The organism is Pseudomonas sp. Irchel s3f19, assembly GCF_900187555.1.
In the GTDB taxonomy this organism is placed as follows: domain Bacteria; phylum Pseudomonadota; class Gammaproteobacteria; order Pseudomonadales; family Pseudomonadaceae; genus Aquipseudomonas; species Aquipseudomonas capeferrum.
In genome coordinates this window covers 815,929-873,599 of sequence record NZ_FYDW01000001.1, presented here as the reverse complement: position 1 = coordinate 873,599, position 57,671 = coordinate 815,929, and the positions used below count along the sequence as shown (strand labels likewise).

General features: G+C 62.6%; 25 protein-coding genes and 1 pseudogene (2 of these 26 only partly in view). 15 read left to right on the top strand and 11 right to left on the bottom strand.

Annotated elements, in window-relative coordinates; genetic code table 11:
- A protein-coding gene (locus CKW22_RS03835; protein ID WP_033699725.1) for an aspartyl/asparaginyl beta-hydroxylase domain-containing protein crosses the window boundary here: on the top strand, window position 1 shows a 1-nt sliver of it. The gene continues 935 nt to the left of window position 1, outside the view; only 1 of the gene's 936 nt is visible here; its start codon lies beyond the left edge, outside the window; its stop codon straddles the left edge of the window (only 1 of its three bases is visible, at window position 1).
- 291 nt (window positions 2-292) lie between these two features.
- On the opposite strand, the gene CKW22_RS03830 is transcribed toward CKW22_RS03835, so the two are convergent.
- Both CKW22_RS03830 and azu read right to left on the bottom strand, forming a co-directional pair.
- On the bottom strand, window positions 293-1,945 hold the full coding sequence (locus CKW22_RS03830) for a cyclic peptide export ABC transporter (protein ID WP_095063770.1): 1,653 nt from the start codon (window positions 1,943-1,945) through the stop codon (window positions 293-295).
- A 46-nt stretch (window positions 1,946-1,991) separates the two neighbouring features.
- Window positions 1,992-2,444: an azurin gene (gene azu, locus CKW22_RS03825; RefSeq protein WP_095063769.1), complete on the bottom strand. Its 453-nt coding sequence runs from the start codon at window positions 2,442-2,444 to the stop codon at window positions 1,992-1,994.
- A 181-nt stretch (window positions 2,445-2,625) separates the two neighbouring features.
- Here azu and CKW22_RS03820 point away from each other — a divergent pair, with 181 nt between their 5' ends.
- The 5 genes and pseudogenes from CKW22_RS03820 to CKW22_RS03800 all read left to right on the top strand — a co-directional run bounded on the left by CKW22_RS03820 (window position 2,626) and on the right by CKW22_RS03800 (window position 39,623).
- A complete protein-coding gene (locus CKW22_RS03820) occupies window positions 2,626-3,609 on the top strand; it encodes a TauD/TfdA family dioxygenase (RefSeq protein ID WP_033699720.1) in 984 nt (327 codons plus the stop codon).
- 398 nt (window positions 3,610-4,007) lie between these two features.
- Window positions 4,008-10,484 carry a non-ribosomal peptide synthetase gene (locus tag CKW22_RS03815; RefSeq protein WP_095063768.1) on the top strand — a complete coding sequence of 2,159 codons (6,477 nt, stop codon included), beginning with the start codon at window positions 4,008-4,010 and terminating at the stop codon, window positions 10,482-10,484.
- A 1-nt stretch (window position 10,485) separates the two neighbouring features.
- Window positions 10,486-18,339, top strand: coding sequence for a non-ribosomal peptide synthetase (locus CKW22_RS03810; protein WP_095063767.1), 7,854 nt, complete (start codon window positions 10,486-10,488; stop codon window positions 18,337-18,339).
- Between the two features lie 313 nt (window positions 18,340-18,652).
- Window positions 18,653-21,952, top strand: a pseudogene (locus CKW22_RS03805) (amino acid adenylation domain-containing protein); the annotation flags it as partial.
- 22 nt (window positions 21,953-21,974) lie between these two features.
- Window positions 21,975-39,623 (top strand): non-ribosomal peptide synthase/polyketide synthase, encoded by a 17,649-nt coding sequence (locus CKW22_RS03800; protein WP_160015152.1) that lies wholly within the window; start codon window positions 21,975-21,977, stop codon window positions 39,621-39,623.
- Between the two features lie 411 nt (window positions 39,624-40,034).
- Here the strand turns inward: CKW22_RS03800 and CKW22_RS03795 are convergent, their stop codons facing one another.
- Window positions 40,035-42,494, bottom strand: a complete 2,460-nt coding sequence (locus CKW22_RS03795) for a TonB-dependent siderophore receptor (RefSeq protein ID WP_095063764.1) — start codon at window positions 42,492-42,494, stop codon at window positions 40,035-40,037.
- Window positions 42,495-42,623: 129 nt separating this feature from the next.
- Window positions 42,624-43,484, bottom strand: coding sequence for a formylglycine-generating enzyme family protein (locus CKW22_RS03790; RefSeq protein ID WP_077068505.1), 861 nt, complete (start codon window positions 43,482-43,484; stop codon window positions 42,624-42,626).
- Between the two features lie 441 nt (window positions 43,485-43,925).
- Between CKW22_RS03790 and CKW22_RS03785 the strand changes: the two genes are divergently transcribed.
- The gene (locus CKW22_RS03785) at window positions 43,926-44,807 is read left to right on the top strand and encodes a DMT family transporter (RefSeq protein ID WP_033699709.1); all 882 of its coding nucleotides are present in this window, start codon (window positions 43,926-43,928) and stop codon (window positions 44,805-44,807) included.
- Between the two features lie 4 nt (window positions 44,808-44,811).
- Here the strand turns inward: CKW22_RS03785 and CKW22_RS03780 are convergent, their stop codons facing one another.
- Window positions 44,812-45,270: a DUF4265 domain-containing protein gene (locus CKW22_RS03780; protein WP_033699708.1), complete on the bottom strand. Its 459-nt coding sequence runs from the start codon at window positions 45,268-45,270 to the stop codon at window positions 44,812-44,814.
- 13 nt (window positions 45,271-45,283) lie between these two features.
- Entirely contained in the window at window positions 45,284-46,159 is an 876-nt protein-coding gene (locus tag CKW22_RS03775; RefSeq protein ID WP_033699707.1) for a DMT family transporter, read from the bottom strand.
- A 149-nt stretch (window positions 46,160-46,308) separates the two neighbouring features.
- Here CKW22_RS03775 and aceK point away from each other — a divergent pair, with 149 nt between their 5' ends.
- On the top strand, window positions 46,309-48,024 hold the full coding sequence (aceK, locus tag CKW22_RS03770; protein WP_033699706.1) for a bifunctional isocitrate dehydrogenase kinase/phosphatase: 1,716 nt from the start codon (window positions 46,309-46,311) through the stop codon (window positions 48,022-48,024).
- 29 nt (window positions 48,025-48,053) lie between these two features.
- On the opposite strand, the gene CKW22_RS03765 is transcribed toward aceK, so the two are convergent.
- The gene (locus CKW22_RS03765; RefSeq protein WP_033699705.1) at window positions 48,054-48,914 is read right to left on the bottom strand and encodes a DUF6279 family lipoprotein; all 861 of its coding nucleotides are present in this window, start codon (window positions 48,912-48,914) and stop codon (window positions 48,054-48,056) included.
- A gap of 129 nt (window positions 48,915-49,043) precedes the next feature.
- Here CKW22_RS03765 and CKW22_RS03760 point away from each other — a divergent pair, with 129 nt between their 5' ends.
- A complete protein-coding gene (locus CKW22_RS03760; RefSeq protein ID WP_033699704.1) occupies window positions 49,044-49,880 on the top strand; it encodes a S1 RNA-binding domain-containing protein in 837 nt (278 codons plus the stop codon).
- Here CKW22_RS03760 and CKW22_RS03755 read toward each other — a convergent pair whose 3' ends face one another.
- Both CKW22_RS03755 and CKW22_RS03750 read right to left on the bottom strand, forming a co-directional pair.
- Complete coding sequence (locus tag CKW22_RS03755) at window positions 49,881-50,261, bottom strand: hypothetical protein (RefSeq protein ID WP_033699702.1); 381 nt, start codon at window positions 50,259-50,261, stop codon at window positions 49,881-49,883.
- Between the two features lie 118 nt (window positions 50,262-50,379).
- Window positions 50,380-51,852, bottom strand: a complete 1,473-nt coding sequence (locus tag CKW22_RS03750; RefSeq protein ID WP_033699701.1) for a nitrous oxide reductase family maturation protein NosD — start codon at window positions 51,850-51,852, stop codon at window positions 50,380-50,382.
- Window positions 51,853-52,096: 244 nt separating this feature from the next.
- Between CKW22_RS03750 and CKW22_RS03745 the strand changes: the two genes are divergently transcribed.
- The 3 genes from CKW22_RS03745 (at window position 52,097) to def (ending at window position 53,967) form a co-directional block, all read left to right on the top strand.
- Window positions 52,097-52,276 (top strand): CsbD family protein, encoded by a 180-nt coding sequence (locus tag CKW22_RS03745; RefSeq protein WP_033699700.1) that lies wholly within the window; start codon window positions 52,097-52,099, stop codon window positions 52,274-52,276.
- Window positions 52,277-52,474: 198 nt separating this feature from the next.
- A complete protein-coding gene (locus tag CKW22_RS03740; protein WP_033699699.1) occupies window positions 52,475-53,434 on the top strand; it encodes a YihY/virulence factor BrkB family protein in 960 nt (319 codons plus the stop codon).
- Entirely contained in the window at window positions 53,431-53,967 is a 537-nt protein-coding gene (def, locus tag CKW22_RS03735; protein ID WP_033699698.1) for a peptide deformylase, read from the top strand. The genes CKW22_RS03740 and def overlap by 4 nt, the downstream gene beginning before the upstream one ends.
- Here the strand turns inward: def and CKW22_RS03730 are convergent.
- A complete protein-coding gene (locus CKW22_RS03730; protein ID WP_033699697.1) occupies window positions 53,922-54,290 on the bottom strand; it encodes a GNAT family N-acetyltransferase in 369 nt (122 codons plus the stop codon). The two genes, def and CKW22_RS03730, sit on opposite strands and share 46 nt — an antisense overlap.
- 376 nt (window positions 54,291-54,666) lie before the next feature.
- Here CKW22_RS03730 and CKW22_RS03725 point away from each other — a divergent pair, with 376 nt between their 5' ends.
- Entirely contained in the window at window positions 54,667-54,924 is a 258-nt protein-coding gene (locus CKW22_RS03725; RefSeq protein ID WP_033699696.1) for a DUF2790 domain-containing protein, read from the top strand.
- 64 nt (window positions 54,925-54,988) lie between these two features.
- Here the strand turns inward: CKW22_RS03725 and CKW22_RS03720 are convergent, their stop codons facing one another.
- Window positions 54,989-56,335: a PLP-dependent aminotransferase family protein gene (locus CKW22_RS03720; RefSeq protein WP_047583809.1), complete on the bottom strand. Its 1,347-nt coding sequence runs from the start codon at window positions 56,333-56,335 to the stop codon at window positions 54,989-54,991.
- A gap of 91 nt (window positions 56,336-56,426) precedes the next feature.
- On the opposite strand from CKW22_RS03720, the gene CKW22_RS03715 reads away from it, so the two are divergent.
- Complete coding sequence (locus CKW22_RS03715) at window positions 56,427-57,386, top strand: threonine dehydratase (RefSeq protein ID WP_033700196.1); 960 nt, start codon at window positions 56,427-56,429, stop codon at window positions 57,384-57,386.
- Between the two features lie 116 nt (window positions 57,387-57,502).
- Window positions 57,503-57,671: the start of a LysE family translocator gene (locus CKW22_RS03710; RefSeq protein ID WP_033699695.1), read on the top strand. The gene runs 476 nt beyond the window's last position; only the first 169 of its 645 coding nucleotides appear in the window; the start codon lies at window positions 57,503-57,505; the stop codon falls past the right edge of the window.

The window sequence follows — 57,671 nt, the reverse complement described above, 5'->3', positions numbered from 1 at the left end:
ACTTCTACTCGGCGGATATAGAGGGTTGACCAGTTGGCGGACTGACGGGCTTTTCGCGAAATGTTGTGGGCGGATGGCTGCGATGTGTTCGTCGGGCGATAGGGTGAAGGCAACTATGTGCCTGTCTTTAGTTTTGCAGGGGTGCATATATCGAGCGCCGCGCGGGCGGCGCTCGATCTCCCAGGCGCTATAACTACCAAGACAAGCCCCTTGCTGCCCCCATGCATTCTCAGCGCGCACAAAAAAGGGCGGTCATTTCCCTGACCGCCCCTCAAGCCCTCACAACGCTATCTCACGCCGGCTCCAGCGCCTCAACCACCTTCCCGCGGCTAAGGTGCACTACCTTGTCCGCCGTATCGAAGTACCGGTCATCATGCGAAATCACGATGATGGTCTTGCCCAGCCGCTTCAGGTCCGGCAGCAGCTCGGTATAGAACACCCGGCGGAAGGTCGGGTCCTGGTCGGCCGCCCATTCGTCGAACACCAGCACCGGCCGGCCATCCAGCCATGCATTGACCAGCGCCAGGCGCTTGCGCTGCCCGGTCGACAGGTCGGTGGTGGTGAACGCGCCATCGCGCACGCTGACCTTGTGCGCAATCTCCAGCCGCTCCAGGTAGCGCGTGGCATCACTCGGCAGGCTGTGCTCGTGCTCGGGCAGGTCTTCGAACAGGTAGTAATCGGCGAACACGGTGGTGAACAGCTGGCGATAATCGTCCAGCCCTTCCGGCCCGACTGCCACGCCGTTCAGGCGCACTTCGCCGCGCTGCGGGGTATACAGGCCCAGCAGCAGCTTGATCAGCGAGGTCTTGCCGCAGCCGTTCTCACCGACGATGAACAGGATCTCGCCCGGCTCGATGCTCAGGTTCACCGGCCCCACGCGAAACGGCTCTTTGCCGTCCACCGGTGGGTAGGCGTATTCGACATTGTGCAGCTCCAGGTGGGCGCTGCCCGGGGCGCTGCGTTTGACCGGCTGGTCCAGCAGCAGGTGCGGTTCGGGCGAGGAGAAGCGCTCGGACAGGTCGGCGATGCGGCGGAACGCCACCTGGGCGCGGCCGAGAATCGGCAGGTTGCCGATCAGCGTCTCCAGCGGGCCTTTCATGTACAGCAGCACCAGCACGAAGCCGCTCATCACCGCTGGGTCGTTGCTCGGCCACAGCGATTGCAGGGCCAGGGTCAAGCCGATGACCACGAAGAACAGCATCGAGCCCAGGCTCTTGGCTGCCACGAAAATGTTGATGGAGCGGATGTGGGTGTTGGCGATGAAGTCCGCCGTGCCCTGAATATTGCGGGTCAGCATGGCGTGGCGGCGGCGGCGGTCGATGCGCAGCTCCTTGGCGCCTTCGGCGATCGCCGAGTAGTGCTTTTGCAGGTTGTCCTCGGCGTCGCGGGCGGCGTTGAAGCCGGCCACGCCTTTTTGCCGGGCGACATACTGAATCGCGCTGCCAATGCCGATCGCCACCAGGGTGATGAGGAAGATCGGCCACGACAGCCAGGCCAGGTAGGCCATGCAGCCGATCACGGTGGTGAGTGAGATCGCCAGCGGCGCGAAGGCGAAGGCGAAGTCGCTGATGGTGTCGACGTCGCGGGTCAGCACCGGGATCAGGCGGTGGGTGCGGTAGCGCTCGATCTGCTCGATGGGCGCAGACAGCACCTTGGCGCCCAGGTCTTTGCGCAACCGGGCAATGACCTTCTGGCCGACGTAGTTGGTGCCGCTGTCGGCGGCCACGCTGCTCACCAGTGCCAGTACGCACAGGCCGGCGAAGGCCAGGATCACGCCCTGGCTCATGCCGTCGGCGGCATGCAGGCCCTGGTTGACGGTGGCCAGCAGCGCGGTCACGGCCAAGCCGCCGACCATGCCCAGCAGCACCGAGACGATGACCGCCGGGCGGTAGGGTTTCAGCAGGCCCAGCAATTCGCGGATGGCCCCGGGGGAAGACGTTTTCATGAAGCGCGATCTCGGTGATGGAGTGGGGGTGGGCGGCGCAGCGGGGTCAGCTCCCGAGGGCCAGGGTGCCCTTCATCAAGGTGCTGTGGAACGGGAACGAGCAGTAGAAGCTGTAGGCGGTCCTTGCCTTCAACGACCGGGTGTCGAGGGTGACGCTGTCTGTTTCACCGCCGCCGATCAGGCGGGTGTGGGCAAGCACCCGGGTGTCGCCTGGCATCACGTAATCCTGTGCCTCACCGGCCTTCAGGCCATCGTCCAGCACGCCTTGCATGTCTGCCTGGGTGCTCAGTACCCAGTTGTGGCCCATGACGTTCTTGGGCATCTGGCCGGGGTGGGCGAGGGTGACGGTAAACGACGTGCAGGCCTTGGGTACGGTGATTTCGGCCTTGTCGAAGGTCATCTGGTCGGTGCCGTGGATCTCTACGGCGCAGTCCACGGCCGACCAGGCCACGGCAGGGGCCGCGGCAAGCAGGGCGAGGAGCAGAAGCTGGCGTGTCATGTAAGGTTCCTGGACGATAAAAGGGTGCACATCGTTCAGACGAACCGGCGCGCGCTCGCTTTACCTTGTGAGTGGGGGCGGGTGAATTTCTGCCGGGCACGCTCGTTCATCTAGTCAGGCGCCCTGATGGCGCAGCATCCGATTTCGCCGCCATGGCGGCCCTGGCTTGAGGTGACGGTACATGAGTGAATTGCTGAGCTTTGCGATCGAACCCCTGGACGCCGCCCGCGGCGACCTGCCGCTGCTGGTGCGCGCGCCAGAGCCCGGCATCGACCTGCTCGACGCATTCGAAGAACTGAAGCCGCTGGTGGAACGCCACCTGCTGCATGCGGGCGGCATCCTGTTCAGGGGCTTCCAGGTGGGTGGGGCCGAGGCTTTCCGCCAGTTCGCTGCCGCCTTCGGCCACCCGCTGCTCAACTACGAGTTCGGCTCCACGCCGCGCAGCAACGTGACCAAAGGGGTGTACACCTCGACCGAATACCCGGCGCACCAGAGCATCCCCTTGCACAACGAACAGGCCTATACCCTCGAGTGGCCGATGAAGATCTGGTTCTACAGCGTGATCCCTGCCGAGACCGGGGGTGAGACGCCGATTGCCGACAGCCGCGAGGTCTACCGGCGGATGCCGGCGCGTATTCGCGAGCGGTTGGTCGAGAAGGGGCTGATGTATGTGCGCAACTACGGTAATGGGCTGGATGTGGAGTGGTCGCAGGTGTTCAACACCGAAGACCCACGCCAGGTCGAGGCGTACTGCCGGGCGCATGCCATTGAATGCATCTGGAAGGAAGATGGCGAACTGCGCACCCGGCAGCGCTGCCAGGTGGTGGCGCGCCATCCGGTGACGGGGGAGGACGTTTGGTTCAACCAGGCGCACCTGTTCCATGTCTCGAACTTGCAGCCGGAGGTGCGGGAGTCGCTGATGGACATTGTCGAGGAGGAGGACCTGCCGCGGAATGTGTATTACGGCGATGGTTCGACCATCGAGGATTCGCTGCTCGATGAAGTGCGTGGGGTGCTGGATGAGTGCACGGTCAGTTTTCCTTGGCTGGAGAATGATGTGCTGATGCTCGACAACATGCTTGCGGCCCATGCGCGGTCGCCGTTTACCGGGAAGCGCAAGGTGGTGGTGGCGATGGCGGAGGGGTATTCGCAGGTTTTGCGTTGATTGGGTTTTTTTGGGGGGCAGGGGTGCATGCCATGAGGTTTGCAGCGCCCTGGAGATCGAGCGCCGCCCGCGCGGCGCTTCGCGGGGCAAGCCCGCTCCCACATTTGTTTCGGGCCAATTATTCCTGAAGCATTGGCGCGCGGCCCCTTGGCGCCCGCCTCGATATAGCGTCGTACAGACAAGGGGTCGCGCGCCTATATAACAGGACTCACTGGCCCGAAACGGATGTGGGAGCGGGCTTGCCCCGCGAAGCGCCGCGCGGGCGGCGCTCGATCTCCAGGGCGCTGCAAACCTCAAGGCATGCACCCACCGCCCCCCCCCAAATTCCTGCGCCCCTAAATCAGCCCCCCATGCCTTCGTCTGACAGTTACCGCTCGACTGCCAGGACATCGCTCGACATGAATGCTGAACAGACGCTCAAACTCGCTCGCCGCTTCATCGAACTCAGCCCCGACAAGCGCCGCCTGTTCCTCAAGGCGCTGCAGGGCGAGGGCATGGACTTCTCCGTGCTGCCGATCGCGCCAGGTGTCGAGGTCGACGAGCGTGACCAGCTGTCCTACGCGCAGCGGCGCATGTGGTTCCTCTGGCAGCTCGACCCCCAAGGCGCAGCCTACAATCTGCCCATGGCCGTGCGCCTGCATGGCCCGCTGAGCCGGGTGGCCCTGCAGCACGCCTTCGATGCCCTGGTGGCCCGCCACGAAACCCTGCGCACCCGCTTCGTCGCCGACGGCGATGATGTGCGTCAGCAAGTCGATGCAGCCGCCGCCCCGCTGCAGTTGCGCCAGGACGGCTTGAGCGAGCTGGCCGAAGAGGCCCGCCATCACGCCCTCGAATCCATCGCCGAAGAAGAAGCCCTGGCCCCCTTCGACCTGGCCGCCGGCCCGCTGCTGCGCGTGCGCCTGCTGCAACTGGCAGAACAGGACCATGTGCTGCTGCTGACCCTGCACCATATCGTCGCCGATGGCTGGTCGATGAACGTGCTGATCGACGAGTTCCTGCACTTCTACGATGCCGCCGTGGCCGGCACCGAAGCCACACTCGAACCCTTGCCGATCCAGTACCGCGACTACGCCCTGTGGCAGCGCAGTTGGCTTCAGGCTGGCGAGCAGGACCGCCAGTTGGCGTACTGGCAGGCGCGCCTGGGCGACGATCACTCGCCGCTGGAGCTGCCACTGGACCGCGCCCGCAGCGGCCGGCCGAACTACCGCGGCGCGCGTCACGAATTCCCGATTGCCGCCGATGTCGCTGAACGCCTGCGCGGCCTGGCGCGTCGGCACAACGTCACCCTGTTCATGGTCCTGCTGGCAGCCTTCAAGCTGCTGCTGCAGCGCTATGGCGGGCAGAGCGCCGTCCGCGTCGGGGTGCCCATTGCCAACCGCAACCGTGCCGAAAGCCAGGGCCTGATCGGCTGCTTCATCAATACCCAGGTGCTGCACACCGCAATCGACCCACTGCTGGATATCGCCGGCCTGCTGCAGCGCGTGCGCGAAACCGCCGTGGGCGCGCAAAGCCACCAGGACCTGCCGTTCGAACAACTGGTCGAGGCCCTGGAGCTGCCGCGCAGCACCGAGAGCCCGCTGTTCCGGGTGCTGTTCAACCACCAGGCCCAGGTGGCGGATGTCGAAGCCATCAAGACCCGCTCCGGGCTGAGCCTGGCACCGATCACCCTGCAAAAGCACAGCGCCCGTTTCGACCTGGCACTGGATACCCACGAGCGGGCCGGCCAGCTGCATGCTTCCTTCACCTATGCCCTCGATGTGTTCGATGCGGCCACTGTCGAGGCCCTTGGCGAACAATGGCTGGCGCTGGTGCAGGCGCTGGCCGACGAGGCCCCCGGTGCGGTGGGCGAGTTGCCGTTGCCAGGCCTGGCCGCCACCCTGAATGCGCATGGGCAGGCCGCCGAGCCGTTGTTGGTCCACCAGCGCTTTGCCGAGGCTGCCCAGCGCCACCCCGAGCGCACCGCCGTGATGGCTGCAGGCGAGGCGGCCAGCTTTGCCGAGCTCGATGCCCGTGCCGAAGCCATCGCCGACAGGCTGGTCGAAGCTGGCGTGCAGCCGGACACCCTGGTCGGCGTGCTGGCCGACCGCAGCGTCGGCATGCTCGCCAGCATCCTCGGCGTGCTCAAGGCGGGCGGCGCCTACCTGCCACTGGAGCCCGAGCAACCGGCCGAACGCCTGGCCTACATGCTCGCCGACAGCGGCACCCGCCTGGTGCTGGCGCCCGGCAATTGGCAGGCAGCGCTGCCAGGTGGCGTCCATCGGCTGGCCTGGGAACACACCCAGGCCGCTCGTGAAAGCGCCCCACGGCGTGCCGTTGCAGCGGCCAACCTCGCCTACGTGATCTACACCTCCGGCACCACCGGCCAGCCCAAGGGCGTAGCAATCAGCCATGGCGCGTTGGGCAACTATGTCGAGGGCATCGCCGCGCGCCTGCCGATGAGCCAGATCCACAGCATGGCGCAGGTCTCGACCCCGGCTGCGGACCTCGGCCACACCATGCTATTCGGCGCCCTGTGTGGCGGCCAGACCTTGCACCTGCTGCTGCGCGATCAGGTACTGGATGCCGAAGGCTTCGCGGCCTACCTGGCGCAGCACCAGGTGGATGCACTGAAAATCGTGCCCTCGCACCTGGAGGCCATGCTGGTCGCAGGCCGCTCGGCACTGCCGGGGCAGTGCCTGGTACTGGGCGGCGAAGCCATCAGCCCGGGCCTGCTCGGCAAGATCCGCGCGCTGGCCCCAGCACTCAAGGTGTTCAACCACTACGGCCCGACCGAGACCACGGTCGGCGTGCTGGTGGCCGAACTGGACAACCAGGCTTCGCTCGGCCAACCGCTGGCCAATGCACGCGTCAGCGTGCTCGACTGCTGCCTGCAGCCCTTGCCGGCCAAGGCCAAAGGCGAGCTGTACATCGGCGGGGCAGGCCTTGCCCGTGGCTACCTCGCCCGCCCGGCGTTGACTGCTGAGCGTTTTGTGCCCGACCCGAACGGTAATGGCGAGCGCTTGTACCGCAGCGGCGACTGGGTACGGCAGAGCGCTACCGGCGAGCTGCAGTTCGCCGGGCGCATGGACGGCCAGGTGAAAATCCGTGGCTACCGCGTGGAGCTGGCCGAAATCGAGAACCAGCTGCGTGGGCTGGAGGGCGTCGCCAATGCCCTGGTGCGGGTCCAGGGTCAGGCGCCGGAGCTGCAACTGGCGGCCTGGCTGGTGCCCAGCCAGATGCCGGCAGACAGCCAGGCCTGGCAGGAGGCGATTCGCGCCACGCTCAAAGGGCTGCTGCCCGAGCACATGGTACCCACCCACCTGATGGTACTGGAGCGCCTGCCGGTGACGGTCAACGGCAAGGTCGACATCAAGGCGCTGCCCGCGCCGGTCGCCACCCAGGTGGCCTACCAGGCACCGGTAACCCCGTTGCAGGTGCAGCTGGCGCAGATCTGGGCCGAGGTGCTGCAGGTGCCGCAGGTGGGCCTGGGCGACAACTTCTTTGCCCTGGGTGGGCATTCGCTGCTGGCCACCCAGGCCGTGTCGCGGGTGCGCAAGCACCTGGGCCTGGACATCCCGCTGCGCACCCTGTTCGACACGCTCGACCTGCAGGCCTTTGCCCAGGCCGTGGCCGAGGGCGAGCAGGGCGCGGGGCTGGAGATCGAGATCCTCGACCGCCAGCAGCCGCTGCCGGTGTCCCGCTCGCAAAACCGCCAGTGGCTGTTCTGGAAACTCAACCCGCAAAGCCTGGCCTACAACACACCGATGGCCGTGCGCATGCAAGGCGCCCTCGACCGCGCAGCCGTGCAGGCCGCGCTGGATGCACTGGTGGCACGCCACGAATCACTGCGCACGGTGTTCGTCGAAGCCAACGGCTTGCCGTGGCAGCGCATTCTGCCCGCCGCTTCGGTACCGATCGGCTTCGAAGACCTCAGCGGCCAAGACGAGGCCGCGCAGATGCGCAAGCTCGAAGCCGAAGCCTTTACCACGTTCGACCTGGAGCACGGCCCGCTGCTGCGTGCGCGCCTGTTCAAGGTGCATGCGCACGAGCACCTGCTGTCGCTGACCTTGCACCACATCGTCTCTGACGGTTGGTCGATGAGCCTGCTGGTACGCGAGTTCGCTGCTGCCTACAACGCGGCTGCCAGCGGCCAGGCAAGGGCCATCGAGCCGCTGCCGGTGCAGTACGCCGACTTCGCCGCCTGGCAGCGCAAATGGCTGGCCGAGGGGCAGATGCAGGCACAGATCGACTATTGGAAGGCGCGCCTGGAGGACGATTTCGAAGTGCTCGAACTGCCCGCCGACCGTATTCGCCCGCCGGCCAAAAGTTACCAGGGCAGCCGCTTCGACCTGCGCCTGCCGTTGGCCCTCACCGAGCGCCTGAGGGCCCTGGCGGTGGCGTCCAATGCCACGCTGTTCCATGTGTTTCTGGCGGCCTACGCCATCGTGCTGTCGCGCTACAGCCGCAAGGACACGATCAATATCGGTGTCCCAGTGACCAACCGCAACCGCCTGGAGCTCGAAGGGCTGATCGGCTTCTTCATCAACGTGGTGGTGGCGCGGGTCGGCGTCGATGGCAGCCTGCCGTTCCCGCAGTTGCTGGCGGCGATCAAGGAAACCACCCTGCAGGCGCAGGCCAACAAGGACGTGCCGTTCCTGGAGGTTGCCGAGGCCCTGTACCCAGAGCGCGACCAGGGCGTGAACCCGTTCTTCCAGGTGCTCTACAACCATTTGCGCGACCTGGGCGAGCAGGTGTCCAGCGATGCTCTGCAGGGCCTCAAGGTCCGCGAAGTGGACTTGCTGGAGCCGGGCGCGCAGTACGACATCTCGCTCAATACCCTGGAGCGCTCCGACGGCGTGACCGCCTCGTTCAACTACTCCACCGACCTGTTCGATGCGCCGCGCATCGAGCGCATGGCCGGGCATTGGCAAGCGCTGCTCGAAGCCATCTGCGCCGAGCCACAGCGCTGCATCGCCGAGCTGGACTTCCTGGGCGACGATGAGCGTCGCCAGCTGACCCATGGCTGGAACCCAGCGCCAGCAGCCAGCAGCGGCCTGTGCGCCCACCAGTTGCTGGAGCGCCAGGCGCGTGCGCAGCCAGACGCCGTGGCGCTGATCTTCGATGATCAGCAACTGAGCTATGCCGAGCTGGACCGCTGCAGCAACCAGTTGGCCCACCGCCTGCGTGCAATGGGCGTAGGCCCTGACTGCCTGGTGGGTGTGGCCGTCGAGCGTGGCCTGGGCATGGCGCTGGCGCTGATCGCCATCCACAAGGCCGGCGGTGCCTATGTGCCGCTGGACCCGGACTACCCGCAAGAGCGCCTGGCGTATATGGTCGAAGACAGCGGCATCGGCCTGCTGCTGGCCGATGCGCCGTCGTTGGCGCGTTTGCAATTGGACCCGCAGCTGCCTTGCCTGGTGCTCGAACCCGGCACCCAGTGGCTGCACGCCTGGCCGGCCGAGCCGCTGCCTAACCTGGTGGCGCTGCACAACCTGGCCTACGTCATCTACACCTCGGGTTCCACCGGCATGCCCAAGGGCGTGGCCATCGACCACCATGCGCTGTCGGTGTTCTGCCAGGTGGCCGCCGACTACTCACGCCTGAGCCCGAGTGATCGCGTGCTGCAGTTCGCCACCTTCAGCTTCGACGGCTTTATCGAGCAGTTCTTCCCGCCGCTGGCGCAAGGCGCTTGCGTGGTGCTGCGCGACCTGCGGCTGTGGGACACCGCCACCCTGCTGGACGAAATCAACCGCCACGGTGTGACCGTGGCCGACTTGCCCGCCGCCTACTGGCGCCTGCTGGCCCTGGAGCGTCGCGGGCCAGAGGCCTATGGCCGGCTCAAACAGATCCACGTTGGCGGTGAAGCGGTGCCGGAAGACGCCCTGCGCGCCTGGCTGGCCGATGGGCCGCCGGCGGTGCGTCTGTTGAACACCTACGGGCCGACCGAAGCGACCGTGGTCGCCACCACCTTCGACTGCTCGCAGATGACGCCCGCGCAGATCAGCCAGGGCGGTGTACCGATTGGCCGAGCGCTGCCGGGCCGTACCCTGCACGCGCTGGACGATGGCCTGGCGCCGACCCCAGTGGGCGTCTCTGGCGAGCTGTTCATTGGCGGGGCAGGGTGCCTGGCGCGGGGTTACCACCAGCGCCCGTCGCTGACGGCCGAGCGCTTCATCCCCGACCCGTTCGACAGCGTGGGCGGTGGCCGCCTGTATCGTACCGGCGACCTCGGCTACTACGACCCACATGGGCAACTGGCCTATCGCGGGCGGGCTGACCACCAGGTGAAGGTGCGTGGCTTTCGCATTGAACTGGGCGAGATCGAGCAGTACCTGCGCGCACACCCGGACGTTCGCGAGGCGACGGTACTGGCCATCGACCTGCCCAGCGGCAAGCAGCTGTGCGCCTACGCGGTACCTGCTGAAGGCGCCAGCGGCGATCTGCGCCAGGCCCTCAAGCAGTACCTCAAGGCCAGCCTGCCGGACTACATGATCCCGTCCTACCTGGTGACCCTGCCGAGCATGCCGCTGACCCCCAGCGGCAAGCTCGACCGCAAGGCGCTGCCATTGCCCGACCCCAGCCAGCCACAGCACGACTACGAAGCGCCGCAGACCGAACTGCAACAGCAACTGGCGCAGATCTGGGCGCAGTTGCTCAACCTCGGCCAGGTCGGCCTGAACGACAACTTCTTCGAACTCGGCGGCCACTCCCTGCTGGCGGCGCAAGCGGTATCGCGCATCAACGTGGAACTGGGCCTGGACATACCGCTGCGGCTGATCTTCGCCCACCCCGAGCTGCGCGCGTTCGCCCAGGCACTGGATGAACAAGGCCTGTCGCTGAGCGACGACGGCCTGAGCGATATCGAAAAAATGATGAACGAATTCACCGAGGCCTGACATGCAACTCACCCCCGCACAACGCATTGCCCAACGCTTCGTCAGCCTGCCTGTGGAGCAGCGTCAGCAGATCCTGGCGAAAATGCAGGCCACCGGGCAGAGCTTCCGCCTGCTGCCCATCGTGCCTGCACGCCAGGGCCTGGCGCGCATTCCCTTGTCGTTTGCCCAGCAGCGCCTGCTGTTTCTCTGGCAGTTGGAACCCGACAGCCCGGCCTACAACGTGCCGATGGCCGTGCGCCTCAAGGGCGCTCTGGAGCTAACGGTGCTGCAGCAGGCGCTGGATGCGCTGGTCAGCCGTCATGAGTCGCTGCGTACGCGCTTCGTTTCGGATGAAGGCGAGTTCCACCAGGAGATTCTCGGCGCCTGCCCGCTGGTGCTGGACGTGGTCGAGTTCCAGGCGGGCGACGATGAAGCCGCCTTGAGCGAAGCCGTCGATGCCGCGCTAAAGCAACCGTTCGACCTGCTGACCGGGCCGCTGATGCGGGTCACCCTGCTGCGCCTGAGCGCCGAGCACCACGTGCTGGCCCTGAGCATGCACCACATCATCTCCGACGGCTGGTCGAGCGACTTGCTGGTGCAGGAGTTCATCCAGCTGTACACCGCCCTGGCTGAAGGCCGCGAGGCGCAATTGCCGGCCCTGCCGATCCAGTACGCCGACTATGCGATCTGGCAGCGCGCCTGGCTCGAGGCCGGTGAGGCCCAGCGCCAGCTGGCGTATTGGCAGGCGCAACTGGGTGACGAGCAGCCGCTGCTGAGCCTGCCGCTGGACTTCGAACGGCCCGCCACGCCGAGCTACCGCGGCGCAGTGCTCAAACTGCAGATTGGCGCCGAGCAGGCCGAAGCGCTGCGCAGCCAGGCGCGCAAGGGCGGGCACACGCTGTTCGTGCTGATGCTGGCGGCCATGGCGGTGGTGCTGTCGCGCTACAGCGGGCAGTCGGACATCCGCATCGGCGCGCCGAATGCGGGGCGTAACCGCAAGGAGCTGGAAGGCCTGATCGGCTTCTTCATCAACACCCAGGTGCTGCGCGTGCAGGTAGACGAACGCGCGACCTTCGCCGAGCTGCTAGAGCAGGTCAAGGACGTGATCGGCGGCGCTCAGTCGCACCAGGAGCTGCCGCTCGAGCACCTGGTCGATGCCTTGCTGCCAGAGCGCAACCTGGCCCACAACCCGCTGTTCCAGTTCAAGATCAACCAGCACGTGGCGGCGGGCGACGCGTCGCGCAAGCGCCTGGGCACGCTGGAGGTGGAAGGCTTCGCCCGTGAAGGTGGCGATGCGCGCTTCGACCTGGCGTTCGACTTCTCGGATAAACCCGATGGCATCGAGGGGTACTTTACCTACGCCACCGACCTGTTCGAACCCGCCACCATCCAGCGCCTCGCCGATTCGCTGCGGCGCGTGCTGGACGTGCTGAGCCATGCCCAACAGCAGCCGATCGTCGACCACCTGGAGGTAGCGGCGCAGCAGCCGACCGCAGCAGAAACCTACCCGCACCGCGACTTCCTCGCCCTGTGGCACCAGGCGATGGCGCAAGGGCAGGCCCAGGGCGGCGTGCGCGCTGGTGAGCGCTTCATGACCCAGGGCGGGCTGGACGCTGCGTCCAACCGCGTAGCCGACTACCTGCGCCAGCGTGGCGTCGGTGCCGGCAGCATCGTTGCCCTGTGCCTGCCGCGCTCCATCGATTGGGTCACGGCCTTGCTGGCGGTGCTCAAGACCGGCGCCGCCTACCTGCCGCTGGATACCCAGCAGCCGCAAGAGCGCCTGCAGCAGTTGATCGTCGACAGCGGCGCCGCCGTGCTGTTGCATGAGCCTGGCGATACCCGCTTCGCTGGCCTCGACGGCTTGCAGGCGGTTGCCTGCGAGCCCCCGACGTGGGCGGCCTGCAGCGACAGCCCGGTGGCGGTCGCGGTCAGCCCTGAGCAGCCGGCTTATCTGATCTACACCTCGGGTTCGACCGGCCAGCCCAAGGGCGTGGTGGTCAGCCACGGGGCATTGGCCAGCTATATCCAGGCTGTGCTCGAACGCCTGCAACTGCCGGTCGGGGCGAGCATGGCCATGGTGTCCACCACCGCCGCCGACCTTGGCCACACCGTACTGTTCGGCGCCCTGGCCTCGGGCCGCTTGCTGCATTTGCTACCGCAGGAGCTGGCCTTCGACCCGGATGGTTTCGCCAGCTACATGGCGCAGCATCAGGTGGGCGTGGTGAAGCTGGTGCCAAGCCACCTGCAGGGCCTGCTGCAGGCTGCCTGCGCCGCCGATGTGCTGCCTGCTGAAGCACTGATTCTGGGCGGTGAAGCATGCCCTTGGAGCCTGCTGGAAAAAATCCGCGCATTGCGCCCCGAATGCCGCGTCATCAACCACTACGGCCCGACCGAGACCACGGTCGGCGTGCTCACCTTCGAACCCGACCAGCGCCTGGCCAACTGCCGCACGGTGCCGGTCGGTCGCCCGCTGGGCAATGCCTGCGCCGAAGTGCTCGATGGCTACCTCAACCCGCTGGCGCCGCAGGTGGTCGGCGAGCTCTACCTGGGTGGCCAGGGCGTTGCCCAGGGTTACCTGGGCCAGCCCGCGCTGACGGCCGAACGCTTCGTGCCGGCGGCCGATGGCGCCCGCCTGTACCGCACCGGCGACCGGGCGCGGTTGAGCGCTGAAGGCCTGGTGGAATTTATCGGGCGTGCCGATGACCAGGTGAAAATCCGTGGCTATCGCGTCGAACCGGGTGAAATCGGTCGCGTGCTCGCCGGGCTGCCCGATGTCAGCGACGCCGTGGTCCTGGCATTGCCGCTGGAAGGCGATGCCGAGCGCCTGCAACTGGTGGCCTACGTGGTGGCCGAAGCGGGCGTGACCGTGCCGCAGTTGCAGGCGCAACTGCAGGCCCGCTTGCCCGACTACATGGTGCCTGCGCAGGTGCTGTTGCTCGAGCGTCTGCCGCTGACCGCCAACGGCAAGCTCGACAAGCGCGCCTTGCCGGCGCCGGGCGCGGTAAGCCGTGGTTACGTGGCGCCTGAAGGCGACATCGAGGAGAAGCTGGCCGCGGTATGGGCCGACGTGCTCAAGCTGGAACGCGTGGGCAGCAGCGACAACTTCTTCGAGCTGGGCGGCGATTCGATCCTCAGCCTGCAGATCATCGCCAGGGCCAAGCGCCAGGGCATCAAGATCACCCCCAAGCAGCTGTTCGAACAGCAGACCGTCGGCCAACTGGCCCAGGTCGCCAAGCGCATCGAAGCCAAGCAACCGGCAGCCGCTGCCCCGGTGGACACCGCTGTCAGCGGTGAAGTGGTGCTGCTGCCCGCGCAGGCGCGCTTCTTCGAGATGGACATCGCCCAGCCAGGGCACTGGAACCAGTCGATGCTGTTGAAACCGGCCCAGCGCGTGCAGGTGGAACACCTGGAGTCGGCCCTGCGTGCGGTGCTGGAGCAGCACGATGCCTTGCGCCTGCGCTTCAGCCGCCAGAACGGCCAGTGGCAGGCCCGCTTCCAGGCCCTGGACAGTGCGCCGCTGGTGCGCCAGCGCAGCCTCGCAGCGCTGGGCGAACTGGACGCCGCTGGCACCGAGGTGCAGGCCAGCTTGAACCTTGAGCAAGGCCCGCTGCTGCGTGCCGAACTGTTCGACCTCGCCGATGGCCAGCAGCGCTTGCTGTTGGTCATTCACCACCTGGTGGTGGACGGCGTGTCCTGGCGGGTGCTGCTCGAGGACCTGCAAGAGGCTTATCAGCAACGCCTGAAAGGTCAGCCCGTAAGCCTGCCAGCCAAGACCTGCTCGGTGAAAACCTGGGCCGAGCGGCTGGTTGCGCATGCCAGCAGCTCGGCGCTGCAGGCACAGGGCGACTACTGGCTGCAGGTGCTGCAAGGCAGCCCGGCAGAACTGCCGCGTGACAACCCGCAGGGCAGCCTGGGCAACCAGCACGCCCGCACTGCCGCGTCGCGCCTGGATGCTGCGCGTACCGCGCAGTTGCTGAAGCAGGCCCCCGCTGCCTATCGCACGCAGATCAACGACCTGCTGCTGACCGCGCTGGCGCGCACGCTGTGCCAGTGGAGCGCGCAGGATGAGGTGCTGGTGCAACTGGAAGGCCATGGCCGCGAAGACCTGTTCGACGACCTTGACCTCAGCCGCACGGTCGGCTGGTTCACCAGCCTGTTCCCGGTACGTCTGGCCCCTGGCCAGGCCGTTGGCGAGTCGATCAAGGCGATCAAGGAGCAACTGCGCGCCGTGCCGGACAAAGGCATCGGCTATGGCCTGCTGCGCTACCTGGGCGATGCCCAGACCCGCGAGCGGCTCAGCGGCGCCGCGCAGGCACGCGTCACCTTCAATTACCTGGGCCAGTTCGACGGCAGTTTCACCGCCGCCGACGCGGCATCGTTCAGCCCTAGCGGCGAAAGCGCCGGCCGCACCCAATGCGCCGGTGCGCAGTTGGGCAACTGGCTGAGCATCACCGGCCAGGTGTACGGCGGCGAGCTGTTCCTGGAGTGGACCTACAGCGAAGACGTCTACCGCCCGGAAACCATCCAGCACCTGGCCCAGGCCTACGAGCAGGCGTTGGCCGAGCTGGTCGAGCATTGCTGCCAGGCTCAGCACCAGGGCGTGACGCCGTCGGACTTCCCGCTGGCGGCACTCACCCAGGCCCAGCTGGACAGCTTGCCGCTGGCCCCGGGGCAGATCGCCGATGTCTACCCGCTGTCGCCGATGCAGCAGGGCATGCTGTTCCACACCCTCTACGACCAGCAGGCCGGCAACTACATCAACCAGTTGCGGGTCGATGTCGAAGGGCTGGATGTGCAGCGCTTCAAGCAGGCTTGGCAGGCCGCACTCGATGCCCATGACATCCTGCGCAGCGGGTTCGTGCTGCAGGGCGAGCTGGAGCAGGCCGTGCAAGTGGTGCGCAAGTCGGTAGCGTTGCCGTGCAGCGAGCATGACTGGCGTGGCCAGCCGGCGCTGGAAGCCGCCTTGCAGGCCTTGGCCGAGGGCGAGCGCCAGCGCGGCTTCAAACTGGCCGAGGCGCCGCTGCTGCGGCTGGCCTTGGTGCGCACGGGCGAGGCGCGCCACCACCTGATTTACACCAACCACCATATCCTGATGGATGGCTGGAGCACCTCGCGTTTGCTGGGCGAAGTGCTGCAACGTTACGCGGGGCTGGCGCCACAGGCCCAAGCCACGCATTACCGCGACTATATCGCCTGGCTGCAAGGCCAGGACACAGCGGTTGCCGAAAGCTTCTGGAAGGCCCAGCTGGCCGGGCTCGACGAGCCGACCCGGCTGGCCCAGGCCATTGCCGGTAGCGCAGGGGTTGCAGGCACCGGCTACGGTGATCATCGCCTGGCCTTCGATGCGGAGCAGACGGCGCGCATCGAAGCCTTTGCCCGCGCCAACCGCGTTACCGTCAACACCCTGGTGCAATCGGCCTGGCTGCTGCTGTTGCAGCGCTGCACTGGCCAGGCCAGCGTGTGCTTCGGCGCCACGGTAGCGGGTCGCCCGGCAGACCTGGCTGGGGTCGAAGAGCAGATCGGCCTGTTCATCAACACCCTGCCGGTGATCGGCGCACCCCGTGCCGAACAGACCGTGGCCGAATGGATTGGCCAGGTGCAGGCCAGCAACCTGGCCGTGCGCGAGTTCGAGCACACCCCGCTGTATGACGTGCAGCGCTGGGCAGGGCAGGGCGGTGATGCGCTGTTCGACAGCATCCTGGTGTTCGAGAACTACCCGGTGTCCGAGGCCTTGCAGCAAGGCGCGCCTGGCGGGTTGCGCTTTGGCGACGTGGCCGTGCAGGAGCAGACCAACTACCCGCTGACCCTGGTGGTGGAACTGGGCGCGACCCTGTCGATGCACTACAGCCACGACCGTGCGCTGTGGAGCGACGAGGCCATTGGCCGACTGGCGGGTTGCTTCGCCAACGTACTGCAGGCGCTGGTTGCCAATGCGCAGGCAGTGGTCGGCGAGCTGCCGATGCTGGGCCTGCAAGAACAGCAACTGATGGTCGAGCGCTGGAACGACACCCAAGCGGCGTACCCGGATCAGCGCAGCATCCATTCGCTGATCGAAGCCCAGGCGTTCGCCACCCCACACGCCCCGGCACTGGTGTTTGGCGAGCAGTCCCTGAGCTATGCCGAGCTCAATGGCCAAGCCAACCAGCTGGCGCACAAGCTGCGTGAACTGGGCGTTGGCCCGGACGTGCTGGTGGGCATCGCCATGGAGCGCAGCCTGGAGATGGTCATCGGCCTGCTGGGCATCGTCAAAGCCGGTGGCGCCTACGTGCCGCTGGACCCGGAATACCCGCAAGACCGCCTGAGCTACATGTTCGCCGACAGTGGCATCGCCTTGCTGCTGACCCAGTCGCACCTGCGCGATGCCTTGCCGATCCCGGCCGGCCTGCGCAGCCTGGACCTGGACACCGAGCAGCTCGGTGCTTACAGCGACACCAACCCGAACATCGACGTGGCGCCGCTGAACCTCGCTTACGTGATCTACACCTCCGGCTCCACCGGCCGCCCGAAAGGCGCCGGCAACAGCCATCAGGCGTTGGTCAACCGCCTGTGGTGGATGCAGAAAGCCTACGGCCTGGATACCAGCGACAGCGTGCTGCAGAAGACCCCGTTCAGCTTCGACGTGTCGGTGTGGGAATTCTTCTGGCCGCTGATGACCGGCGCCCGTCTGGTCATGGCCCAGCCAGGTGCCCACCGCGACCCGCAACTGCTGGTCGACACCATCAACCAGTACGCCATCAGCACTTTGCACTTCGTGCCGTCGATGCTGCAGGCGTTCATGACCCACGAAGCAGTGGAAAGCTGCGTCAGCCTCAAACGCGTGGTGTGCAGCGGTGAAGCGCTGCCCGCCGAGCTGGCCCGCCAGACCCTGCAGCGCCTGCCAGCGGCCGGCCTGTACAACCTGTACGGCCCGACCGAAGCCGCCATCGACGTCACCCACTGGACCTGCCAGCCGGACGAAAGCATCAGCGTGCCGATCGGCCAGCCGATCGACAACCTCAAGGCCCACATCCTCGAAGGCAGCCTGCAACCTGCGGTACGCGGCAGTGCTGGCGAGCTGTACCTGGGGGGCGTAGGCCTGGCCCGTGGTTACCACCAGCGCCCCGCGCTGACTGCCGAACGCTTCGTGCCAGACCCGTTCAGCGACAACGGCGGGCGTCTGTACCGCACCGGTGACCTGGCACGTTACGACGCCGACGGCGTGATCGACTACGCCGGGCGTATCGACCACCAGGTGAAGATCCGCGGTTTGCGTATCGAACTGGGTGAAATCGAAGCGCGCCTGCTGGAGCTGCCGAGTGTGCAGGAGGCGGTGGTACTGGCCCTGGATGGCCTGAGCGGCAAGCAGTTGGTGGGTTATGTGGTACCGGCCGACAGCACGCAAGACGAGGGCGCACTGCGCGACAGCCTGCGGGAGGCGCTGAAGGTCGGCCTGCCGGATTACATGGTGCCTGCGCACCTGCTGCTGCTCGGCAAGCTGCCGGTAACACCGAACGGCAAGCTGGACCGCAAGGCCCTGCCGCAGCCGGATGCCAGCCAACTGCAAGGCGAGTACGTAGCGCCGCAGAGCGAGCTGGAACAGCAGATCGCGGCGATCTGGGCGGATGTGCTGAAGCTGGAGAGGGTCGGGTTGACCGACAATTTCTTCGCGCTGGGCGGTCACTCCCTGCTGGCCACCTCGGTGATCGTTCGCATACAGGAGCAAGCTGGTGTTTCGGCCGAACTGAAAGAACTCTTCGAGTTCCCTGTACTGGCCGACTTCAGTCGTCAGCTCGAAGGTAAGGCGCCAGTCGTCGACACCACCCAGGACCAATTGGCCAAGTCGCTGGCATTACTCGAAAGCTTGAGCACGGAGGAGCTCGATGAGCTGATTTCCTAGTCTTTGCGCGCGGCAGACTAAACGCGTCTCTCACCCATGGCGCAAACGGTGTAGGAGCGGCCTTGCGTCGCGAAAGGGCTGCGTAGCGGCCCCAGCAATTTAGGCGGCGAAGCTGAGACCCAGGGGCCGCTACGCAGCCCTTTCGCGACGCAAGGCCGCTCCTACGGGAATCGTGCACGAGGGGGGCCTAAATCCTTGGCAGTGCTCAATCGTCTAACTACGGAGGAAATTGAAGAGCTGATTTCTTAGGAGATTCCCTGTGCAAGAGCTGCTCGATACAGTCGTATCGTTGTCCACCCAAAAACGTAAGGCGTTGGCAGCCTTGCTCAAGAAACAAGGCGTCAACCTGTATGGGGTCACGCCGATCCTCCCGAGGGATCCAGAAGCGCCGGTACTGCTTTCCTATGCCCAGCAGCGGCTATGGATTCTGTCACAGCTGGGCGAGGTGGGTACCGCGTACAACCTCTCGTCCGTCCTGCGCTTCAAAGGGCATTTGGACACGGGTGCCCTGCAGCGTAGCTTCGAGGCTTTGATCGCCCGTCATGAGACCCTGCGCACCACGTTCCGCCTGGAAGCGGAGCAGGCCGTGCAGGTGGTCCATCCGCACAATCCCTTCAAGTTGATGTTCGAGCAGTTGGAGCAGACCGATGACGCCAGCGTGCGTGGTCATGTCGAGCACGAAGCTCATCTGCCTTTCGACCTGCAAACCGGCCCGCTGCTGCGGGTGAAGTTGCTGGGCCTGGCACAGGACGAACATGTGCTGGTGCTGACCCTGCACCACATCGTGTCCGACGGTTGGTCGATGCCCGTGATGATCAATGAGCTGGTGCAGCTCTACCACGGCTACAGCCAAGGGCAGAAGGTGGACCTGCCTGTGCTGCCGGTGCAGTACGCCGACTACGCCACCTGGCAGCGTAACTGGATGGAGGCCGGCGAGCAGGCGCGACAGCTGGCCTACTGGACGGCGCAACTCGGTGACGAGCAACCCGTGCTGGCGTTGCCTGCCGATCGGCCGCGGCCAGCGATAAGCAGCTATCAGGGCGCCCGAATTACCGTGGCCATCGACAACACGTTGGCTGGCGCGCTGAAGCAATTGGCCCAGCAACAGGGCGCCACGCCCTTCATGGTGTTGCTGGCCAGCTTCCAGGCATTGCTGCACCGCTACAGCGGGCAGTCCGACATCCGCGTCGGTGTGCCGGTCGCCAACCGTAACCGGGTCGAGACCGAGCGGCTGATCGGCTTCTTCGTCAACACCCAGGTGCTGCGCGCCGAATTCGACCTGCAGATGACCTTCAATCAGCTGCTGCAACAGGTCAAGCAGCGTGCGCTAGGCGCTCAGGCGCATCAGGACCTGCCGTTCGAACAGCTGGTGGAGGCCCTGCAGACCGAACGCAACCTCAGCCACAGCCCTCTGTTCCAAGTGATGTACAACCACCAGACCCAGGCCAAAGGCGAGCGCCGCAGTTTGCCAGGCCTGGAAATGGAAGAGCTGGCCTGGGACAGCCACACGGCCAAGTTCGACCTGACCCTGGATACCTTCGAGCATGAGCAAGGCATCAGTGCTGCGCTGACCTATGCCACCGACCTGTTCGAGGCCAAGACCGTCGAGCACATGGCCAATCATTGGCTGAATCTACTGCAGGGAATCGTCCGCGAACCAGAGCAGCGCATTACCGACCTGCCTCTGTTGGCAGAGCATGAGCAGGCTCGGATCGTTCAGGACTGGAACCGCAATCCGACTAAATTCCCCAGCGAGCACACGCTCCATCAGTTGATCGAAGCCCAGGTCGAGTTATCGCCTGGTTCACCCGCCGTGAGTTTTGGCGCTCAGACACTGAGCTACGGCGAATTGAACCGCCGCGCCAACCGCCTGGCGCACAAGCTGCGCGAACTGGGCGTGGGGCCCGACGTGCTGGTGGGGCTTGCCGTAGAGCGCAGTCTGGACATGGTCGTGGGCCTGCTCGGCATCCTCAAGGCGGGCGGCGCCTATGTGCCGCTGGACCCGGAGTCCCCCCAGGATCGCCTCGCTTACCTGTTCGAGGACAGTGGCATCGGCTTGTTGCTGACCCAAAGCCACTTGCGTGACGCCTTGCCCATTCCGACAGGCATCCAAAGCCTGAATCTGGACGAAACGGCACTGGCCGACTACAGCGAAGCCAACCTGGCTTGCGTGGTATCGCCGCAGAACCTGGCATACGTGATCTACACCTCCGGGTCCACTGGCAAGCCCAAAGGTGCACTGTTGACGCACCATAACGTGGTGCGTTTGTTCGCGGCCACCCAGGAGTGGTTCCGCTTCGACGCCAGTGACGTGTGGACGGTGTTCCACTCCTACGCGTTCGATTTTTCCGTGTGGGAGCTGTACGGCGCGCTGCTGTATGGCGGCAAGGCGGTCATCGTGCCGCGAGACGTGGCGCGTTCTTCGCAGGATTTCCATGCGTTGTTGCTCAGCGAGCAGGTAACGGTGCTGAACCAGACGCCATCGGCATTCCAGCAACTGATTCCGCTTGCCTGCGAAGCCGCGCGAGGCGGCAGCCAGCTGGCATTGCGGTATGTGGTGTTTGGCGGTGAGGCGCTGGATCTGAGCAGCCTCAAGCCATGGCTCGACGTATTCGGCGACCGTCAGCCACGCCTGATCAACATGTATGGCATCACCGAGACGACGGTGCATGTGACCTACCGGCCGATCAGCCTGGATGATCTCAAGAATGTTGGCAGCAGCCCCATTGGCGAGGTCATTCCAGACCTGAGTTGCTACTTGCTCGACGGCACCTTGAACACGATCGTGCCAGGCAGCCACGGTGAACTGATGATTGGCCAGGATGGCCTTGCGCGTGGCTATCACGGTCGTCCGGCGTTGACGGCTGAGCGTTTCGTGCCGAACCCTTTCGATAGCCAGGGCGGTCGCCTGTACCGCTCGGGCGATTTGGCCCGCTATGGCGGTGATGGCGTAATCGACTACCTGGGGCGAATTGATCACCAGGTGAAGATTCGTGGTTTCCGTATCGAGCTGGGTGAGATCGAAGCACGCCTGCAGGAGCAGGGCGCTGTGCGTCAGGGCGTGGTGCTGGCTCAGGATGGCCCGCAAGGCAAGCAGTTGGTGGGGTATGTGGTGCCGGGTGACAGCTCGGTCCTGGACAGCCTCGAAAGCCAGGTTCTTCTGCGGGGTTCCCTGCGCGAAGCGCTCAAGGCAAGCCTGCCGGACTACATGGTGCCGGCTCATGTGCTGTTCCTGGCCAGCTTGCCGCTGACCGGCAACGGCAAGTTGGATCGCAAGGCGCTGCCGCAACCGGATGCCAGCCTGCTGCAGGGCCAGTTCACTGCGCCGCAAAGTGCATTGGAGCAGCGGATTGCGGCGATCTGGGCCGATGTGCTGAAGCTGGACAAAGTGGGCCTTCACGACAACTTCTTTGAGTTGGGTGGCCACTCCTTGCTCGCGACCCAGGTGATGGCTCGCCTGCAGGTTGAGCTGGGCATCAACCTGCCGCTCGCCTTGCTGTTCCAGGCGGAAAACCTGCAGGCATACGCAGCCATGATCAGTGGCTTGAATACCAATACCGATGCGGACCTGGACGACCTCCAGGACTTCATGAGCGAGCTTGAGGCAGTTTGAGATGCAAACGGATAACAGAAACATGGAACTGGTAAAACGCTTCATTGGCCTGCCCCTGCCGCAGCGCAAGCTGTTTCTTGAAAAGCTCGCATCGAAAGGCATGAGCCTTGCGCAGTTGCCGATCCCACAAAGCCGTGGTGATTTCGACCAAGTTCCGCTTTCCTTCGCTCAGCAGCGGCAGTGGTTTCTGTGGCAGCTTGAGCCGCAAAGTTCTGCCTACAACATTCCCGCTGCCTTGAAGTTTACCGGTGCGCTGGATATCGCCGCTTTGCAGCGCAGCTTCGAGTCGTTGATCGCCCGCCACGAAACGTTGCGCACTACCTTCCGGTTGGAGGGTGAGCAGACCGTACAGGTCATTCATCCGCACATGCCGTTCGAGCTGGTTGTGGAGGCTGTCGAGGCCACAGCGCCTAGCGGTGTTTGTGCCAGCCTGGAAGATGAGGCCCAGCAACCCTTCGATCTGGAGCATGGGCCGCTGATGCGGGCCAGGCTGCTGCAGTTGGGTGCGCAAGAGCACGTGCTCACACTGACGTTGCACCACATCGTGGCGGACGGATGGTCCTTGCCGGTGATGGTGGATGACCTGGTCAGGCTCTATGAGGGCTACAGCCAAGGCCGCGACGTGCTGTTGCCGACGCTGGCGATCCAGTACGCCGACTATGCCATCTGGCAGCGGGCCTGGATGCAGGCCGGTGAACAGGACCGGCAACTGGCCTACTGGAAAGAGCAGTTGGGGGACCAGCAGCCGGTGCTGGAGCTGCCGACTGATCGCCCGCGCCCGGCGGTCTACAGCCAGCAAGGCGCACGGCTGGAAATCCCGTTGGGCGGGGAACTGGTCGGTTCGCTCAAGCAATTGGCACAGCAGCAGGGCGTGACACCCTTCATGCTGTTGCTCGCCAGCTTTCAAACGCTGTTGCACCGTTACTCCGGGCAGGCGGATATCCGCGTGGGTGTGCCGATCGCCAACCGCAACCGTGCCGAGACGGAGCGCCTGGCGGGCTTCTTCGTCAATACCCAGGTACTGCGTGCCGAATTCGAACTGAGCACCACCTTTACCGAGCTGCTGGAGCAGGTCAGGAAACGTGCATTGGGCGCACAGGCGCACCAGGACTTGCCGTTCGAACAACTGGTCGAGGCCTTGCAGCCAGAGCGCAGCCTCAGCCACAGCCCATTGTTCCAGGTGATGTACAACCACCAGACCGAGACCAAAAAGGGCGAAGGGCGCAACCTGCCTGGCCTGGTGATGGAAGAGATCGCCTCGGGCAGCCACGTGGCCAAGTTCGACCTGGCACTGGACACGTTCGAGCACGAAGCCGGTATCAGCGCGGCGTTGACGTATGCGACCGATCTGTTCGATACGGCCACCGTCGAGCGCATGGCAGGGCACTGGTTGAACTTGCTCGTCAGCATCGCAGGGCAGCCGCACCAGCCTGTTGCTGGCTTGGCAATGCTGAGCCCGCACGAACAGCAGTTGGTCATCAAAGACTGGAACAGTACCCAAGCCGATTACCCTGCCGAACGCAGCCTGCACCAGTTGTTCGAGGCCCAGGTCAAGGTGTCACCCGATGCGCCGGCATTGCTGTTCGGCGAGCAGGTGCTGAGCTATACGGCGTTGAATCAACGGGCCAACCAGTTGGCACACAGACTTCGCGAGCAGGGGGTGGGGCCGGATGTGCTGGTGGGCATCGCCATGGAGCGCAGCCCCGAAATGGTGGTTGGCCTGCTGGCGATCCTGAAGGCGGGTGGCGCCTATCTGCCGCTCGACCCTGAGTACCCGCAGGACCGTATCGAGTACATGCTTGAGGACAGCCAGTCGATCTTGCTGCTGTCCCTGTCGCACCTGCTTGCGCGCATGCCTGAAGCGTTTCATGCCCGGACCTTGTTGCTCGATCAGTTGTCGCTGGAGGGCTACCCGGTAACCGATCCGGTCTGCATGACCGAACCGGGCAATCTGGCCTACAGCATCTACACCTCCGGGTCCACGGGCAAACCCAAGGGCGTGTTGATCGAGCATCGCAACGTAACGGCGCTGATTGGCTGGGCGCTGACGGTCTATAGCCAGCAGGACCTGTGCGGTGTGCTGGCATCTACTTCGATCTGTTTCGACCTGTCGGTGTGGGAGCTGTTCGTCACGCTGTCGGCTGGAGGCTACGCGGTGCTCGCTGCCAACGCCCTCGAGCTGCCGCACCTGGCGGCCAAAGACCGGGTGCGTCTGGTCAACACCGTGCCATCGGCGATCAAGATGCTGCTTGAGACCGGCGAACTGCCGGCGACCGTGCGCATCATCAACCTTGCTGGGGAGGCGCTGAAGCAGTCGCTGGTCGACGAGTTGTATGCGACCGGGCATGTGCAGCAGGTTTATGACCTGTACGGCCCCTCCGAGGACACCACCTACTCCACCTTTACCCTGCGTTGCGCCAATGGCAGGGCGAACATCGGCCGGCCGATTGCCAACAGTGCGGTTTATCTGCTGAGTGAGGCCGTAGCGCCGGTACCGGTAGGGGTAAACGGTGAGTTGTACATGGCCGGTGCTGGGTTGGCACGGGGTTATCTCGGCCGCCCTGGGTTGACGGCCGAACGCTTCATTCCTGATCCGTTCGATGAGCAGGGCGGCGGCAGGATGTACCGCACCGGGGACCTTGCCCGTTATCAGGACAATGGGCTGATCGAGTACGCAGGTCGCATCGATCATCAGGTGAAGATCCGCGGGTTCCGTATCGAACTGGGGGAGATCGAGTCACGTCTGCAGGCTCAGGAGGCTGTCCGCGAAGCGGTCCTGTTGGCTCAGGACGGCCCAACTGGCAAACAGCTGGTAGGTTATGTGGTGCCGGCCGACGAGACCGTGATGGCCACCCTCGCGCGGCAATCAGCGCTGCGCGATGCGCTGCGTGGCCAGCTCAAGCAAACCCTGCCGGAGTACATGGTGCCAGCGCAGTTGGTATTCCTTGAGGCGCTGCCGCTGACCCCGAATGGCAAGCTGGATCGCAAGGCACTACCGCAGCCCGATATCAGCCTGTTCCAAGTGGAATACCTTGAACCTCGTACTGAACTGGAGCGGGATATTGCGGCTGTCTGGGCCGGCGTGTTGAAACTGGACAAGGTAGGGCTTACCGACAACTTCTTCGAACTCGGTGGCGACTCGATCATTTCCTTGCAGGTGGTCAGCCGTGCGCGCCAGGCGGGCATCCACTTCACGCCCAAGCAACTGTTCCAATACCAGACCGTACAAGGTTTGGCTTCGGTTGCCCGGTGTGCGGACAACGTTGTCATCGACCAGGGGGCAGTTACCGGCACCACGCCGCTGACTCCGGTTCAGCACTGGTTCTTCGATCAGGCGATGGCGCAACCTCACCACTGGAACCAGTCGGTGCTGCTGGCACCAAGCGTGAGCATTGATCCGCAGCATCTGGCTACGGCGCTGCAACGCGTGCTGCAGCAGCATGACGCCCTGCGCCTTGGTTTCGATCAGGCAGACGGACAGTGGCAAGGCACGTTCAATGAGGTCGATACGCAGGGCATCCTGTGGGATCGCTCGTTTAGCGACATGGACTCGCTTTTGCACGCAGCCGGTGAGGCGCAGCGCAGTTTCGCGCTCGGCGGCCCGTTGGTGCGGGTGCTACTGGGCACGCTGCCGCAGGGTGAACAGCGACTGCTATTGGTCGTCCATCACCTGGTCGTTGACGGTGTGTCATGGCGCGTGCTGCTGGAGGACCTGCAGCAGGCCTACCTAGCAGCCTCGGCCGGCCAGCCTGCCGAACTGCCTGCCAAGACCAGCGCCTACAAGGCGTGGGCCGAACGGTTGCAGGCTTATGCCAAGAGTGCCGATCTGGCCCAGGAGCTGACCTACTGGCATGCACAACTGCAACATGCTGACGATGATTTGCCGCGGGATCATCAGCAAGGTGGCAATCAAGTAAGTCACGCCGCCTATGCGAGCACCCATCTGGACGCGGAGTGGACCCGCAAGCTTCTGCATGAAGCGCCCATGGCCTACCGTACCCAGATCAATGACCTGCTGCTTGCAGCGCTGGCGCGGGTGGTGGCTCGCTGGACCGGGCGCTCCAACGTGCTGGTACGCCTTGAAGGACATGGCCGTGAGGACGTGTTCGACGACCTGGACCTGACACGCACCGTGGGCTGGTTCACCAGTATCTATCCGGTGAGCCTGAGCGCTCAGGCGCAACTGGATAGCTCGATCAAAGTCATCAAGGAACAACTGCGGGCAGTACCCAACAAAGGTATTGGTTACGGGCTGCTGCGCTATCTTGGCAGCGATGACAGTCGGCAGGTTCTGGATAACCTGCCGCAGGGCGAAATTGTCTTCAACTACCTGGGGCAATTCGACGGCAGTTTCCAGGAAGAAGGCAGCGTCTTCACGCCTGCCAAGGAGTACGGCGGGGCCAATCAAAGCGACGATGCGCCATTGGGTAGCCTGTTGGCATTGAACGGGCAGGTTTACGCTGGCGAGCTGAAGATGGGGTGGACTTTCAGCCGGGAACTGTTCAACGAGTCGACCATTCAGCGGTTGGCTGATGAGTACGCCGAGGAACTCAAGGCGCTCATCACTCATTGCTGCCAGAGAACGAATCGTGGGGTTACCCCGTCGGATTTCCCTCTGGCGTGCTTGAGCCAGGCTCAACTGGATAGCCTGCCCGTACCCGCTGCCGACATCGCCGATATCTACCCGTTGGCACCCATGCAGCAGGGCATGTTGTTCCATACACTGTATGAGCAGGCGGCCGGCAACTACATTAACCAGCTACGGGTGGACGTGGACGGCTTGGACGTGGAGCGTTTCAGGCAGGCCTGGCTGGGGGCACTGGGTGCGCACGATATTCTGCGAACCAGTTTCGTCTGGCAGGGGGATCTGGACCAAGCGGTGCAGATCGTGCACAAGCATGTCGAGCTGCCGTTCAAAGAACATGACTGGCGTAATCAAGCGACAGAAGATCATGCACTTGAGGCATTGGCCGAACGCGAGCGACAGCGCGGTTTTGTGTTGGATGCAGCACCTTTGCTGCGCCTGGTGCTGGTAAGGACAGCTGAAAATCGACATCACCTAATATGCACCCATCATCACATCCTGATGGATGGATGGAGTACCTCGCGTCTGTTGGGTGAAGTGCTCCAGCGCTATGTTGGCCACCATCTGCCGGCCCAGACGATGCACTATCGCGACTATATTGCCTGGTTGAAGCGCCAGGACGCTGGCGCTGCCGAAACCTTCTGGAAGGCTCAACTGGCCGAGCTGCAGGAACCCACTCGCCTGCTCCGGGCAACACGAATGTCCCCACCAGCGAGCGCTTCTGGGTATGACGCCCATCACCAAGTGTTCGATCGTGCACAGACTTTGTCGATCGAAGCCTTTGCCCGGGCCAATCGGGTCACGGTCAACACGCTTGTGCAGTCGGCATGGCTGCTGCTATTACAGCGCTACACTGGTCAGGCTAGCGTGGCTTTCGGCGCGACTGTGGCAGGTCGCCCCGCAGACCTGCCAGGCGTGGAAGAGCAGATCGGTCTATTCATCAACACCCTTCCTGTGGTGGGCACACCGCGTGCTGAGCAAACCGTCGCGGATTGGATTTCTCAGGTCCAGGCGGGCAACCTCGCAGTGCGTGAATACGAACATACACCGTTGAACGAAGTGCAACGGTGGGTTGGGCTGGGCGGTGAGTCCCTGTTCGATAACGTCTTGGTGTTCGAAAACTACCCAGTATCCGAAGCCCTGCAGCAGGGAGCACCTCAGGGGCTGCGTTTTGGTGAAGTCGCGAATCGCGAACAGACCAACTACCCGCTTACCGTGCTGGTTAACCTCGGTTCGACGCTCTCGATTCAGTACAGCTATGATCAAGCACTATGGGCCAACCCTGCCATCTGCCAGGTAGCGGAACACTTCCAGAATCTTTTGCATGCCTTGGTCCTTGATGCAACACGAGTAATCGGCGACCTGCCGTTGATGGGGGCGCAGGAGCAAGCTCTGGTCATAAAGGACTGGAACCACAGCCAGAAGAGTTTCCCAAGTGATCGTACGCTTCATCAATTGATCGAGGCCCAGGTCGAAGCCTCACCACATGCGCCCGCGCTGAGCTTTGGCGAACAGACGCTGAGCTATGATGAATTGAACCGTCGCGCCAACCAGCTGGCGCACAAGCTACGTGAGCTTGGCGTAGGCCCGGACAGTCTGGTGGGCATTGCTGTCGAACGCAGCCTGGAGATGGTCGTAGGTTTGCTGGGCATCCTGAAGGCCGGTGGCGCCTATGTACCGCTGGACCCGCAATCCCCGCAGGATCGCCTGAGCTACCTATTAGAAGACAGCGGCATTGATCTGCTGCTGACCCAGGGGCACCTGCGTGAAGCCTTGCCAATTCCTGCCGGCATCCACTGTGTGAACCTCGGCGACGCATCGCTGGCCGACTACAGCGAAGCCAATCCGCAGGTAGCTGTTTCGCCACACAACCTGGCCTATGTGATCTATACCTCGGGTTCCACTGGCAAGCCTAAAGGGGCACTGCTCGCTCACCACAACGTGGTGCGCTTGTTCGCGGCAACCCAGGATTGGTTCCAGTTCGACGCTAGCGACGTGTGGACAGTGTTCCATTCCTATGCCTTCGACTTCTCGGTCTGGGAGTTGTATGGCGCATTGCTGTATGGCGGCAAGGCCGTCATTGTCCCGCAGGATGTGGCGCGTTCTTCGCAGGACTTCCACGCCTTGCTGGTAAGCGAGAAGGTGACGGTGCTCAATCAGACACCTTCGGCGTTCCAGCAACTTATACCGATCGCCTGCGAGGCAGCACAGGCCGGCAATCAGTTGGCTTTACGTCACGTTGTGTTTGGCGGTGAGGCTCTGGATGTGAGCAGCCTCAAACCGTGGTTCGAGGTGTTTGGTGATGCCCACCCACGCATGATCAACATGTATGGGATCACCGAAACCACTGTACATGTGACCTACCGCCTGATCTGCCGGGATGACTTGAAAAATGTCGGCAGCAGCCCGATTGGCGAGGCTATTCCCGACCTGACCTGGTACCTGCTCGACGATGCTCTGAATCCGATCGTACCGGGTAGCCAGGGTGAGTTGATGATCGGTCAGGACGGGTTGGCTCGCGGTTATCACGGTCGGCCGGCATTGACCGCTGAACGCTTCGTGCCGAACCCGTTCGATACCCAAGGAGGGCGCTTGTATCGTTCGGGCGACTTGGCACGTTACTGCGGCGACGGGGTGATCGAATACCTGGGGCGGATTGACCATCAGGTGAAGATTCGCGGATTCCGAATTGAGCTGGGGGAAATCGAGGCACGTCTGCAAGACCAGGTTGCTGTGCGCCAAGGCGTGGTACTGGCCCAGGATGGCCCAAGTGGCAAACAGTTGGTGGGCTACGTGGTGCCGGCCGATAGCGCGGTCCTGGAAAGTTTCACAGCCCAGGCTTTACTGCGCGATGCCTTGCGCGAAACGCTCAAGGCGAGCTTGCCGGAATACATGGTACCGGCTCATGTGCTGTTCCTCGCCAGCTTGCCGTTGACCGGCAATGGAAAGCTGGACCGCAAGGCCTTGCCCCAAGCGGATGCGAGCCTGCTGCAGGGCGAATATGTCGCCCCGCAGAGCGAGCTTGAGCAACAGATAGCAGGTATCTGGGCCGATGTGCTGAGGCTGGACAAGGTCGGTCTGAACGACAACTTCTTTGAATTGGGTGGCGACTCCATCGTGTCATTGCAGGTGGTCAGCCGTGCGCGTCAGCAGGACATTCAGTTTACGCCCAAAGATTTGTTCCAGAATCAGACTGTGCAAGCACTGGCTGCGGTTGCGCAGCGTTCGACCAGTACAGCTATCGACCAAGGGGCAGTTATCGGCGCTACTGCGCTGTTGCCGATTCAGCATTGGTTCTTCAACGCTGATATTCCTCAGCGTCATCATTGGAACCAGTCCGTGTTGCTGATGCCGCACGAGACCTTGGCGCCGGAGCCGTTGAACAAGGCTCTGCAGGCTGTCGTGGCGCATCACGATGCGTTGCGTCTGCGCTTCGAACAGGGCAATGATGGTTGGCAGGGTTCATTCAGCGATGCCATGTGCGAAGTACTCTGGTGCCGCAAGGTCGACGATGCGCAGGCTCTGCAGCACCTGGCGGTCGAAGCCCAGCGCAGCCTTGATCTTCAACAGGGGCCGTTGCTTCGGGCAGTACTGGCGGAGTTGGCTGATGGAACTCAACGGCTGCTGTTGGTAATTCACCATCTGGTGGTGGATGGCGTCTCCTGGCGCGTGCTGCTGGAGGACCTGCAACAGGCTTACCAGGCGCAACAAGCTGGCCATCCGCTGAAATTGCAGGCCAAGACCAGTTCATTCAAAAACTGGGTCGAGCATTTGCAAGGCTATGCCACAAGCGACAGCCTGCGATCAGAACTGAGCTACTGGCAGGCGCAGTTGCAAGGGACGAGTGATGAGCTGCCCTGTGATTATCCGCACGGCAGTAACCTGGAGCGCGACTCGGCGTCGGTCAGTATCCGTCTGGACCGGGAACTCACGCGACAACTCCTGCAGGAAGCACCGGCAGCCTATCGTACGCAGATCAATGACCTGCTGCTGACCGCGCTGGCACGGGTGATCGGCCGCTGGACCGGTCGCTCCGATGTGCTGGTGCGTCTGGAGGGCCATGGACGTGAAGACCTTTTCGACGGCGTCGACCTGAGTCGCACCGTGGGCTGGTTTACCAGCGTGTACCCGGTAAAACTCAGCCCGAAAACCAGCCTTGTCGATTCGATCAAGACCATCAAGGAGCAGTTGCGAGCGGTGCCTAACAAAGGCCTCGGTCACGGTCTGTTGCGCTACCTGGGCAGCCCGGAGGCGCAGGCGACCTTAGCGGCCTTGCCGCGTGGCGAGATTGTGTTCAACTACCTCGGGCAGTTCGACGCAAGCTTCGACCAGCAGTCGGGCTTGTTCGTCCCAGCGAAGGAATATGCTGGCGCCACTCAGGACGAGCATGCACCGCTAGGCAGCCTGTTGGCCCTGAATGGCCAGGTTTACGGCGGTGAGCTGAAACTGGGTTGGAGCTTCAGTCGGGCACTGTTCGACGAGTCCACCATCCAGCGCCTTGCCGACGACTATGCGCAAGAGCTTACGGCGCTGATTACCCATTGCAGCGAGCTTGAGCACCGTGGAGTGACGCCTTCGGACTTCCCGCTGGCCGAGCTTACACAGTTGCAGCTCGACAGCCTGCCGCTGCCTGCCGAGCAGATTGCCGATATCTATCCGCTATCGCCGATGCAGCAGGGCATGTTGTTCCATACCTTGTACGAGCAGCAGTCCGGTGACTACATCAACCAGCTGCGGGTCGATGTTCACGGCTTGGATGTGGAGCGTTTCAAGCAGGCCTGGCAGGCGGCGGTGGATACTCACGCCATCCTGCGGACCGGCTTTGTCTGGCAGGGCGAACTGGACCGGGCGGTTCAGGTGGTGCACAAGCAGGTCGTGCAAGCGCTCGTCGAGTATGACTGGCGAGGCCAGCCGGCGTTGCAGGAGGCCGTGCAAACGCTGGCTGAAAGTGAGCGACAAGCTGGCTTCGAGCTCGACCAGGTACCGTTGCAGCGTCTTACGCTGGTGCGCACGGACGACAATTGTCATCACTTGATCTACACCAACCATCACATTCTGATGGACGGCTGGAGCACCTCGCGCTTGCTGGGTGAAGTTCTGCAGCGATATGCAGGGCAACATGTACCGGCGCTGACGGCGCCCTATCGCGATTACATCGCTTGGCTGCAGCGCCAGGATGCAACGGCCGCTGAAACCTTCTGGAAGGCTCAACTGTCCACGTTGGAAGAGCCGACACGACTGTCGCAAGTGGTACGTCACGGTGCTGGCGAGCTGCATGGCCAGGGTGAATACCATCAGGTGTTCGACTCCGCGCAGACCCAACGCATCGAGGCCTTCGCTCGCGCCAACCGGGTTACCGTCAATACCCTGGTGCAATCGGCATGGTTGCTGTTGCTGCAACGCTATACCGGGCAGTCCACTGTTTGCTTCGGCGCCACAGTGGCAGGGCGCCCGGCGGACCTGCCAGGGGTGGAGGAACAGATCGGTCTGTTCATCAATACCTTGCCGGTAATCGGGTCGCCGCGTTGCGAGCAGACTGTAGCCGAGTGGATTGCACAGGTGCAGGCGTGCAACCTGGCGTTGCGCGAGTTTGAACATACGCCGCTGAATGCTGTTCAGCGGTGGGCGGGCCTCGGGGGGGAAGCACTTTTCGACAGCCTCCTGGTATTCGAGAACTACCCGGTGTCACAAGCCTTGCAGGAGGGTGCGCCAGACGGCTTGCGCTTCGGGCAGGTCGCCAACCTGGAACAGACCAACTATGCCCTCACCCTGGCGGCTACCATGGGTGAAACACTGTCGATTCAGTACAGCCATGCCCGTGCCTCTTGGGGCGATGCTGCCGTCGAGCGCCTGGCGGAGCACTTCGCAAACCTGCTGCGAGCACTGGTCGAAGATGCCAACGTAGCGATCGGAGAGTTGTCGCTCCTGGGGGGCGCCGAACGCCAGTTGCTTCTCGATGACTGGAATCGCAGCGAGGCAATTGCCTTGTCGGGCCAATGTGCCCATCAACGCTTCGAGGCGCAAGCCAATGAGCGGCCGAATGCTGTGGCGCTGGTATTCGGTGAGCAGCAGCTGAGCTACCGTGAACTGGACGTGCAAACCAATCGTTTGGCCCACCTGCTGATCGCGCGTGGGGTTACCGCCAACAGCCTGGTTGGGGTCGCTGCGGAGCGTGGCCTTGCGCTTGCCGTCGCATTGATCGCCATTCACAAGGCGGGAGCAGCCTACGTGCCGCTCGACCCTGAGTATCCGCAGGATCGCCTGGCCTATCTAATCAAGGACAGCGGTATTGGATTGCTGTTGGCAGATGCAGTGTCCATGAAGCGACTGCCGGTTCCTGCCGACCTGCCTTGTGTTGGCCTCGAACCTGGAACGCGGTGGTTGGAAACATTCAGCGCCGCGCCCCTGCAATGCGCGGTCACGCCGGACAGCCTGGCCTATGTCATCTACACCTCCGGCTCCACCGGTATGCCTAAAGGCGTGGCCATACCTCATCATGCCCTCTCGGTTTTCTGCGAGGTCGCCAGCGGCTACTCGCGGCTGACTGCCGATGACCGGGTGCTCCAATTCGCCACGTTCAGCTTTGACGGATTCATCGAGCAGTTCTTCCCGCCATTGTCCTGTGGGGCGTGCGTTGTGATGCGTGATCAGCAGCTCTGGGACACCGACACCTTCAGCGAGCAGGTCATACGTCATGGCGTCACGGTGGCCGATTTACCGGCGGCCTACTGGCGTCTGCTGGCGCTGGATCGACGTGAACCGCAAGCCTATGGCCAGTTGAAGCAGATCCATGTCGGTGGTGAAGCTGTCGCACTAGATGGTCTGCAGGCGTGGCTGGCAGATGGCCCGGCGAATGTGCGGCTGCTCAATACTTATGGGCCGACCGAGGCCACTGTGGTTGCTACGACTTATGACTGCTCGAGACTGGCGCAAGCACCCTTGCCGGAGAGCGGGGTACCGATTGGTCGCGCAATTGGCGGGCGGGTGATGCGGGTGCTGGATGACAGCCTGTCGCCTACACCGATCGGTGTTCCGGGGGAGTTGTACATCGGTGGCGATGGCTGCCTGGCGCGCTGTTACCACCAGCGCCCGTCGCTGACTGCCGAACGGTTCATCCCTGACCCGCTGGCTGAAAAAGGTGGCGCACGGTTGTACCGCACGGGTGACCTGGGTTATTTCGATGAGCAGGGTGAACTTGCCTATCGTGGCCGCGCCGACCATCAGGTCAAGGTACGCGGTTTCCGCATCGAGCTTGGTGAGGTCGAACAACATCTGCAAGCGCATCCACAGGTGCGCGAGGCGGCGGTGATTGCCGTGGATCATGCTGGCGGAAAACAGCTGTGTGGTTATGTTGTGCCAGCGGAGGGTGCGCCCGATGAACCTGCATTGCGCGACGCGTTAAGGGAGTCGCTCAAGAGCAGCTTGCCGCACTACATGGTTCCGAGCTACCTCATAGTGCTAGATAAGATGCCCATGACGCCGAGTGGGAAGCTTGACCGCAAGCGTCTGCCTAGCGTCGATCAAAGCCAGTTGCACAACCAATACGTGGCGCCCTGTAATGAGATTGAGCAGAACTTGGCGGATATCTGGGCGGCTGTACTCAAACTCGAAAAAGTTGGGGTCACCGATAACTTCTTCGAGCTAGGGGGCGACTCGATCATTTCCCTGCAGGTTGTAAGTCGGGCCCGCCAGGTCAGCATCCAATTCTCTGCGAAAGAGTTGTTCCAGCATCAGACGGTACGCCAACTGGCGGCTGTCGCACGCCGTGAAGAGGGGACATCGATCGACCAAGGCCCTGTCACCGGGTCTAACGCGTTGACGCCCATCCTGCAGTGGTTCTTTGAGGAGGACATTCCATCACGTCACCACTGGAACCAATCGGTGCTGCTCAAGACCCGAGAGCCTGTGATGGCCGAGTGGTTGGAAGCTTCGTTGCGAACATTGCTTACGCATCATGACGCGCTGCGTCTGCGTTTTGCATCACAGCAGGGCAGTTGGCAGGCGCAGTTTGCCACTGACACCGATCAGGATTTGGTGTGGGTGCGCAGGCTGGAAACGGCACAAGAGCTTGCTCCATTACTGGAGCACGCCCAGCGCAGTCTGGATCTGGCACAAGGCCCGTTATTGCGAGCAGTGCTGATCGAAATGCCGGATGCTACACAGCGAATACTTCTGGTGATCCATCACCTCGTGGTTGATGGCGTGTCGTGGCGGATACTGTTAGAAGACTTGCAGCAAGCCTATAAATCACAAAGCACCGGACAGCCGCTGACGCTGCCAGCGAAGACCAGCTCGTTCAAGGCATGGGCTGAGCGTCTGCAGGCATATGCCACAGCCCCCGTACTGCAAGAGCAATTGAATTATTGGCAAGACCAGTTGCGAAATGTGGACGATGCGCTTCCTTGTGATCACCCCCAAGGCAGTAATCAGATCAAGTGTGCCACCAGCGTAAGCAGTCGACTCGATGCTGAGTGGACGCGAAAGCTGTTGCAGGATGCACCCGCAGCCTACCGGACGCAGATCAATGATCTTCTACTAACAGCCTTGGCCTGCGTGGTCGGACGATGGACTGGACGCTCCAACGTGCTGGTACGCCTGGAAGGCCATGGTCGCGAAGATATATTCGACGACGTTGACCTGAGCCGTACGGTCGGCTGGTTTACCAGCATGTACCCGGTCCGTCTCAGCCCGCAGCTGACAATCGACAACTCGATCAAGGCCATCAAGGAACAACTGCGCGCAGTGCCAGACAAGGGGCTGGGCTACGGCCTGCTACGTTATCTTGGGGGCGAGGAATGCGCGGCGACGCTGGCGGCATTACCGCAGGGCGAAATCGTCTTCAACTATCTGGGACAGTTCGACGGCAGCTTCGATGAGCCATCAGGGTTATTCGTGCCGGCCAAAGAAAATGCGGGCTCTACGCAGGACCCGAACTCGTCTCTAGGTAGCCTGCTGACTTTGAATGGTCAAGTGTTCGGGGGGGCGCTGGAGCTTTCCTGGTCCTATAGCCGCGAGCTGTTCGATGAATCGACCATCCAGGGGCTGGCAGATGCGTATACCGAGGAATTGAAAGCGCTGATCGCACATTGCTGCCAGAAGCCGCATCAAGGCGCGACCCCATCGGACTTCCCGCTGGCCGGCCTTACACAGGCACAGATGGACAGCCTGCCTGTGCCTGTGGCGCAAGTAGCCGACATCTATCCGTTGTCACCGATGCAACAGGGCATGTTGTTCTACAGCGGTCAGGGTGGCGAAACGGGGCTTTACATAAACCAGACTTCGGTCGCTGTCGAAGGGTTGGAAGTCGAGCGATTCGTTGAAGCGTGGAATCAAGTGATTGCGCGTCACGATATTCTGCGCACCGGATTCTGGTCGTCTGCGCAGTTGGGACACCCCCTGCAGATTGTTCATCGACAAGTGGACTTGCCTGTACGCGTACTCGATTGGCGGGACCGGGATGCTGCCGAAAGCGCGCTGCAAGTGCTGGTAGATGGCGATGCGGCGCAAGATTTCGACATGCTGCGGGCGCCATTGATGAGGGTGACACTGGTGAGGCTGGACGATCAGCGGATGCAGCTGATCTGGACGCGCCACCATATTTTGATGGACGGTTGGAGCAATTCACGTCTGCTGGGTGAAGTGTTCCAGGCTTACCATGGCCAAGCCTTGGTGGGGGCTGCTGGGCGCTTCGGTGAATACATTCGTTGGCTTGAAGCACAATCGCAGAAGGAACTGGAGACGTTCTGGACGGCCAAGGTGAGCCAGATTGAAAGCCCGACACTGCTCGCCCAGGCAGTATTACCAAGGCCGGACTCCGACTTGTCAGGGCACGCGGCGCTTTACTTGCATTGGGATTTAGAGCGTACGGAGCGGCTGCGCTTGACAGCGCAAGGCCTACGTGTGACGCCCAACACGCTTGTGCAGGCAGCTTGGCTGCTGCTGTTGCAGCGCTACAGCGGACAAGAGGCAGTATGCTTTGGTGCCACTGTAGCTGGTCGGCCAGCCAGCCTGCCAGGTGCTGACGAAATGCTGGGCTTGTTCATCAATACCTTGCCTGTGGTGCAAGCACCTGCTGCCCAGCAGCGAGTCTGTGACTGGTTACAGCAACTGCAGAGCTACAACCTGGAACTACGCGATCATGAGCATGCGGCGTTGTCCAATGTTCAGCGTTGGGCCGGGCGCCCAGGCCAGGCATTGTTCGACAGCATTCTGGTGTTCGAGAACTACCCAATCGATGAGCGCTTGAACAGTAGCAGCAACAACGCTCTGCAATTTGGTGAGGCCAACGATCGCGATGTCACAAACTATGCGATGGATCTGGCTGTGCACCTGACTGATACCTTCTCGGTCGAATTCATGTACTTACGCGACAGTTTCAGCGAGGCCGGTACTGCTGCGATTCGCGATAGTTTCGAGTGCTTGCTCAACGCGATTCTGGCGAATCCGCAGGCTACCGTGGGTAGCCTGGACATGCTTAGCCCTGCCCAGATAAAGCAAGCCAGCCAGCGCAACGAGTTGCACACGAACCCAGTCGACATGCCGCTTTTGGCCAAGCGCATCTGCGCGCAGGCTCAGGCACAGCCTGACGCAGTGGCGCTGATCTGCGGCGAGCAGCAACTGACCTACAGCGAACTGGAGGAACGCGCTAACCGTCTTGCCCACTACTTGATAGCGTTGGGTGCCAAACCTGAAACAACGGTGGGTGTTGCACTGGAGCGCTCGGTGGAAGTGATCATCGCTTTCTTCGCAGTGATGAAAACAGGTGCTGCTTATGTGCCTCTGGACATCGATTACCCTCAGGATCGACTGCAGTGGATCGTCGAAGATTCGGCAATGCACTTGCTGCTGACCAGTAGTGGTTTGCGTCAGCGCTTCACCGAGGTGGCGCAATGTGTAGAACTGGACCTTTTGGACACGGTGGGCCTCACGGCGAGCGTGCCGCAGGTGCAGGTGCAAGATGACAATCTTGCCTACCTGATCTACACCTCCGGTTCGACCGGTAAGCCCAAAGGCGTGGCGGTCAGCCATGGGCAGATCCGCATGCATTGCCTGGCCATTGCCAAACTCTACGAGATGGATGAACGCACGCGCGAGTTGCTGTTCATGTCATTCGCTTTTGATGGTGCTCAAGAGCGTTGGTTGTCGACGCTGACGTCGGGTGGATGCCTGGTCATTCGCGAAAACCGCCTCTGGACCGCTGAAGAGACGTGGCAAGTGTTGCATGCACAACGCATCGATATCGCTTGCTTCCCTCCGGCCTATCTCCAGCAGTTGGCAGAGTTCGGCGAAACCCAACAGCAAGCAGCACCACCTGTTCGGATCTACTGTTTCGGTGGCGATGCGGTGCCAGATGCCTTGTTCGAGTTGGTCAAACGCACATTGCGTCCGCAGTACTTGACCAATGGCTACGGACCGACAGAAACGGTGGTAACACCCTTGCTGTGGAAAGTGTCGGCAGAACAGTCCTGTCAGGCGGTGTATGCACCGATCGGTGAGCGGGTCGGCGAGCGAACCTTGCACGTCCTGGACCAGAACCTGAACCCATTGCCTGATGGTGTGGCCGGCGAGTTGTATATTGGGGGCCATGGACTGGCGCGTGGTTATCACCAGCGTGCGGCGCTCACCTCCGAACGCTTTGTCGCGGACCCGTTCGCCGTGGGTGCACGCCTTTATCGTACAGGTGACCGAGTTCGCAGGCGTGCCGATGGCGTTATCGATTTCATTGGCCGCCTGGACAACCAACTGAAAATACGTGGCTTCCGAATCGAACCGGGCGAGATCGAAGCACGTCTGCGCAATCAGGTGGATGTCCGCGACGCGGTGGTTGTTGCGCGTGAAGGCGCCATCGGCAAACAACTCGTAGGCTATGTGGTAAGTGGCGCTCAGGCAGCCACTGCTACGCAGCTTCGTGAAGCTTTGCGGTGCGAGCTACCTGACTACATGGTACCCGCGCAGATTGTGGTACTGGAGGCGATGCCGCTTACACCGAACGGCAAGATTGACCGTAATGCGTTGCCGGCGCCCGACTTTGTCGGCCATAGGATGCACCTTCCTCCGCGCAACAACGTAGAGCAGGCCTTGGCGCAGATCTGGCAAGAGGTGTTGAGCGTTGATCAGATCGGCATCAATGACAACTTCTTCGAGCTGGGTGGCGATTCTCTGCGGGTGTTGAAAATGCTGTCCAAGGTTCGCTCGCATGTCGGTCTGCATTTGGATCTGAAGCTACGCGATGTGATGGCAAAGCCGACTATTGGTGAGCTGTCGGGCTACTCAAGCGTAGAGGTGGATCTTGACCCCGTGCTGTTACTCAATGCTCGTGTTGAGACGGCTACGCCGCTTTTCTGTCTGCATGCAGGCTTTGGCACTGTATTTGACTACGAGCCACTGGCGCGTCGTCTAGAAGGTGTGTGCAGTGTGTATGGCGTGCAGTGCCGTATGTTGCTTGATCGTCAGTGGAAGGACGAGTCTCTTCAGGCGATGGCCATCGATTATGCGCAGTACATCCGTCAGAAACAGCCAGAAGGGCCGTATCGACTTGCAGGCTGGTCATTGGGTGGCACGCTCGCAATATTGGTGGCTCAGGAACTGGAAATCCAAGGCGAGACAGTTGCAATGCTTGGTCTGGTGGACAGTTTTGTTCCTCAAGCAACTGATGATCAGACGGCAGAGGATTGGAGCGATGACTTGCACGGCTTCCTCAGCGTGTTGCTGGGCGTTTCGAAGGACGCGCTGGAGGTTCCACCTGTACCCGCTGGCATGGGGGGCGCGTCACTGCAGCTGCTTATTGAGGAGATTCGTTCTAACCCGCTCGGGCAATCTATGTACGCCGATATCGACAGCTCTGAACTGGCTCATACGTTCGAGGTGGCGATGCGTTTGAAAGCGTTGTCGCTCAACATTTCAAGCTTGCCTCGGCTCAAGGCTCGTGCGACATGCTGGTGGGCGGGGCATGTGACGCCTACATGGAACATCACTGTTCGCACAAGTCAGTCGGTGGCTGCAGGGCATTACGACATTCTCAAGCATGCTGACGTAATTGAGGGCTTAGCGGCGCAGTGGTTGTTGGAGGGCTCCATGATCGATTGAGCGAGGTTGATTGATTTATCCAGCGTCAATTGACATGGCCCCGATCCCGCACCTTGAGGTTGCGGGTTCGGGGCCATGTGCTTTTTAGGCACCACGAAAAACGAGAGAAATCCACTAGCACAGCAGAGTGATTGGCTATGGAACGGACAGTGTCTTATGAATTTCGCGGGCACGCTTGTTAAGCGCTTGCTGTGAGCTCCCCGCAGCCTGACGTCACTAAAGTCCTATCGCATGACAAGCAAACTCAGGTGAGGCGGCGCTTGGTGGGGAGGATTTTAGTGCGCGGCCTTTCGAACAGTCGACACAGTAACAGGAGGGATTGATACAGAGAGGACGAGAGGATCAGAGAGGGGGGAGAGCAGCAGAGTATGGCCAGACCCAGGAGCAAGCCCAGGTTCTGGCCAACGAGCCTCAGAAGTCGTAGCGCAGTGTTACCGTGGCGTTGCGTGGTGCCCCGTAATGACCATAACTGCCAGCCATGCCAGCGTAGTACTTCTTGTCGAAAATATTATTGACGTTCAAGGTGGCGGCAAGGCTCTCATTGATCCGGTAGCGCGCCATCAGGCTGGTGACGAAGTAGTCATCCTGGGTCACATGGCTGTTGTAGCGGGCAAAGTTCAGCGTGGATTTCGAGTTCCAGTTCACACCACCGCCCAGGGTCAGTTTTTCCCACTCGCCAGGCAGTCGGTAAGTGTTCCAGAAGCGGAATGTGTCCATCGGTAGTTGCGGGGTCAGGCGCTTGCCGTCAGCATCTTCGGTGCGGGTATGACTATAGCCGGTAAAGACATTCCAGCCTGGCAGCACTTCGCCCGACAATTCTACGTCCACACCTTTGGTTTCTGCACCGTCAACTGCGCGAGAAGCGATGAGACCACCCGAGTCAGGAACCACTTCATTGGTCGACTCGGCCAGGTTGTCTCGCTTGACCATGTACAACGCAATGTTGGCGTTCAGCCGGCCCTCGAGGAACTCACCTTTCCAACCTAACTCGTAGTTCTTTCCGACTTCAGGATCAAGCGGTTTGCCTGTGATATCTACGTTATTCTGTGGCTTGAAAATGTCGGTGTAGCTGGCATAGACGGATTGCTCATTCGTCAGGTCATAGACGATGCCTGCATACGGCGTGACGACACCGCGTTCTACCATTTTGTAAGGCGCGGGTTCATTACCAATACGCCACAGGGCGTAGTCGAACCGATAATTGGACGCCCGTGCCCCGAGAATCAGATGCAGATCATCGGTCAAATTAAAGCGGCTCGCCACAAAATAGCCGGACTGGCGGTTGGAAATATTGTACTGAATGCCGGGAATGATTTCGTCATCACCCGGTTTGGGGGTCTGGTTATCCCAATCGTAAAAATTGATATTCACATCGGGTCCAGAATCACCCCGGTGTTTATTTTCGTACTCGAGATAGTTATACCCAACTATCAGTTCGTGTGTTTGCCCCAACAGTTGGAATGGCCCCTGGAGCGTGGCGTCGACGCCTTTTTGGTGCTGTTTGGCAGTCACGATACCTGCGCTGATTTCGGTTGAACCATCGAGCTCCAGATAAGAGCGGTTGGTCGTAGTCGAGTAATAGGATGAAAACGAATCACGGTCAACATCCATGTAGGCAGCCGCCAGCTTGAATTGCCAGTCGTGGGCCAGTTGCTGCTCAAGGCCAAATGTGTAATTGGTCGTCGTGTAATCGTCGTAACCCCAACGTGCATCAGAACTGGTCGAGCGGGAAAAGTTTGTGGGTTGGCCGTTGGTGTAAATGATAGGTACACCCGGTGCACCGTTGACTTTGTAAGTCTGGCGATCAATCCCGAACCGAGCCACTGTGGTGTCTGTTACATCAGCTTCAACAACACCGTACAAGACATCTCGGTCTTGCGTGTACCAGTCCATGAACGTGTGGTTGTCCTGCTTGGCGGCAAAGAAGCGCCCCCGAACTCGACCGTCATCCGTCAGCGGGCCAGAGACGTCAGCTTCTGCGCGGTAGTAGTCCCAAGAGCCAACGCCTGCCTGAATGTGAGATTTGAATTCGCGTGTTGGACGCTTGCGGATCACGTTGACCACGGCACTGGGGTCACCTGCCCCCGTCATCAGGCCGGTTGCGCCACGGACGATTTCGATACGGTCGTACAACCCCACGTCCATAAGCGTACTGGGCATGTTACGCGTCTGGTTATCCTGATAGGTCGTCACACCATCAAACTGATAGATATTGATAGCGCTACCGCGAGAATAAATGTTGAAGCGTTCGCCACCATCCTGCGACATGGTGATGCCAGGGGTCTGGGTCAGGACCTCGTTCATGCTGCCCAGATGCTGGTCGTCCATGCGTTGACGCGTAACCACTGTAATGGTCTGGGGCGTTTCGCGAATAGAAAGGTTCATCTTGGTGGCCGTGCTGGTAACTCCCGTTGTGTAGGAGCCCGTTCCTTCCGTGGTTTCGCCCAGCCCGGCACTGTTCACATTGGTCGCTGACAGTTCGATTTGGCCGTCTTTTGCCGCCGCGCTGGCCGTCACGGTCACGGTATTACCATCAATCTGATACCGCAGCCCCGTCCCCTGCAACAGAATCCGCAACGACGACGCAAGATCATGCCGCCCCTTCAGCGCCGAAGACCGCAGCCCGCCAATGTCTTCCGGGCTGTACAGCAGCTGCGTATCCGTCTGCTTGGCCAGCGCCTGCAGCGCGGAGTTCATCGACTGCGCCGGGATATCCAGCGTCCACTCCTGCGCCTGCACCTGGAAAACCAGCGCGCTAGACAGCGCCAGGCCCATGCCGATGCGTGACAGCGCATGCCGGGGACGAAGCGAATGACGAATCAGTAAGGCTTTGGCGAGCGGGTTGAGCGCACTGGGCAAGGGCTTGGACATCGGGTTGCGTTCTCGTTGGCAGAGGGGTTTTTTTCTATGTGCTGTATGTGACGCAGCACCTGTGAAAAACCGGAACGATTCTTATTGACTGTTTTTTTCGCAGGCGCAGCGTTAACCGTGTCACACGTTTCAGAGTTCGCGTGCTACGCGGAAACCGAGGAAGTCACCCCGGGTGGTTTTCAGCCGGTCATTGCGGTTGGCCGAGCGCGAGAAGATCGGTGGCTCACCCCAGTCGTTGCCGCGCATGTGCGCGCGGATGCACGTGGGGTCCTGGACCCAGGCGCTGCCGTCGCTGGGGGCGCCTTCGTAGCTTTCGTGGTAGCAGTCGGCGACCCATTCGTAGACGTTGCCGTGCATGTCGTACATGCCGAAGGCATTGGCCGGGTAGCTGCCCACGGGGGCGGTGAAGGTGTAGCCATCGCGGGGGCCATAGGTGTTGGCGTGCTTGCTGATTTCGTACTTGCCCGGCTCATCGAAGGGGAAGGGGAACGGGCCGGTGGAGCCGCCGCGGGCGGCGTATTCGCGTTCGGCCTCGCTGACCATGCGGTACGGTTTGCCGGTTTTTTTCGCCAGCCATGCGGTGTAGGCCTGGACTTCGTCATAGTCGACGCACACCGCAGGTTGGCGGGCGGTTTGTTTGTAGGTTGGCTTGCTGGCCTCGCACCAGCGGCCGGGGCGGTCGTCGCCGCTCTTGATGACGGTGCCGGTGGCCTTGATATAAGCGTCCAGCTCGCCAGCGGTGACCTGGTAGCGGCTCATGGCGAATGGCTTGGCAAAGGTCACGGTATGCAGCGGGCCTTCGTCGGGCTGGCGGCCGACTTCGTCGTCGGGGGCGCCCATCACGTAGCTGCCGGCGGGCAGCACTACCATCTCTGGGCAGTCCTTGCAGTCCTGGAATACGTCACCTGGCTTGGCCGCGTGGGCGTAGGCGCTGACCAGCAGCAGGCAGGTGATCTGGGCTGGCCGGTAGAGCCAGGTTTTTGCGTTCATTGGGGGTCCTCGGAGCGGGTGAATGCGTGCGGCGTTTCGCATTCAGACGAGCCAAGGCGGTGAAAAATTAACCAGCGGCCGCCCCTGCATCGGTCGGTTTAGCGAGTTGCCAGCCAGAAAACGCCGGGCTATAGTCCAGGCCATTGATCTCATCCGAAGACCTGTTCATGCCTGCCATCCCTTCCACCACATGCTTTGCCCTCGCGCCAGTCGCGGGCAGTGTCGTGCGTGGCAGCCAGCAGCCGGCCATGATCAGTCACTACCCACCACCTGTCAGTGGCGTTGTAGGCGGCGTAGCTCCGCCTCGCTGCGTGGTCGTGCTGGGCTGATCGGCTTTTTGCCGCATCCCACCGCACCCGCAACCTACTGAACACGGTCGGCTACTTCCCTCGCTGAAAGTTCGCCCTCCGTTCGGCTTATTCGCCCGAAAGGTGGCACTACATGTCTGTCATTTCCAAAGCATCCGTGGCCTCGGCGGCCACCACCAGCCTGTTCGTCCTGCTGTGGAGCAGCGGGGCAATCGTCTCCAAGCTGGGCCTGGCGCACGCCAGCCCGTTCGCCTTCCTGCTATTGCGCTCGGCGCTGGCACTCGCCGGCCTGTTGCTGATCGGCCCGTTGCTGGGCTTGCGCTGGCCGCGCAGTCGCGGGGCGATTGTGCGCGCCCTGGGCACCGGCTGTGTGCTGCTGGGGGCCTATCAGATCTTCTATCTGTTGGCGCTCAATACCCATGTCACCCCCGGCGTCATGGCCACGGTGATGGGGGTGCAGCCGATCCTTACTGTGGTACTGATGGAGCGTCAGCGCTCCTGGAGCCGGTTGTTCGGCCTGGGGTTGGGCCTTGCCGGGCTGGTGATGGTGGTCTATCAGAGCATCAACCTTGGCGGGGTGTCCCTGGCCGGCATGCTGTTTGCGCTGCTGGCGTTGGGCAGCATGACCTTTGGCTCGATCCTGCAAAAACGCATCACCGACAACCCCATGGGCACGCTGCCGCTGCAGTACCTGGCAGGGTTTGCCCTGTGCGCGCTGTTCGCGCCGTTGCAGCCGTTGCAGGTGCAGTGGAGCGGTGGTTTCGTCGGTGCGCTGTTGTGGATGGGGCTGGTGGTGTCGTTGCTGGCGACCTTGCTGCTGTATCGCCTGATCGCCAAGGGCAACCTGGTCAACGTCACCAGCCTGTTCTACCTGGTGCCTGCGGTGACGGCGGTGATGGACTTCCTGATCTTCGGTAACCGCCTGGCACCGCTGAGCCTGCTGGGGATGGGGCTGATCGTGGTGGGCTTGCTGTTCGTGTTCCGCAAGCCAGCTGCGCAATTGGCCCAGGCGTAAGCCTTTAGCGGAATTCTTCGGGGATGGTGTGCCGTAGCACGCCTTCCTCGAAGTCCAGCAGGTCGGCTTCGCGCTGGGTCAGCAGGTAGTAAAGCAAGGTGTCGAGCGAGCGCTGTGTGGCGACTTCGACAGCGAGCATCCTCACTGCCTGTTCCGCTTCGCATTTGCAGCCGAAATCCTCCAGTGCCGTGCGCACTTGGTCGAGGGTTTCCGGTGGCTTGACGATGACCCGGAACACCGAGCGGCCGCCGCTGCTGCGCAAGGCGTCGAACCAGGTTTCACCTGCTTCGTCCCGCGTGCCAATGATGTCGCCCGGTGCAATGCCGTAGACATAGAACGGGATGTTGTCGACTTCGTAGCCGCCCTCTGTTGCCTTGGCCCACAGGCCCTCGACCGAGGCGGGCGGGTAGCCGTCCGCGTCCTGCTGCAGGCGGAACAACACCTTCTTGTATGCATCGCTCATCGTGGCTCCTGCTTCATTTGCGTGCCGGGCGCAGCACCAGCCATAGGGCGGCGCCAATCAGCAGCCCGCCGTACAGGTGCGCCATCGACAGCGGCTCGTCCAGCAACCACGCGCCCCACAACACGCCGAATACCGGGATCAGGAAGGTCACGGTGCTGGCCTTGACCGGGCCGATTTCTTCCAGCAGACGGAAGTACAGGATATACGCGAATGCGGTGCACAGCAGGCCCAACCCGAGCAGCGACAGCCACACGTTCCAGCCACCCCAGCTGGCGGGTGGCTGGGTCAGCGCGCTCCAGGCGAACAGCGGGCTCAGCAGCAAGGTTGCGCCGAGCATGCTGCCCAGGGCCGAAAGGCGGCTGTCCAGGCCGCTGACCCAGCGGCGGGCGAGGAAGCCGGCAAAACCATAACAGGTGGTGGCCGCCAGGCAGGCGAGGGCGCCTTGTAGCAGGGCCATGTCCAGGGCGACGGGGCCGGCGCCGCTGAGGATGCCGACGCCGAACAGGCCCAGGAAGATGCCGCAGAGTTTGGGCAGGGTCATCGGTTCGCGGAAGAACAGCACGCCGATCAGCACGCCCATCAGCGGTGTGGTGGCGTTGAAGATCGCCGAGTAGCCGGCGGGCAGTACTTGCGCGGCCACGGAGTAGAAAGTGGCCGGGATGCCCGAGTTGATCATGCCCAATACCAGGCAGGCGCCGAGTTTGCCCTGGAAGTCCCAGCGTACCCGCGCGGCGGCGAGGATGGCGATCAGCCCTAGGCAGGCAATCGACACCCGGAAAAACGCAGTCGGCACGGTGCCGAGTTCGGGGGCGATGATGCGCATGAACAAAAAGCTCGCCCCCCAGACAGCGGCAAGGGTCAGCAGGCGGGCTAGGGCGATGGGGCTCACAACGGTCTCCGGGTTTTGGGCAGGGCGCGAGTTTACGCCAGGGGGGAGCGGGATTCTTGTGCTTTCTTGCGCAGTGAATCGGTGCGCGCCCTTTCGCGGGCAAGGGACCGGCTAAGCTGTGTATCTCACCCTGCAACGAGATGCCTCGCATGCACCAGCACTGGCCCGCCGGCGAAATCGCCCGGATGATCCTCGACGGCTTCGATGACTACCGCGAGCACTTTCGGCGCATCACCCTCGGTGCCCGTGAGCGCTTCGAGCAAGCGCGCTGGCAAGACATCCAGCGCGCAGCAGCGGCGCGTATCAACCTGTATGAAGAGAAGGTGGCCGAGGCCAACGGCTGGCTACGCCAGCGCTTCGCCGAGGATGTATTGCTGGAGGTGGAGCAGTGGCCGCTGGTCAAGAGCGCCTACATTCGCCTGATCGACCCACGGCTCGACGATGAGTTGTCCGAGACCTGGTACAACTCGCTGTTCTGCAGCCTGTTCAGCCATGACCAGATCAGCGACGGCTGCATGTTCATCCACACCACCCGGCCGTCGATGCGCAGCCACGAGCGCGCCGCGCAAACCCGCACCTACGCACTTGGCGATGGTCTCAAAGGCTTGCTGCGGGCGATCTTCGCCGACTACCCGTTCGATGTGCCCTATGGTGACCTGGAAGGCGACCTGACGCGCCTGGAAGAACAACTGCGCGAATGCCTGCCGGACTGGGTGTGCAAGGACCCGGCACTGGCAGTCGAGCTGTTCTCGCCGGTGCTGTACCGCAACAAGGGCGCTTACCTGGTCGGCCGCCTGTACACCCCCGACGAACAGTGGCCGTTGGTGATCCCCTTGCTGCACCGCGAAGGCCATGGCATCGAGGCCGATGCGCTGATCACCGACGAGGCCGAGGTGTCGATCATCTTCTCCTTCACCCGGTCTTATTTCATGGTCGATGTGCCGGTGCCGGCGGAGTTCGTCAACTTCCTCAAGCGCATCCTGCCGGGCAAGCACATTGCCGAGCTGTACACCTCGATTGGTTTCTACAAGCATGGCAAGTCGGAGTTTTACCGGGCGTTGATCAACCACCTGGCCAGCAGCGACGACCGTTTCATCATGGCCCCGGGGGTGCGCGGGATGGTCATGAGCGTGTTCACCCTGCCGGGCTTCAATACGGTGTTCAAGATCATCAAGGACCGGTTCGCGCCCTCGAAGACGGTCGACCGCGCCACCGTGATCGACAAGTACCGGCTGGTGAAGAGTGTCGATCGGGTAGGGCGCATGGCCGATACCCAGGAATTCGCTGATTTCCGCTTTCCGCAGAGCAAGTTCGAGCCGCAGTGCCTGGCCGAGTTGCTGGAGGTGGCGCCGTCCACGGTCGCGTTGGAGGGTGACACGGTGCTGATCCGCCACTGCTGGACCGAGCGGCGCATGACGCCCCTCAACCTGTACCTGGAACACGCCAGTGAAGGGCAGGTGCACGAGGCGCTGGAGGATTACGGCCTGGCCATCAAGCAACTGGCGGCGGCGAATATTTTCCCCGGCGACATGCTGCTGAAGAACTTCGGCGTCACCCGCCATGGCCGGGTGGTGTTCTACGACTATGACGAGATCTGCTTTCTGACCGAGGTGAACTTCCGCCATATTCCACCGCCGCGCTACCCGGAGGACGAGATGTCGGGCGAGCCGTGGTACTCGATCGGGCCGCATGATGTGTTCCCCGAGGAGTTTCCGCCGTTCCTGTTTGCCGATATGGGCCAGCGGCGGCTGTTCAGCCGGTTGCATGGGGAGTTGTATGACGCGGATTACTGGAAGGGGCTGCAGGCGACGATTCGTGAGGGGAAGGTGATCGATGTGTTTCCGTATCGGCGCAAGTTGCGGTGAACCCGGGGCCGCTTTGCGGCCCCAGCATGTCAGCCCTTCAAACACTTCAACTCACTGAAATCATTCCGCACCTTGCCCAGCCGCTGCTGCAGCAACTGGCGCTGCGCCGGGGTACTCAGTTGCATCAGGTCGACCAGCAACGTGCGCGCCTGTTGCTCGGTGTTCTGGTAGGCCATGCGATATGCCGGCGTCCACAGGCTCTCCTTGCGCTGTAGCAATTGCGCCAGGCGTGGTTCGAAGCTGGCGTCGCTACGCTGGTCCATCGCCAGCACCAGCTGTTGCTGCCAATGCGCGCGGTTGGCGATCCACTGGCGGTTCTGGTCGCCCAGCGCCTGTGACCAGGCTTGCACCCGCAGCCGCTGCGCCGCACTGAGCTCACCCAGCCACGGCGTCAGGCGTTTTTCCATGCGTTCGGTACGGCGGGCAATCTGCTTGGGCAAGGGCGTGTCGACATACTTCTTTTGTCGCTCGCTGATGTCGTCGCGGAAGGCCTGGCGCATTTCTGCCACCTGGGCGTCGCTCATGCCACGTAACAATTCGGTAGCGGAAGGGGTGATCTCTTCGGCTACACGGCCTATGGCCGCGCGCGCTTCGCGGGTGCGTTGCTGCAACGCCTGGTCGGTCACCTGGTCCTCGGCGACCATGGTGCGCACCCGGTCCAGCCAGTCGAGGTAGCTGGGCAGCTGGGTTTTGCAATGCCAGGCCAAGTGCTGCTTGAGGCGCTCGTCGAGCAGTACTTTCTGCTCGCGGTTCATGTCCAGATAGTCGCCCAGCGACCACGGCACCAGGCGGTCGAGGTTGCGGTAGGCCAGGTCTATGCGGCTGCACGCCGCCAGGGCCAGGGCGAACGCCACGGCGATGAGCAGGGGCTTGAACAGGCGTGAAAGCATGTGCTGATCCTTGCAGTGGCTGCCAATCAGTAGACGTAAGGGTGAGGTGGCGGTTCCACCGAATCAGCGGTCAGGCAGCGCGGCGGCTTCGGGTGTAGAATAGCCGTCTTGTCTTGAGGAACATTGGAAATGGCTCTGCTTGGGCGTTACAACAGTTTGCAAATCGTTAAACACGTGGAATTCGGCCTGTACCTGGACGGCGGCGCCGATGGCGAGATCCTGCTGCCGGGGCGCTACATCCCGAAGAACGCCGAGACCGAGGTCGACGATTGGTTGAACGTGTTCATTTACCTGGACAGCGAAGACCAGCTGATTGCCACCACCGAGAAGCCCAAGGTGCAGGTCGGTGAGTTCGCCAGCCTCAAGGTCAAGGACATCAACGGCGCCGGCATCTTCCTGGACTGGGGCCTGCCCAAAGACCTGCTGATGCCTTACTCGGAAGAGTTGCAGCCGCTGAAGATCGGTGACTACTGCGTGGTGCACGCCTACCTCGACAAGCGCACCCGCCGCATCACCGCAACGGCGCGCCTGGACCGCTACCTGGACCGCACCCCGGCCGATTACCAGGTGGGCCAGCCGGTCGAGCTGCTGGTGGCGGGCGAGACGCCTATGGGCTTCAAGGCGATCATCAACAACCGCCACTGGGGCCTGATCCACAAGAACGAAGTGTTCAAGTTCCTGCGCTCGGGCATGCACGAGAAGGGCTTCATCAAAGAGATTCGCCACGACGGCAAGATCGCCCTGAGCCTGCAGCCAGTGGGCGCCGCCCTGGCGGACAGCCTGCAAGAGCTGATCATGCAGCGCCTTGAAGCCGAAGGCGGCATGCTGCCGGTGTGCGACAAGAGCGACCCGGCAGTGATCAGCAAGCTGTTCAACGTCAGCAAGGGCAACTTCAAGAAGGCCATTGGTGCGTTGTTCAAGCAAGGCCGCATCGTCATCCATGACGATCGCATCGAGCGGGCCTGATCAGTCCTGCACGAAGGTCCGGAAGTCCAGCTGCTCGCCACCTGGGCGGGTGTCGCGCAGCAGCGAATCGCGGTCGGCGCTCAGGGCCAGGCTGATGGTCGAGCGGCGCTTGCCGGGCTTGCGCACTTCCATCTGCTCCAGGTGAGCCTTGAGGAAGTTGGTCGGCACCTTCAGGTGCTGTAGTTCATCGGTGTCGGGGGTGTGCAGCAGCAGGTTGACCCAATCGGGCTGGCCCTTGCCCAGCAACGCTACCGGCACCTCGAACCACCACAGGTTGCGTTTCGGGTCGAGGATAGCGAACAGGGTGTTGCTGCTGGTCAGTACTGGCCGGGCCAGTGCTTCGTTACGCCGTGCGATGGCGGCGGGTTTGTCGAGTTTCATGCAGGTTCCTGCGGGTTGACGCTTGATAAGGCCTGCATTGTGAGGGGTGGCGGGTGGCTGAGCAAGGTTTGCCTGGGCCGGCCTCTTCGTCTGTAAACCCGCGAAGAGGCCGGTTGCCTCAGCGACGAACCGGCAGGCTCAACTCGGAAGTCGCCCCGTCGGCCGTGGTCACGGTCGCCGTGAAGCTGTGCAGCCCGTCACTGTTCTCCAGCACCTGGGCAAACCGGGCCTGCCCCTTGGCATCGCTGTTCACCAGCACTTCCCCGAGATACTGCTCCGCTTCGCTGCCCGTTGCTTGCGCATTGCCGAACAACTCGACGCGCAACAGGCTCGACGCCGGCCCCTGCACCTCACCGCGGATCACGTTCCCCTCCAGCGCCATCAGCCGTGGTGGTTGCTGGTTGTGATTAGGCAACGGCTGGCACGGCTTGGGTTCACCCTGGGCATTGCAGATGATCGCCTGGTCCTTCTTCGCCAGCTCCGCCCCCACCCCGCGCGACCCCACGTACAACGCATGCGCCTGCGCCGGCACGCCGAACACGATAGCGCCGGTGCGCTGGTCTGGTACGCAAGAGCCGCCAGCCTCGCAGCGGCGGATGTCCTGGCTGTTGCCCCAGATACGGTTGGCGCTCAGGCGGGTGGCGGTGATTGCCGGCTCCGGGCGCAGGGCCACGCCGATGCGGTTGCCGTGGATCAGGTTGCCATCGAGCATGTTGCCCTCGCCGGTGACGCTGACACCGATCGAGTTGCCGCTGAAGGTATTGGCGCCCAAATAGTTGCGGTTGCCCCAGTTGATCTGCAGGCCGTCGGAGTAGTTCTCGAAACGGTTGCGGACCACGCTGTTGTCGTTGCCCAGCAGAATTTCGATGCCCTGGGAGGGCTCTGGGTTGGCCGCCGTGGAACGGAACAGGTTGTCGGCCACCAGGTTGAAGGCTGCGCCGCGGGTCAGTTCCAGGCCGTCGCCGTTGTCGATCAGCTGGTTGCGCAGCACCTTGTTGTTGACCGTGGTGGTTGCAGTCGGGTTGCCGGCACCGTCGTCGCCGGTCAGCATGATGCCAGCGCCGCCCTTGTTGGCGATGACGCGGTTGTCTTCGATGACGTTGCCACTGGCGCGATTGACCAGGATGCCAATGCAGAAGTTGCGCACTTCCAGGCCGCGCAGATGCACGCCCTGGGTGTCGCGCAGTACCAGGCCTGGGTGGGTGGTGGTTCGCACGTTGGTGCCGAACTGGCCGGGCAGAGCGCCGGGGCAGGTGTGCACACCCTGGTCCTTGATGTAGCCCGAGCCGTCGATGGCGATGTACTGGCCGTCGCGGGCCCACGCCTGGCCGGTGATGCGCACCGGTCCTTTGATTTCAGGCAGCGCGCGCGTCGGGCGGATGACATAAGGCGCCTGGCCGACCGCAGCGATTTCGATGCGGTAGTGGCCGGGGTTCTGGTTGTTGGTCTCGATTGCCCAGCGCAGGCTGCCGGGTTGGCCGTCGTCGGCATAGCGGTCGACGCGCAGGGTTTCGGTTACGGCCGGCGAGGCGGCAAGGGCGGGCAGGGGAAGCAGTGGCAGCAGGGCCACGAGCACAGGCATCAGACGCATGGGGGCGGGTTTTCCGAAAATCGTTGTTTTTATGACTGGCCTGCCCTATGTGGGCGGGCGTATGCCGCGATTCTAGGGCAGCCGGCAGGTACTGGGCAGTTGGGCGGGGTAAATGGGTGCGATATTCGCACGCAGATTTGCCGCTCGGCTTGTTCGGGTGAAATTGGTTGAAACTCTTGCGAAAGGCCCTGGGTCCACAGACTGTCGACACGGTTCACGTGTCTCCATTTGCAGGAGTTTTGCCATGAGCGGTACTAAAGACAAAGCGAAAGGCTTGGCCAACGAAGCAATCGGTAACGTGAAACAGGGCGTCGGCAAGGTGACCGACAACGACAAGCTCAAGGCTGAAGGCAAGGCCCAGGAACTCAAGGGTGAAGCGCAGCAGATCAAGGGTGACGTCAAGGATGCCGTGAAAAAGCCTTGATGCCGTATTGAGCGTTCCATCGATTCGCGGGCAAGCCCGCCCCTGCAGGTAGCACGTAGCCGGTGGGGGCGGGCTTGCCCGCGAATGCCTGGGCCCAGTTACGTAGGCATTTTCTTTATAACCCTCGGGAGCAGCACGGCAACGGCGTGGTCTATTAGACTTGCCTGTTGTATCGATCGAGCGGCGAAAGGAGACGCTATGATATTTTCCGCCCTGCAGGGCCTGCCCTTGCACCGCGTGCTGGTGCGCACCGTCAAGGAGTTCCTTGACGACGAGATGTCCACCTATGCGTCCGCGCTGGCTTACCAGATGCTGTTTTCGCTGTTCCCCTTCCTGTTGTTCCTGATTGCCCTGATCGGTTTCCTGCATTTGCCAGACTTCTTCTCCTGGTTGCGCCTGCAATCGGAACTGGTGCTGCCGCCCCAGGCGCTGGAGCAGGTGAACCCGGTGATCGACCAGTTGCAACAGTCCAAGGGCGGGCTGTTGTCGGTGGGTATCGTGATTGCCCTGTGGACCGCTTCGGCGGGTGTGCGCTTGATGATGAGCGCCATGAACGCCGCTTACGATGTGCCGGAAGGTCGCCCGGTGTGGAAGCGCATACCGCTGTCCATCTTCTACACCGTGGGCATCGCCGGCATGCTGCTGGCTGCGGCAGCGCTGATGGTGCTCGGGCCGCAGGTGATGGAGTGGATTGCCGCCCAGGTCGGCATGCAGGAGGTCATCGTCACGGTCTGGACCATCCTGCGCTGGCCGGCGATCATCATCCTGATGATGGTAGCGGTGGCCTTGATCTACTACGTGATGCCGGATGTGAAGCAGAAGTTTCGCTTCATCACCCCAGGCTCGGTGCTGGCGGTGGTGGTGTGGATCGTCGCCTCCCTGGGGTTTGCCTACTACGTCAAAACCTTTGCCGATTACAACGCCATGTACGGCAGCATCGGTGCAATCATCGTGCTGTTGCTGTATTTCTATATTTCCGCCGCTGTGCTGTTGCTCGGCGCGGAAATGAACGCGGTGATCGAGCACATGTCGGCCGAGGGCAAGAACCCTGGCGAGAAGGATTTCGACGGTGAAAAACCCCAGGAAACCCTGACCGTGCTGGGCCACGAACACCCGCAACCGAGCCAGCATCAACCTTCCGAGCCGAACCCCAGATGATCCGTGACATTCTCAAGATGGGCGACGAACGCCTGCTGCGCATCGCCCCGCCCGTGCCCGAACACCTGATCGGCAGCGCCGAACTCCAGCAGTTGATCGACGACATGTTCGAGACCATGCGCCATGTCGGGGGTGTGGGCCTGGCCGCACCGCAGATTGGCATCGACCTGCAACTGGTGATTTTCGGCTTCGAACGCAGCGAGCGTTACCCCGATGCCGAAGCGGTGCCGCAGACCATCCTGATCAACCCGGTGATCACGCCGATGACCACCGAGGTCGAGGACGGTTGGGAGGGCTGCCTGTCGGTACCCGGATTGCGCGGCGTGGTGCCGCGCTACAAGCACATTCGCTATGAAGGGCTCGACCCGCAAGGCAACCCGATCAACCGTTTTGCCGATGGCTTCCATGCGCGGGTGGTGCAGCACGAGTGCGACCACCTGATCGGCCGGCTTTACCCCTCGCGCATCCAGGACTTCGCCAAATTCGGTTACACCGAGGTGCTGTTCCCCGGGTTGGACGCCAGCGACGACTGACCACGCTGCAGGGCCACCAGCGGCTTGCTGCGCTGGTAGCGCTGCAGGCGGGCAGCCAGGGGTTCTGGCAGCGCGGTTGCCGTGTCGAAGCCAAGGCGCTGGTAGAAGGGCACAAGGTCGGGGTGGCAGAACAGCCAAGTCGGCCCAACGGCCTGCGCCAGCGCGGCTTCGACCAGCCGCCCAGCCACACCTTGGCTGCGCTGTTGCGGGTCGACGAACAGCCCGGTAAGCCAGTAGCCATCGCCCACCGGGGTCAAGTTCAGCCCTGCAATGATGCAATTGGCACGCGCCACCCACAGTTCGCCGTCACTGGCCGAGCGCATGCGCGAGCCGTGCTGGCGGTAGAAGTGATCGAGCAGGCGTCGTTCAGGGTCGAGCAGCCTTGAGCAACACAGGTAATCAGAAATCGCGCATTTCCCTTGTTGAATCGGCCGGGTCGGGCAGAGACCAACCAACGGCTCTACGCCACTATATACCGCCCATTATGTCGCAGATTGTTGCAAATCCGGCAAGGGTGAATATCCGACTTCGGGGTTCAACTATTGCCAACCCGGAGTAGACTTTTACTCATCCCACCAGCAGTACGACGAAGCGGGATCGGTACTTCGTGTCATCTTTGCAGTCGATGACAACTTCTCCGCGCCAATGACGGCATTAGAAGTCAATCGATCAGCTTGATTGCTTTATAGGCACTCCCACATGAAACCATTACTGATTCTTGCATTGGTCGGTATGTCCTCGTTCGCCCTCGCCGATGAGGTCCAACCTGTCTCCAACCAGCCTGTGGCCCAGCAGTACGACTACTCCATGAACCTGGATATCAAACGGGTCATCAACCTGTCGACCATCCCCAATGTTTGCGAAGTGGTACCTGCAACCATGACCTATGAAGACCACCAGGGCCAGGTGCACACCATTCAGTACCGCGCCATGGGCGAGGGTTGCCAGCAGGGTTGATCGTTCAAGGTCAGCGGCCTCTTCGCGCCGCGCCGACGCGAAGAGGTTGCAGGCTTCTCCCGGTTCATTCACTGGAAAGCACCTGCCGCACCACCTCCAGCCCTTGTTTCAGTTCAGCCCGGCTGGCGGCCGCCGACAGGCTGATACGCACGGCCTGCACCTCGCTGGCGCCAATGGCGAACACACTGGCCGGGACAACCTCCACGCCCCGTTCGCGACACTGCTTGACCACCCCCTCTGCACCTTGCGGTGTGGCCAGCCACGCGTGCGGCGAAGGCTGGCCTGTGTTGTGCAACCCATCGCCCAGCAGCTTTCGCGCGAGGCGCCAGCGCTCGGTAATTTCAGCACGTTGCCAGGCCAGCCGCAGCGCTGCGGTGCCATCTTCTATCCACTGGCAGGCGATATGCAGGTTCAGTGGCGACACCGGCCAGTGACTCGCCTGGGCGTGCGGGTCGATGTGTGCAAGCAGCTGTGGGTTGGCCGCAATCCACCCTACACGCAAACCTGCTGCCACCGTCTTGGACAAGCTGCTGATGAGCACCCCTTGCTCGCCCAGCAGTGGGTACAGCGGCGGTCGGTCGCTGAGTGCGCCATACACGTCATCCTCGATCACCAGCAGCCCCAGGCGTTTGACGACCGCCGCGAGCGCTTCGCGGCGGGCGTCATCCATGCAGGCGCCCGTGGGGTTGTGCAGGGTCGGTGTGGTGACCAGTACGCGGGCACCGCTGGCGCGTGTGACACGGTCAAGGTCGTCGGGCCGCAGGCCTTGGCTGTCCAGTGCCACGCCATGCACGGGCAGGCGTAGCTGTCGGCAGGCTGCCTTGATGCCAGGTGCGGTCAAGGCTTCGAGCATGACCGGTTCACCGGCCTGGCAGAACGACTGCAGCACCAGGGTCAGTGCCTGCTGAGCGCCGCCACTGAGCAGTAACTCGTCCGGGGCCAACGCCAAGCCACGCTTGGCCAGCCAGTGCGCGCCCTGAATACGGCCGCGCAGCAGTTGCTCGGGGCCCAGGTAGTGATCCAGCAGGCTGCTGTCGCGCTGCTCCAGCACGCTGTGCAGGCTGCGCTGCAGGTCCTGATTGTGCGGGTCGGCCACCGGTACGTTGGTCGACAGGTCGATCAGCGGCTTTGGCCCGTCTTGGTGTTTGAGGCGAAACAGGGTCGCTTCCTTGCTGCCTGCCAGCACGTAGGTGCCGCGGCCGACTTCGCCGGCCACCAGGTGGCGGGCGGCAGCTTCCCGGTAGGCCTGCTGGGTGGTGCTGGGGTTCAGGTCGAGTTTCCAGGCCAGGCGCCGTTGCGGTGGCAGGCGGTCACCGACCTTGAGCTCGCCGCGCTCGATGGCATCGGCGATCGCATCGACCAATGCCAGGTAGCGGGGCTGGTCATCGTTTGCGAGCGTTGGGATCCACACGAAATTGCTACCCATGCAATATAAGGTTGTACCCATACAATGCCCGGGGCTTAGGATCGGATCAACCACCTACCGAAGAGGGATGATCGCCATGTTCGACCTGAATGCCCTGCGCGAAGCCGCCGATTTCGTTCACCAGCACGTGCCTGCAACACCGCAGCACGCCTGGCCTTTGCTGGCCGAACGGCTGGGCTGCCAGGTGTGGGTAAAGCACGAGAACCACGCGCCCACCGGTGCATTCAAGGTGCGTGGCGGGTTGGTCTACGTGCGCTCGCTGCTGGCGGGCGGCAAGCCGCCGCGCGGCCTGGTCACCGCCACGCGTGGCAATCACGGCCAGAGCATGGCACTGGCTGCCCGCCAGGCTGGCATCCCCTTGGTGATTGTGGTGCCTGAAGGCAATTCCACCGAAAAGAACGCCGCCATGCGCGCCCTCGGCGCCGAACTGGTGGAGCACGGTGTCGATTTTGATGTGGCCCGTGAAGAGGCTGCCCGGCTGGCTGATGAATTGGGGTACGCGATGGTGCCGTCGTTTCACCCGGAGCTGGTGCGCGGCGTGGCCACGTATGCCCTGGAGCTGCTCGAGGCGGTGTCTGACCTGGACAGCGTGTACGTGCCGATCGGCATGGGGTCGGGGATCTGCGGGCTGATCCAGGCACGCAACCTGCTGGGGTTGAAGACCGAGATCGTGGGGGTGGTGTCCAGTGCTGCCGATGCCTATGCGCAAAGTTTCGAACTGGGCCGCATCGTCACCACCGCCACCGCCCAGACCTTCGCCGATGGCATGGCCTGCCGCGTGCCGCACCCGGAGGCGTTCGCCTTGGTGTGCGAGCATGCCGCGCGCATCGTGCGGGTCACCGACAGTGAAGTCGCCGAGGCCATGCGGCTGTACCACGAAGCCACGCACAATACTGCCGAAGGTGCAGGGGCTGCGGCGCTGGCGGCGTTGATGCAGGAGCGCGAGCGACAAGCCGGTAGGCGGGTGGCCGTGGTGCTTAGCGGGGCGAATGTGGATCGGGCGCTGTATGCGCGCGTGCTGGCGGGCATCGACTGAGCTTGATTGGCATCAGGGGGTACCGCGCCCACTGTCATTGGGAATTTGCGCTTTCAATCGAGTGATCACTCGTGGCAGGCTCTACGGCGCTTAATTGGCCGGTCATCGAGTGCTCAATGCCTTTTTCCAATGGATTTCTCCTCAGCCTGTCCCTGTGTCTGGACATCGGCATCGCCAACATCGCCATGATCACCTTGGCCATGCAGCGTGGTTTTCTCAAAGGTTTCTGGCTGGGGCTTGGGACTTGCGTGGGTGACTTGATCTATGCCGTTGCCGCGCTGGCCG

Bases quoted from the DNA above. Each gene is read 5' to 3' on its own strand.
- CKW22_RS03795 (WP_095063764.1), bottom strand. From the start codon at position 42,494: ATGTCCAAGCCCTTGCCCAGTGCGCTCAACCCGCTCGCCAAAGCCTTA.
- CKW22_RS03715 (WP_033700196.1), top strand. From the start codon at position 56,427: ATGTTCGACCTGAATGCCCTGCGCGAAGCCGCCGATTTCGTTCACCAG.
- CKW22_RS03815 (WP_095063768.1), top strand. From the start codon at position 4,008: ATGAATGCTGAACAGACGCTCAAACTCGCTCGCCGCTTCATCGAACTC.
- CKW22_RS03725 (WP_033699696.1), top strand. From the start codon at position 54,667: ATGAAACCATTACTGATTCTTGCATTGGTCGGTATGTCCTCGTTCGCC.
- CKW22_RS03745 (WP_033699700.1), top strand. From the start codon at position 52,097: ATGAGCGGTACTAAAGACAAAGCGAAAGGCTTGGCCAACGAAGCAATC.
- CKW22_RS03780 (WP_033699708.1), bottom strand. From the start codon at position 45,270: ATGAGCGATGCATACAAGAAGGTGTTGTTCCGCCTGCAGCAGGACGCG.
- CKW22_RS03740 (WP_033699699.1), top strand. From the start codon at position 52,475: ATGATATTTTCCGCCCTGCAGGGCCTGCCCTTGCACCGCGTGCTGGTG.
- CKW22_RS03765 (WP_033699705.1), bottom strand. From the start codon at position 48,914: ATGCTTTCACGCCTGTTCAAGCCCCTGCTCATCGCCGTGGCGTTCGCC.
- azu (WP_095063769.1), bottom strand. From the start codon at position 2,444: ATGACACGCCAGCTTCTGCTCCTCGCCCTGCTTGCCGCGGCCCCTGCC.
- CKW22_RS03800 (WP_160015152.1), top strand. From the start codon at position 21,975: ATGGAACTGGTAAAACGCTTCATTGGCCTGCCCCTGCCGCAGCGCAAG.
- CKW22_RS03785 (WP_033699709.1), top strand. From the start codon at position 43,926: ATGTCTGTCATTTCCAAAGCATCCGTGGCCTCGGCGGCCACCACCAGC.
- CKW22_RS03790 (WP_077068505.1), bottom strand. From the start codon at position 43,484: ATGAACGCAAAAACCTGGCTCTACCGGCCAGCCCAGATCACCTGCCTG.
- CKW22_RS03820 (WP_033699720.1), top strand. From the start codon at position 2,626: ATGAGTGAATTGCTGAGCTTTGCGATCGAACCCCTGGACGCCGCCCGC.
- CKW22_RS03730 (WP_033699697.1), bottom strand. From the start codon at position 54,290: ATGCGCTCGGCCAGTGACGGCGAACTGTGGGTGGCGCGTGCCAATTGC.
- CKW22_RS03760 (WP_033699704.1), top strand. From the start codon at position 49,044: ATGGCTCTGCTTGGGCGTTACAACAGTTTGCAAATCGTTAAACACGTG.
- CKW22_RS03810 (WP_095063767.1), top strand. From the start codon at position 10,486: ATGCAACTCACCCCCGCACAACGCATTGCCCAACGCTTCGTCAGCCTG.
- CKW22_RS03755 (WP_033699702.1), bottom strand. From the start codon at position 50,261: ATGAAACTCGACAAACCCGCCGCCATCGCACGGCGTAACGAAGCACTG.
- CKW22_RS03830 (WP_095063770.1), bottom strand. From the start codon at position 1,945: ATGAAAACGTCTTCCCCCGGGGCCATCCGCGAATTGCTGGGCCTGCTG.
- CKW22_RS03750 (WP_033699701.1), bottom strand. From the start codon at position 51,852: ATGCGTCTGATGCCTGTGCTCGTGGCCCTGCTGCCACTGCTTCCCCTG.
- def (WP_033699698.1), top strand. From the start codon at position 53,431: ATGATCCGTGACATTCTCAAGATGGGCGACGAACGCCTGCTGCGCATC.
- aceK (WP_033699706.1), top strand. From the start codon at position 46,309: ATGCACCAGCACTGGCCCGCCGGCGAAATCGCCCGGATGATCCTCGAC.